Source organism: Crenothrix polyspora (genome assembly GCF_900163755.1).
Classification (GTDB): Bacteria; Pseudomonadota; Gammaproteobacteria; order Methylococcales; family Methylomonadaceae; genus Crenothrix; species Crenothrix polyspora.
In genome coordinates, this window is the sequence record NZ_FUKI01000114.1 from 1 (window position 1) to 43973 (window position 43973).

At 45.0% G+C, this 43973-nt stretch carries 36 protein-coding genes; 9 read left to right on the forward strand and 27 right to left on the reverse strand.

What is annotated here, in order from left to right:
• The 27 genes from CRENPOLYSF2_RS09320 to CRENPOLYSF2_RS09450 form a co-directional block, all read right to left on the reverse strand.
• On the reverse strand, positions 1-640 hold a 640-nt coding region (locus tag CRENPOLYSF2_RS09320), incomplete at its 3' end, for a serine/threonine protein kinase (protein WP_140396833.1).
• Between the two features lie 45 nt (positions 641-685).
• Positions 686-2356: an FHA domain-containing protein gene (locus tag CRENPOLYSF2_RS09325; protein ID WP_087143680.1), complete on the reverse strand. Its 1671-nt coding sequence runs from the start codon at positions 2354-2356 to the stop codon at positions 686-688.
• 52 nt (positions 2357-2408) lie between these two features.
• Positions 2409-3662 (reverse strand): TIGR02270 family protein, encoded by a 1254-nt coding sequence (locus CRENPOLYSF2_RS09330; protein ID WP_087143681.1) that lies wholly within the window; start codon positions 3660-3662, stop codon positions 2409-2411.
• Positions 3663-3757: 95 nt separating this feature from the next.
• Positions 3758-4588, reverse strand: coding sequence for a hypothetical protein (locus CRENPOLYSF2_RS09335; RefSeq protein WP_087143682.1), 831 nt, complete (start codon positions 4586-4588; stop codon positions 3758-3760).
• Positions 4589-4786: 198 nt separating this feature from the next.
• Entirely contained in the window at positions 4787-5431 is a 645-nt protein-coding gene (locus CRENPOLYSF2_RS09340; RefSeq protein ID WP_087143683.1) for a DUF922 domain-containing protein, read from the reverse strand.
• Between the two features lie 54 nt (positions 5432-5485).
• Positions 5486-5677: a hypothetical protein gene (locus tag CRENPOLYSF2_RS09345; protein ID WP_087143684.1), complete on the reverse strand. Its 192-nt coding sequence runs from the start codon at positions 5675-5677 to the stop codon at positions 5486-5488.
• 181 nt (positions 5678-5858) lie between these two features.
• The gene (locus CRENPOLYSF2_RS09350; protein WP_087143685.1) at positions 5859-6404 is read right to left on the reverse strand and encodes an REP-associated tyrosine transposase; all 546 of its coding nucleotides are present in this window, start codon (positions 6402-6404) and stop codon (positions 5859-5861) included.
• 303 nt (positions 6405-6707) lie between these two features.
• Positions 6708-7604, reverse strand: a complete 897-nt coding sequence (locus tag CRENPOLYSF2_RS09355; RefSeq protein ID WP_087143686.1) for a hypothetical protein — start codon at positions 7602-7604, stop codon at positions 6708-6710.
• A gap of 19 nt (positions 7605-7623) precedes the next feature.
• Positions 7624-8721: a PAAR-like domain-containing protein gene (locus CRENPOLYSF2_RS09360; RefSeq protein WP_087143687.1), complete on the reverse strand. Its 1098-nt coding sequence runs from the start codon at positions 8719-8721 to the stop codon at positions 7624-7626.
• On the reverse strand, positions 8721-9761 hold the full coding sequence (locus CRENPOLYSF2_RS09365) for a 3-oxoacyl-ACP synthase (protein WP_087143688.1): 1041 nt from the start codon (positions 9759-9761) through the stop codon (positions 8721-8723). The genes CRENPOLYSF2_RS09360 and CRENPOLYSF2_RS09365 overlap by 1 nt, the downstream gene beginning before the upstream one ends.
• Positions 9761-10870 carry a DUF2169 family type VI secretion system accessory protein gene (locus tag CRENPOLYSF2_RS09370; protein WP_087143689.1) on the reverse strand — a complete coding sequence of 370 codons (1110 nt, stop codon included), beginning with the start codon at positions 10868-10870 and terminating at the stop codon, positions 9761-9763. Before CRENPOLYSF2_RS09370 ends, CRENPOLYSF2_RS09365 begins: the two co-directional genes overlap by 1 nt.
• Positions 10871-10897: 27 nt before the next feature.
• Positions 10898-11368 carry a DUF6484 domain-containing protein gene (locus CRENPOLYSF2_RS09375; protein ID WP_087143690.1) on the reverse strand — a complete coding sequence of 157 codons (471 nt, stop codon included), beginning with the start codon at positions 11366-11368 and terminating at the stop codon, positions 10898-10900.
• A 59-nt stretch (positions 11369-11427) separates the two neighbouring features.
• Complete coding sequence (locus CRENPOLYSF2_RS09380; protein WP_087143691.1) at positions 11428-13677, reverse strand: type VI secretion system Vgr family protein; 2250 nt, start codon at positions 13675-13677, stop codon at positions 11428-11430.
• A gap of 52 nt (positions 13678-13729) precedes the next feature.
• Complete coding sequence (tssH, locus tag CRENPOLYSF2_RS09385; RefSeq protein ID WP_087143692.1) at positions 13730-16429, reverse strand: type VI secretion system ATPase TssH; 2700 nt, start codon at positions 16427-16429, stop codon at positions 13730-13732.
• Complete coding sequence (gene tssG, locus CRENPOLYSF2_RS09390) at positions 16426-17451, reverse strand: type VI secretion system baseplate subunit TssG (protein ID WP_087143693.1); 1026 nt, start codon at positions 17449-17451, stop codon at positions 16426-16428. Before tssG ends, tssH begins: the two co-directional genes overlap by 4 nt.
• Positions 17415-19280, reverse strand: coding sequence for a type VI secretion system baseplate subunit TssF (gene tssF / locus CRENPOLYSF2_RS09395; RefSeq protein WP_087143694.1), 1866 nt, complete (start codon positions 19278-19280; stop codon positions 17415-17417). Before tssF ends, tssG begins: the two co-directional genes overlap by 37 nt.
• Positions 19277-19945 (reverse strand): type VI secretion system baseplate subunit TssE, encoded by a 669-nt coding sequence (gene tssE, locus CRENPOLYSF2_RS09400; protein ID WP_176371077.1) that lies wholly within the window; start codon positions 19943-19945, stop codon positions 19277-19279. The genes tssF and tssE overlap by 4 nt, the downstream gene beginning before the upstream one ends.
• A complete protein-coding gene (locus CRENPOLYSF2_RS09405) occupies positions 19938-20759 on the reverse strand; it encodes a type VI secretion system accessory protein TagJ (protein ID WP_087143696.1) in 822 nt (273 codons plus the stop codon). Before CRENPOLYSF2_RS09405 ends, tssE begins: the two co-directional genes overlap by 8 nt.
• A gap of 212 nt (positions 20760-20971) precedes the next feature.
• Positions 20972-21457: an Hcp family type VI secretion system effector gene (locus CRENPOLYSF2_RS09410; RefSeq protein WP_087143697.1), complete on the reverse strand. Its 486-nt coding sequence runs from the start codon at positions 21455-21457 to the stop codon at positions 20972-20974.
• 257 nt (positions 21458-21714) lie between these two features.
• Positions 21715-23214: a type VI secretion system contractile sheath large subunit gene (gene tssC, locus CRENPOLYSF2_RS09415; protein WP_087143698.1), complete on the reverse strand. Its 1500-nt coding sequence runs from the start codon at positions 23212-23214 to the stop codon at positions 21715-21717.
• Between the two features lie 3 nt (positions 23215-23217).
• Entirely contained in the window at positions 23218-23769 is a 552-nt protein-coding gene (tssB, locus tag CRENPOLYSF2_RS09420; protein ID WP_087143699.1) for a type VI secretion system contractile sheath small subunit, read from the reverse strand.
• Between the two features lie 311 nt (positions 23770-24080).
• Positions 24081-25367: a hypothetical protein gene (locus CRENPOLYSF2_RS09425; protein WP_087143700.1), complete on the reverse strand. Its 1287-nt coding sequence runs from the start codon at positions 25365-25367 to the stop codon at positions 24081-24083.
• Positions 25368-25665: 298 nt separating this feature from the next.
• On the reverse strand, positions 25666-26688 hold the full coding sequence (gene tssA, locus CRENPOLYSF2_RS09430; protein ID WP_176371078.1) for a type VI secretion system protein TssA: 1023 nt from the start codon (positions 26686-26688) through the stop codon (positions 25666-25668).
• Positions 26689-27028: 340 nt separating this feature from the next.
• Positions 27029-28315, reverse strand: a complete 1287-nt coding sequence (locus CRENPOLYSF2_RS09435; protein ID WP_087143702.1) for an alginate export family protein — start codon at positions 28313-28315, stop codon at positions 27029-27031.
• Positions 28316-28416: 101 nt separating this feature from the next.
• Positions 28417-29832, reverse strand: coding sequence for a serine/threonine-protein kinase (locus tag CRENPOLYSF2_RS09440; protein WP_087143703.1), 1416 nt, complete (start codon positions 29830-29832; stop codon positions 28417-28419).
• A gap of 1 nt (position 29833) precedes the next feature.
• Positions 29834-30706 carry a c-type heme family protein gene (locus CRENPOLYSF2_RS09445; protein WP_087143704.1) on the reverse strand — a complete coding sequence of 291 codons (873 nt, stop codon included), beginning with the start codon at positions 30704-30706 and terminating at the stop codon, positions 29834-29836.
• A gap of 66 nt (positions 30707-30772) precedes the next feature.
• The gene (locus CRENPOLYSF2_RS09450) at positions 30773-31312 is read right to left on the reverse strand and encodes an invasion associated locus B family protein (RefSeq protein WP_087143705.1); all 540 of its coding nucleotides are present in this window, start codon (positions 31310-31312) and stop codon (positions 30773-30775) included.
• A gap of 550 nt (positions 31313-31862) precedes the next feature.
• On the opposite strand from CRENPOLYSF2_RS09450, the gene tagH reads away from it, so the two are divergent.
• From tagH to CRENPOLYSF2_RS09495, 9 genes are all read left to right on the forward strand, one after another.
• Positions 31863-33293, forward strand: coding sequence for a type VI secretion system-associated FHA domain protein TagH (gene tagH, locus CRENPOLYSF2_RS09455; RefSeq protein WP_087143706.1), 1431 nt, complete (start codon positions 31863-31865; stop codon positions 33291-33293).
• A gap of 25 nt (positions 33294-33318) precedes the next feature.
• Positions 33319-33843: a type VI secretion system lipoprotein TssJ gene (gene tssJ, locus CRENPOLYSF2_RS09460; protein ID WP_176371079.1), complete on the forward strand. Its 525-nt coding sequence runs from the start codon at positions 33319-33321 to the stop codon at positions 33841-33843.
• Between the two features lie 29 nt (positions 33844-33872).
• On the forward strand, positions 33873-35213 hold the full coding sequence (tssK, locus tag CRENPOLYSF2_RS09465; protein WP_087143708.1) for a type VI secretion system baseplate subunit TssK: 1341 nt from the start codon (positions 33873-33875) through the stop codon (positions 35211-35213).
• 2 nt (positions 35214-35215) lie between these two features.
• Positions 35216-36520 (forward strand): type VI secretion system protein TssL, long form, encoded by a 1305-nt coding sequence (gene tssL / locus CRENPOLYSF2_RS09470; RefSeq protein WP_087143709.1) that lies wholly within the window; start codon positions 35216-35218, stop codon positions 36518-36520.
• Positions 36521-36581: 61 nt separating this feature from the next.
• Positions 36582-40139, forward strand: a complete 3558-nt coding sequence (gene tssM, locus CRENPOLYSF2_RS09475) for a type VI secretion system membrane subunit TssM (protein WP_087143710.1) — start codon at positions 36582-36584, stop codon at positions 40137-40139.
• Positions 40121-40900: a type VI secretion system-associated protein TagF gene (tagF, locus tag CRENPOLYSF2_RS09480; RefSeq protein WP_087143711.1), complete on the forward strand. Its 780-nt coding sequence runs from the start codon at positions 40121-40123 to the stop codon at positions 40898-40900. Before tssM ends, tagF begins: the two co-directional genes overlap by 19 nt.
• Entirely contained in the window at positions 40878-41621 is a 744-nt protein-coding gene (locus CRENPOLYSF2_RS09485; RefSeq protein ID WP_176371080.1) for a PP2C family protein-serine/threonine phosphatase, read from the forward strand. The genes tagF and CRENPOLYSF2_RS09485 overlap by 23 nt, the downstream gene beginning before the upstream one ends.
• Before the next feature lie 405 nt (positions 41622-42026).
• Positions 42027-43139, forward strand: a complete 1113-nt coding sequence (locus CRENPOLYSF2_RS09490) for a hypothetical protein (RefSeq protein ID WP_087143713.1) — start codon at positions 42027-42029, stop codon at positions 43137-43139.
• Between the two features lie 648 nt (positions 43140-43787).
• Positions 43788-43973: DUF4277 domain-containing protein (locus tag CRENPOLYSF2_RS09495; RefSeq protein ID WP_140396819.1), on the forward strand; the 186-nt coding region annotated here is incomplete at its 3' end.

The following is a 43973-nucleotide window of genomic DNA, read 5'->3' on the forward strand; positions in this document are numbered from 1 at the left end:
CGGCATAGGCATATTTACCCACAAACACTGGGCCAAAAATAGTGCCTTCAGAAGAATTTGGAAGACGGCGTTTGGCAATGCCAAAATCAATTAATTTAGCTTCCGTTACCTTGCCATCTGCCAAAATAATATTATCGGGGGAAATATCACGGTGAAATATGCCTTTGGCATGGGCAATTGCCAAGCCTTCTGCCAAACGGTTACGCAACTGTAAAACTTCGGTTGTCGTCAATCGGCGTTGTTTTAATAATTGCTTTAATGTCGGCCCTTCCACATATTCCATGACCAAACAATAGCCATGGATATCATCTTTTTGGAAGCCTTGGTAGCCCACAATCGCCTGATGGCTGATACTGATTAAGGCTTCGGCCTCGCGTTTAAGCAAATCTATAACTTTGGTATTGGCTTCCGCATTTGTCAAACTGAATGCTGAAGCAATATCCGTAGATAAATGGGTTTTTATGACTTTGATAACGTGTTTAGTATTGCTCAGCTCCTTGTGGTGGGTCAGGTAGGTTATGGCCATGCCTCCCTCACCAAGATTGCTTTCTACTACATAAGTATTGAGCAGTAAACAACCTGGCTCAATACCTTTAGGAATTTTCGGCGCTTCAATTAGAGTTGCATCATCATTTGTCATGTTTTTTACTGGCCAAGTATTTATTAAATTACGTTTTAATCTGTCTTATTCACTTTTTGCCATAGTTAATGCCGTTGGTGATTTAAAATTAAAACCAAAATACTTAGGATCTTCACCAATCACCGCCGCTGAAAAAATATAATAGACATAGTCATAAGTTTCTTTAGGTAGCCTGCTTTTGTATTGTTGGATAAATTTCCAGAAATTTTTATCACGGGGGTTATCCGGCATTTTTTTAACCCAGCTCCGTACCCGGTTTTCACCGAAGTTATAACTGGCGACAACCAATAAGCCGGATGCCTGTGCCTCGGTACTAAAAATATATTTAATGTATTTTGCACCTGCGCGGCTAGCCAAAGCAAAATTAAAACGCTCATCTTGTTCATCATAGACACGAATACTGGCCATAGGCCCTGGTTTTAAGCCATAATCCTTGCCGGTACTGTCTAAAAATTGCCAAGCGCCTTTAGCAATACCATAACGGGTTTCAGGACCAATCGCCCGCGAGTTATAACTACTTTCTTGCATGGGTAAGTACAAAAACTGTGTGGGTAGCCCCTCCTTGTCCAACGCCGACAAAATAGTAGGCCCATAGTTGTTCTTTTCCAATACGGCTATCGCATTGCGCATGCGCGGTGTGCTCTGCCAAAATTTAATATAGCGCTTAACCTCGGCAACAAAACCATCGGGTAACTCCAACTCGCTTTCACCAAATTCCCTGGCCACTTTGGCAATGAGTTTTTCTTCATAGTTGGAACTGAATGGTAAGCGGATTCGTAAAGATTCGGCTTCCTGCACATACACTTGATATTTAGCCTTCATATCTTTCAGGTGCATGCGTTCTTGTGCCAAACGGATGCGTTCTTCCGAGATTTTATGCTGTTCAGCGCGAATACGTTCTTGTTCTACTTTAAATTTATCGCTAGCAACGGCCTTTAATGTTTGATCCAAGATTTCTGCGCTTCTTTCAAAGGTGATTTCCGATTGTGACAAACTGACTTCGAGGGTTTTTATGTCATAAAACATGCCTAAGGCTAAGTCACGCGCATGGGTCAATTTGGTTTGCTGGTAACCGACCAGAGCCGCCGACACCAAAAATAAGATGCCTAAAACTGAAATTAATTTTTTGTAATTTTTACTCCGATGCACACGATCTTCATTAATCATAATCCGCACCATGCGGGTAAAATCACCGGCATCTTTTACTTCGTCTTTGGAGAGGAGGCGTTGTTTAATGGCTTCTTTGGATAAATTGCCTTGCGGACTTTCGGTGTGGAATCCCGAAGGAATCGAGGTTTCGCTTTTGACTATTTGGGTTTGTTCATTATCAACTTGATGGGTTGATTGAATTTTTAGCGTGATCCCCGTTTTTCCTAATGTAACTAAAGCCGGTAAATGTAATCTTTCCTTGTGTTGAATTTGTCTGTCGTGTAGATAAATGCCGTTGGCACTATTCAGGTCGTAGATCCACCAATCGCCTTGCTCTTTTTTAACTTCAAGGTGATGGCGGCTAATTTTTTCATTTTGTAGGGTGATGCTGTTGTCTTGGGCACGCCCCACTGTAAAACCCTGTGGAAACAGTTTTTCTGGGCTCGTTTGTCCCTCATTACCGTCAATAATACTGACTATTAACCCTGCTTGAAATATTACCGTGCGATCCAAATCGTCATCATTTTGGGAAAGGTTTTTCTTTATGATGGTTTTATCGTCCTGCATGTCGATTCCCGTTTAAATGGTTATAGGGATAATCTCATTGGGGAAGTAAGCACTATAAAAGCCGTTGCTGATTTTTACCGATAGCTCTGGTTTCAAACAAGGGTGCCGTGGCTTGCATCAACGCCAATTCTAACGCCGCCGCTTGCCGTTGCCGTTGCTTACCGGTTTTTAACACCGTTTGACACTGCGCCATGTCGATCGATTTACCCCATAAATAGCGATTATTGGCTTTGAATTGCTGCTGGTTTTGCTGCCACCAGCGTTCCATCAGCGGTGGATTTGGACAGGGTAAATCCTCATCTGGAGCCATCGCCACATTCTCATCGCCTGTATCTTCTGTCGGCCCAGCGGTAAAGTCAGCGGGCATTTCACCTTCCAACCCATCATAGGCAATATCAACGCCACTAATAAAACTGAAGGCTTCGCCCGCAATTTTTGCCAGTTCCGGTGTGGCCATTTGCTTAATTAACCAGGGCATGTACAAAGGATCGCCGCTGACACCAATACCGATAATAGCTTCGCGCAGCCTACTATCGCTGGTGACCAAAACCTTGAGTAGTTCTCTCACCTGATGTGGCTCAAGTACCCGACAAACGATATGTAAAGCCTTAATGGTAAATTCAGACGCTTGTAACACATGATTTTGTAAGGATTGTAGCGCCCTGCCCCTATCCCCTAACAATACCGCTACCCATGCCGCCCAAAAACTAATCGTGGGATTAGGCTCATTCACTTGATCTAGGATGATGGGTTTTAAATCGACCCGCGCCAGTTCCCCAGCCGCCCTTAAAGCTCTGGTTCTTAATCCAACATCCTCATCTATAATCGCCTGCTCTAAAAATTTACCTGGATTCACACGGTGAATCGCACACACAGCAATACCCACCCGCCGCCATAGCGGCGATTGGGACACTAAGAGTCCATTAACTTTACCTTGTAAAAGCGGCGGCGCTACCCAACCAAAAGCAGACACCAAGCCATTGACTAACGCGGGTGTGGTTTCAACAATTTGGTATACCGCGTTAATGCGTTCAATGCGGTTACCTTCTAACGCTAAAATACCGGCCACAAACGCTTCACCGGCTTCTTTGGCCGCTTCAAGATTGGCTATGCTGACATCCCAGCCATAATCACCGGCAATTCTTAAGCCATCAATGTGCGCTTCAACGCGGTTATCGAGTTTGGCTAAATCTTTTAGGCTGTAATGCGGCGCATGAATAGCCCTATTTCGTAACAGCCAGAGAAAAGCGGCTTCTTCAGCGTGTTGATCGATGATGTGTGGAATGACTGGGTGGATATTATTCATAAATCTGGTTTCATATTATCGTTTTACCAATACTAGATTATTCAGGTGTTCCAATTAATTGACGAGCATATCATCTTGTTACTCCCAAACTCCCTTTACAACACATTACGGTAAAATTGTTCATGTTCGAATTGGCTCGCCAATATTTTCAGCCATTGACCATTTTCCTGCTTGGCTAAAATGGCCAGCACCGGTTCAAAAGTCTGGCCTGATTTCCCTAAGTTAAGCTGTTCCCCGTGATTTACCATCAGTGCGCCCAATAAATCTGGGCTTATACTTTCAATACGGTTATTGATATAGGTTGCCACGCGGAAAGATAATTGGCTTTCTTTGTTGTCTACAAACAGACGTTCGTATGCCTCTAACCCCATTGAGCTTGGTCTCATGGTTGAACCTAATTTGGATGCCAGAGGGTTAAGGGCGTTTGGATCAAAGGCTTTACTTGCTGGAATAATCGCATACAAATCATAATCCCCGTGTATGTACCTTGGTATTAGCAAGCCCATGTCCACTAAAGCCACGCAGCCGTAATGCTTATGATCAGTATTTGTTTGCAGTAGATAAGGCGTATGACAACCACGGGGCTGGCGTTGATCGTCGAACCCCATCGTGTTAGAAGGCACTGTGATTAAGTGCTGACATTTTGACCATTTTTTTTGTGCGGAGGCCAACCGTTCACCCGTAAATGCAAGGGGTTGTACAAATGGCGAGCAGACCAGGCCTGCAAGTTGATAGCGCCCCACATTTTGATTGGCGGTTTTAGCTTTCATATCGGCACGTTTGCCAGTATAGCCGCGTTTCCCTACCCAGTTCAGGGCCGCTTGCCCTGTCTTACGTACTAGGATATGGCAATTAAACTCTTGTGCCGCCGCAATAAAGATATTGATGTGGTTGGGATGTATAAAATCAATGTAATTTAGATTCATTGTTACTCCCTTCAGTTACAGTTGCGGCTTAAGTATTTAGGGTACTTACAGAGTAAATATTCGTCCAGCCCCTTATGAAAACTATATATTTCAATAGCTTATTTTTTTGCATGTCTTATTATTTATAATCTAATTATAAAATAATCAATAACTTGCAAATGTCAATAAGGTGGCTGGGTGAATATTTACCTTACAGATTTACGTAATACTCGCATCTAATATTACATCACCGTAAGGTACTCCAGGCTTAGCTCCGTGATCGGTATCTTTATCCAAAGCTCGTTGGCGTTTTAGCATTGTTGCATTGGCATTGGTGACTAAGCTAGGAATTTTGTTTATGTCTTTTCCAATTAATTCCGATGCAAGTGCATTAGCCTCTTCTATGGCTATATCTACATGCCGTTGTTCATGTATCCTGAGTTTGGCTAACATGTTATCCCATTCATTTTGGGCTGCTTTTGATGCAGCCTGGTATCCTGTCCAGGTGGGCAAACGCAAAACTAGATTGGCATATAATTTAACATCCAGATCGGTTGTATCACCTAGTGGAATTGGATCTGTTTTTAACGTCCCTCCACCTTGCCCCCATTGAGGTAAACGGTTCAATGCGGCAAATGCTTCTGCCAGCGTTTTACCGTTGATGGTGATAGCAGGTGTATTGGTAGGATTTGGCAGCTCCCAGTCCTTGGTAACCGATGCGATAGTACGTTTACCAGCAAATGGAATGATGTTTGAGCCAATATTTATTGGTGTTGAACTGTTAGATAATGTTCCTTGTTGAGATTGTATATTACTTGAAAACGGATTCATCCCTAATATTCCTGGAATTATTGAACCGGCCATACTATCTCCTAAGTAGAAAATTATATTAAGCTATTGAATTTTTTAGATATTTAATCAGGATTTCCGCAAGAGGAATCTATTTTTTATCTTTTCCTTGATTATTAAGATTACCCCCCCTAATTTAAAACTAAACACGCCGGTTAAGTGCGTTTTTTCAAATAACACTTTACCGGTTGTGCCATCTTTAAAAGATACGCCCAAACTTAAATCAGATTCTGGCACAACCTTGACAACATCCCAATACATACAATCCCCTATTTCAATGGTAGGATTTTTTTAGGTTGCTGTCTTGCCACACAAATGAAAAACAACAACAGTCTACTAAAACCACCGTCGATAGCTGCACTGCATCATAAAAAATCCCAATTCCATAGATGTCCAGAAATAAAATATTCGTTGCAATCCGTAAACGGTTCCGATTTACGGGTTACAAACTATCCGACGTACGGCCGTCATAATCCAACGATTCATCTTCAAAACCCATCCAGTCGACCGGATACATCTCCATCCTCACATATCGGTGAAATGAGGAATATGGCCAATCGATTACGCGATCTACCAGCTTATGTTTCACCGGATTAAAGTGAATATAATCCAAATGATTGGCATAATCCCGTTCATCACGGATCGCATGTTCCCAAAACCGTCGTTGCCAAATGCCGCGCTCCTGTTTTTGAATCCGGCTTTTAGAAATCCGCTCCCCCGATTCAATCCTTCGGGAAAAAGCGGATTTAATTTGCCGCCAACGTAAACTAAAATCATCGTCACCTTCTGGTAAAGTCCATACCGTGTGTAAATGGTCGGGCAAAATCACAATGGCATCTATTTGAAACGGATGATCCTTTTTGACCGTGCGGAAAGCATCCCGCAATAGATCAACTTGTTCCGTTAACAATTTCCGCTTCCTCTCAACCAAATTCACCGTGAAAAAGTAAGTCCCTCCCTTCACCCGATAGCGTCGATAATCAGTCATTTACCCAATTTTTTTGTTTAACGAAAATAGGCGTAGGATGGGTAGAGGCGTGAGCCGAAACCCATCAAATCCATGCTCATAATCCGTTCATGCCAAAATGAAGTGAACCATCCCTTTCAACCAAATCAAATATCATCACACACCGTGCCTTCGTTTGTGATGGGTTTCGGCTCACGCCTCTACCCATCTTACGGTCTTACGGTCTTGTCATTCCAACCGTCCGCCAACATCCATAACATTGTGCCGCCGTTTTTGATGGGTTTCGTTCCACTCTACCCATCTTACGTGTTACCGGTTACAGGGCTATTCAGTAGCAATCCTCGTCCATGAATTGCCGTTAAAAATAAGAATGTCTTTTTCACCGAAACTAAACAAATTACCCTCAAGCACTTGTAATCGATAATGCGTACCATGAAAACCATCTATATAGATGTCTATTTGTTCCAATTCATTATTAACTAACCGATATATTCCGCGCTGTGAGGAAAAATACAGACTATTTTTATACTCTACTACAGACCATAAATCATCACTGATAAAACCATCTGCTATCAGATCCCACCTGTCACCAATACCACGGATAATAATTCCAGCTCTTCCACAAAAAACTATATCATCACTAGAAGTTATCACTCCATCAGATAGTATAATATTAGTAGGACTGTTTTTATTAGACCAATCAGAACCATTGTATTGCCAGATTTCGCCACGCCATCCAGCAGCGTATATCGAGTTGCCAATTTCTCCCAATAAAACTTGAAAACCAACGAATTCCGTTGCATTAGCATTCAAGATTCCATTATGTATCGAAACCCAATTATTAGCACTAAGTCGTCTATATACCTGACGCCCCATTCCAGAAGCATATAGTGAACCATTAATGGAGGATAATTTAAGAAGAGGTAGATTTACATCTCGGGATATAACCTCCGTACTTTGCTGACCGCCACCCACAAACAATAATTCACCGTTTTCATTGAGAAGTACAAATTTATTCGGAGGTATCCCGATTACTCCAAGACTTGAAACTCTGCTCTTACAAGATACTCCCGCAATCCATTTATCAATATGCCATACAGCAAAAAAAGAAACATTTGGATTTGACAAACGATCTTTCGAGTCCAATATGATTACACCGATTAAATCTGATGACCTCGCTATACCATCTGCAATTAAATTATGCTCATCTTTCAATATCATTAAAAATACCCAAAATAATTTATGGAATAATGTTTCCTGTTAACACATCCTCGAGTCGTGCGACGTAATCCTCCTGTTCAGCAATTGATTTATGAGTTACTTTTGTTTCCTCATTTAACCCCATCTTTTTATGACCATCTATAACTTGTGCTTTGATACATTTTTCATCGCAACTTTGTTCTTTAAAAATTTCCTTCTGAGCTTGTCCTCCATTCTTGGCAGCTTGTTGAATTGATAGCTGACCAGATGAATCTTTGTAAAAGTCATCCAAAATAGACTGTGCGGTATGAAGATATCCGTGATTTCCAGAATGCCAACTAGTACCCTCAACACACATGGTTGGAGCATCATTATGGTTATATCCGGTTATACCGTCGAAATAAGATGCTGGTATGACATGATTGCCTGTTTGCGATGGACAACAACCACCGCCATCCTTCTTTGTTTTGGAATACGGTTGTAAACGACAGCGTCTTGCGTTAATACAGTCATTTGCTTTCGATTTAATACGCTGTTGTATCATAGGGGCAGCCGTTGAGTGAGACCTAGGCCTACTTGTTCCACCAAGACCAGCTTCCACACATGGATCTTGATTATTCTTCTCAAATTCTTCGCATTTATCCTTTTCCTTTTGTTTATCCTTTGCACAAGGATCATCAGTATTACCAGATGCGTCTATAGCCATATTATCTACAAATGGCCAAGGAATCGCCTCATTTGGAGGACTACCGTGATTATTGGTAGTCATATCCAAATGCCGATCAACATTTTCCCCTTCAAACTTAACATCCATCGACCACTTTATAAAATACACTTTCCCAGTGTTTTTACTTGAAATAACACCTTTTTTCGCAGCGCAACCTGCCTCATCACCTGTTGACTTTTTAAAGTAAGACTGGTTTTTTAACATGACCTCTTCGCCAGATATTTTCACCGTTTTACTTCCTTCTGCGGTATCTGATGCCATCCCCGTATTCGGATATGGCACGGGAACACCGGGTGGGGTAGCCGGATTTTCAGGCGGTGTAAAACAAACATCGGGAAATGCACAGATAGTTTTCCCCGCACCCGATTTACAGGCCAATTCCATGCCATTGGCATAAACCTCATTCGCCATTACTTATTCCCTACTATTTGCCAAGCCAAAATCATGGAAGAACGCTTACCATCATCATTACCAACATGCGCCAATACATAGTTACCTTTGCTATAGTTTTTTTCACTAGCGGACTTTAATGCAGCAATCATGATCGCCCCGATTACAACACCTACCTCCCCAACACAATCCGCAGGATGCCAGATATCAAACCCTTCCCTTTTAGAGCGTTCTATACGACTAAAAGCTAAACTCGTCTCCTTAAAGTAATATTGTTCACCCGAAATATCAGTGATTTTAAAATCAAGAATACTTTGTTCATAACCTGCATCACTCAAAGATTGTTTAATCGCCGCAGTCAACCCATCCGCCCTCAAAGGCTCTTCCGAATCTACATGCGCCTTCTCAACCCCAAATCCCAAGCCCTGGCAAATCAATTGTGGCTCAGCTTTAGCATAAGCTGGCTCCACCACCAAAGCAGCACCCGCCTCACCTGGAATAAAACCATTAGAATTTTGGCTGGTTAACAACCGCTCATTGTCTTCATAATGGCTTAAGGTAGGTGCAACCAACAAACTATCAGTTGCGGCAATCAAAACATGCTTAATATTAAGCTCCTGCAACAATTGCCGCGCGTTTTTCAAAGCCACCGCCACCGCCACATGCCCCCTGGCAATCACACAGGATTTTTCATGAAACTCCACGCCCAACTCAGCCTGTAAATCGATAAAAAACTGATTGTCATCATCAATCACACGGCCTTTACGCTCATGTTCCGACAAACACAGCAACAAAGGCGTTGCATTAGGATCGATAAGCTTATTATTGGCCAAACATTCGTTGATAGCCGCAGCCGCCATCTTAATCAACTTGGTTTTACCGCGCCAAGGTTGTTCCAACGGCACTGCACAGCCCATAATCCATTCACCGCCATTGTCCATAAAACGGGTTTCCTGAAAATTATCCAGAGCGCAGCGAATAGCCGCACAAGACGCAGGCGCATTCAAACCAACACCTGTCACCATGCCCACGCCCGTAATGGCCAAAGGAAAACCTGCCACTATTCTTCTTCCTCAGCTGCGGCTTTATTAGCCTTAGCAAGGTGCGCTAACGAAGGATAATAGGTCTTGCCCAACTCACGCGCCCGCCACCAACCTGGCGACATCTTGCCAACTAAAACCTGCGGAATCTCAAACATATTTTTCTTTAGTGGCAAACTGGCACGCCAAGTCAAACTAAAAGTCCCCTTGTCGGGTTCGATAACAAGCGTATCGATTACCGCGAAAGTTTCATGGCGTTCGCCTTTTTTACGGAAAAACACCACGGGCATCTCTATAACTGGCAACGTAAAAGCAATACGGCCTTCCGGTGACAAATTAATCAACACCACCTCTTCACCGCCTTTAAGATAGGGAATTTGTTGGTCTTCTGGGGCAGCTTGGTAATAAGCTTCCTGAAAATCGGCCGGTAAAAAAGGGAAAATGTTGTCTATCCAATCCTGGTCGTAAGTACCGGCATATTGCAAACGCGGCGACCAGCCCCGACCTAGCGGCCCAAACGCCATCGGCTTATAATCACCATTGGGGGTTTGCACAGGCCGGTTAGCCTCCTCAGTATTAGGCATCGGCATGCCATCCACCAATTCGCTGGCCAAACGTTGATGATAACCCTTGCCGACCGGATTGAGCATATAAGCACTGTGCTTGTTTTTATCGTCATGGAAATTATCCAGACCACCGAAAGCCTTATCGTAACTGATCGGCAGCACCGTAAATTCAGCAGGTGGCTCTGGGGTAATAACCACACCAGCATTCCAACAACGATCGCCGACAACGTTAAATGTCTTAACCAAAGTGCCTACCCTCATACCCACTTGCACCATCCGAGCTGGGCGGCCTTGGGGCGCATAGGCACTGCCATTTAACAGCACATCGCAACGGTGTTTGATAGGCGAATAATCCACCTCATAAAAAGGCGCAGAATAACCAGGCTCACCCGTAAAGGTATCAGCCATAATTAAAGGGGCTTGTTGCTCAGCAAGTTGAGGTTTCTCGCCAGATTTTGGGATGGTAAATGTAGCCTTAATGGCAACAACCAACAATTCACGACCATCGGGTTTCATGCCCATCGTATAGCCATCCAGCATACCGGTAGAATTGAGAAGTTCCATAAGCTATTTTATTGATTAGTGAGGCGGTTAGTTAATCTGCACCGAACCGCCCTTGATACGATTAACCCCCGACGAACGGCTTAACAAATAAGCCCCCCGCAGAATAATTTTACCGGCCTTGGTCAAGGTGATGCTGGCTTTGCCGCATTTCAATGTAATGGTTTGTTTTGCTGACAGCACGATGTGCTCACCATCTAATTCGGCGGAAGCTTGTTCGGTGTCTTGGCTTGGCTTTACCGTCTCTGCATGGTGAATTTTGCCAATAATTAACGGTTGTAACGGATTACCACCTTCAAATAACAAGGCGACTTCTTTACCAATATCCGCCCTATCTAATACCGTGGTGCTACGCGCCGGAATCGCCGTTTCCACCGGATTACCTGGAAAAGCGACTAATGGCTCACCCGCCTCATTGATGCTTAAAAAAAGACCAATCACTACGCCATCGATTTTTTGATCAACAGGTGCTGAAGGTTTTAGTAGCTGTTCTGTCGCCATTTGCCATGCTCCTTGATTTTATCACCCGTTAAAGAAAATAAAATCGGGGTTTATTGGGATTAGTTTTGCAGAATTTTCTGCCCTTTCATCGTGATGTTATTGGATGCTTTAACATTAATTTCACCTGAACCCTCTACAGTAATATCTTTTCCCTTTATGGTTATCGTGCCATCCTTTTTCATGGTAATGCTGGCACTGCCGGTCTTAATGGTTATTGAATCCGCCACATCAATCACCAACGTCTTACCCACTTTCAGCGCATCATCACCATCGACATTCTTAGAAGCATTGCCAGAAACAGCCTCAGATTGATTACCCCCAACGGACAACGACTGGTTAGCCCCCACATCCGTACTCTGGTTGGCTCCCACATTGACACTTTGATACGCACCCACGTTAACCGTTTGATAAGCACCAATAGCAACGGCCTGGAATGCCCCAATCCCAATTTCCTGCGCGGCACCGACACCAATGGTTTCATTAATGCCCACCGTATGCGTCCGTTGTAAAGCAACCGACACCGTTTCACTCGCCCCTACCGATTTACTCCGGTTCGCGCCAATCGTAATGGTTTCGTTAACCACTACTTTCTCCGTGCGGTTTGCGCCAATCGTGATGTCTTCATTAACACCCACCTTCTCGGTACGATTATTGCCGATGGTGATAGTTTCGTTAACCCCGACTTTCTCAGTACGGTCATTATCAATAGTAATTTTCTCATTACGTCCGACATGCTCGGTACGGTCACGACCCACTTCTGTGGTTTCATCATTTTCGACGATGTTATCCTGATTTTTTTCCGCGTGGATATACAACTGCTCCGAGCCTTTTTTATCCTCCATACGGATTTCATTAAAATTGGCTCCGCTACCGCCTTTGCTGCTACGGCTTTTGATACCACTTTGGGTTTTATTGGCAGGCAAGGCATAAGGCGGCACTTGTTCGCCGTTATAAACGCGCCCCGTAATAATCGGCCGGTCAGGATCGCCTTCTAAAAATTCGACAATCACCTCTTGACCCATACGCGGAATATGAATTCCACCCCAATTTTTACCGGCCCACAACTGCGACACCCGTACCCAACAAGAAGAATTTTCATCCTTTTTACCGTAGCGATCCCAATGGAATTGCAGCTTTACCCGCCCGTGTTGATCCGTATGGATTTCTTCACCAGAAGGCCCAACCACCACAGCAGTTTGCGGGCCTTGTACAATCGGTTTAGGCGTAATACGGGCAGGACGGAAAGGCGTTTTACTGTCAATCACCGTAAAACTATTGGAATAAGCAGTTCCTCCTCCGCCACTCGACTCAAAATCATCGATACGTATAGCATGGTTGGCAGAAGTGACAAGATACTGCCGGTCGTTCTGATCCTCGCGCGGATAGTCGGTAAGCGAAAACAAGCCGCCACACACTAAAGCCCGTACCGATCCTTGGCCATTCATCTGTTCATATTGACTATGGAGTTCCTGAATACGGGTACGGGCATACTGGCTGCCGTCACCTTTTTCATCATATTCCCCTGGATAATCATAAATTTCATGATTAGCTTCCTCATGCGTGCGGGCAATTTTAGATGTCACATGTTGATCGGCACTGGGGCGGATGAAATTGTAATCATTTAAGGCATATACACAAGGCTGCAATTGTTTGCTCAGGCTCCAATCCGTGATGCACCCTGTCTCATACAAAGCCGCCCTGCTCGGTGGGCGATAGACAATCGTGGCATAATCAGGAATTGGCTCATGCGAACCCAAGGCATCCGCCAAAATCAGCGTATGTTTGCCATTGTCATGGGTGAAGTAGTAATAAATCCCTTCCTGCTCCATCAAACGGCTAACAAAATTGAAATCGGTCTCGCGGTATTGCACGCAGTATTCCCATTGCCGGTAACTGCCGTTTAATTTGTTTTCATAGGCGTAACCAAACTCGCCAAAAAGCTGTTCGATAATAGCGGGGACGCTCATATTCTGGAAAATACGGCAATCGGTGGTGCGAGTTAAAAACCAAAGCCAGGGATAAACAGTCGCATAATAACGGGCATAACGGCCTTCATCGACGGCCTGCAACACACTGCCGACATAACCGTTAAAGAAGCGCTGCTTCTCACCGGCAATATTAAAACGAACTGTGATATTTTGGCCGAGCAGGTCTTCAAATTTGATATTTTCTGTGCTGAGAATATCCAAATCGAGCGTGAACAAACGCCCCAACTCCTCATTGAAGCTCATCTTGCGCAGCAATAAAACATCCTCCCCCAAAGCGGGAACGATGATTTCTATTTCACGGTTCTTTTGCGTGACGGCCATACTGTTCACCCATTTAAATGGCTACGTTTGTATCTTAAAACAACCCACCACCCTATGCAAATTGATAATTAAACTCACTACCGTCCACACCCACTTTAATGGCGGTAATAGCTTCCCCTGACAGCATCTTATGCAAAAATTCGGCACTGATAGCCGGTAACACGGTATTGGTTAAAATGGCATCCACCACACGGGCACCGCTCTCCAGCTCGCTACAACGATTCAAGATTACATCGACCACCGCCGCATCATAACTAAAAGGAATACTATGGTTTTGCAGTACCCGTTTACCAATACGACCCAATTGCAATGTGATAATCGCTTTCAACATGTCATCGTTAAGCGGGTAATACGGGATAGTCACCAAACGTCCCAATAAAGCAGCGGGGAATATTTTTAGCAGCGGTTCACGTAACGCCTTGGTAATGCCCTCCGGTTCCGGCATTAAATCCGGATCTTTGCACAGATTCATAATCAAATCGGTACCGGCATTCGAGGTGAGCAGAATGATGGTATTTTTAAAATCAATAAACCGGCCTTCGGCATCTTCCATCCAACCTTTATCGAAGACCTGAAAGAAAATTTCATGGACATCGGGGTGGGCTTTTTCCACCTCATCCAACAAAATAACGCTATAAGGCCGACGGCGCACCGCTTCGGTCAGAATGCCGCCTTCGCCATAACCGACATAACCTGGCGGCGAGCCTTTCAGTGTCGATACCGTATGGGCTTCCTGGTATTCACTCATATTGATGGTGATGATATTTTCTTCACCGCCATAGAGGGCTTCGGCCAAGGCCAAGCCGGTTTCGGTTTTGCCGACACCGGATGGCCCACACAACATGAACACACCGATCGGTTTACCAGGATTATCAAGACCGGCACGCGATGTTTGCACCCGACGGGCAATCATATCCAAAGCATGGCGTTGACCAATAACCCGTTGGTTTAAAGTGTCGCCCAATTTCAAGATGGCTTCGATTTCATTCTTCACCATCCGCCCCACCGGAATGCCGGTCCAATCAGCGATGACCGAAGCAATCGCCTGGCTATCCACCGTCGGGAAAATCAAGGGGCGCTCACCCTGGGCGGCGGTCAATTGTGCCTGCAAGGCTTTTAATTGCTGGCGTTTTTCGCTACGCTGGTCGTCCGTTACCTCTGCCTTAGCATCTGCCGAGGCTGTGTCTGCCGCGCCTTCATGCAAAGGATGCAACTCGGCGCGCAAATTGATAATTTGTTCCACCAAGATTTTTTCCGCCTGCCAGCGCGTTTCCAACTCATGCAGCCGTTCTTGCTCTTGGGCTAAATTATCATCGACTTTTTGTTTACGATCCCCCGTATCAATGCCTAAAGCGACTTCACGGTCAATAATACCGGCTTCAATATTCAGGGCTTCAATGCGCCGACGGCTGTCATCCAGTTCGGCTGGTACGGCGTATTGCGTCACCGCCACCCTGGCGCAAGCGGTATCCAACACACTGACGGATTTATCCGGTAACTGCCGGTCAGGGATATAACGGTGCGATAGCTTGACCGAATCGGCCAAGGCTTCATCCAACAACAAAATACGGTGATGTTTCGCCATCACAGCCGCCACCCCGCGCATCATCAATAAGGCTTTTTCTTCACTGGGTTCATCAATTTTCACCACTTGGAAACGCCGCGTTAGGGCGGGGTCTTTTTCAAAATGCTTTTTATATTCAGCCCAAGTGGTGGCCGCTATGGTACGTAAAGTACCCCGCGCCAAGGCCGGTTTTAATAAATTCGCTGCATCACCCGTACCGGCGGCACCACCGGCACCAATCAGGGTATGGGCTTCGTCAATAAATAAAATAATCGGCTTTTCTGAGGCCTGTACCTCTTCAATCACTTGACGCAAACGGTTCTCAAATTCGCCTTTCATACTGGCACCGGCTTGCAGCAGCCCTAAATCGAGGGTGCGGATACTGACATCCATCAGCGGGGGGGGCACTTCCCCTGCCGCAATGCGTAAAGCAAAGCCTTCCACCACAGCGGTTTTTCCGACACCGGCCTCGCCCGTTAAAATCGGGTTGTTTTGACGGCGGCGCATCAGGATATCGATCAATTGCCGGATTTCTTCATCGCGGCCAACAATAGGATCCAACTCGCCTTTACGCGCCGCTTCGGTCAAATCCACCGAAAATTGTTTTAACGCGGCTTGTTTACCCATTTGCGCTGGCGGCATCGCCCCTGAAAATTCACCAGGCGATGCTGTTCCCGCCAGCTGACTACCATCATGCGCCGCCAAGGCATCTTCTGGTGAACCGGACACGATAGCCGTCAATTCATCCAGCAAAATATCGGCATTAATCTTTTTAAACTGGCCGGAAATGGCATTGAGCGCATTACGCAAATCATTGGTTTTCACGATACCCGCCATTAAATGGCCGGTGCGTACCTGGTTGCTGTTATACATTAAGCTGGCATACAACCAGCCTTGCTCCACCGATTCTTGCACATGGGAAGATAAATCAGAAATGGAGGTAGAACCGGCCGGGAGACGGTCCAGATTATCGATAAAATCCCGTGCCAAATGCGCCGGATTGAGTTCAAAACGTTTGATAATCCGGTGTAGATCGGAGTCTTGCAACTGTAAAATTTGGTGCAGCCAATGCACCATCTCCACATACGGGTTGCCGCGCATCTTGCAAAACACGGTGGCACTTTCAATGCCCTTGTAGGCAAGGTTGTTGAGCTTACCAAACAAAGCGGTACGGCTGATGGCGGTCATGTGATGGTCTCCCTGGCAAGGTATAAATCGTTAGCATCGGATGGTCTATTGTGGGCTTGCAACCAGCTGCTCCAGCCCAGTTGCCCATAGTGACCCAGCTTTACTGTGGGAACGTCTTGTTGTTTTAAAATCAAATTCATGTCCCAGGTAAATTCAAAACCCACATAATTATTAACCAAAGCCAATATGTTTTTTAGCCGTTGTCCGGTTGGTAAAAAACTTTCATATTCAGCCAAGGTTAACGGCCCAATAATAAGGCGGAACTTGTGTTGGCACTGCCAGCTGCGCGTACCAATAACGGCTGACATGCCCAATTGCCCTGTCATTCGGTTGTCATCAAGGTAACAATAACTGTCTTTGGGCATCACCAACCATTCACCGACAAATTCCTGGATTTTTATCGGCACCTGGAAAAAATCGTTTAACATGGCGGCCAAACCATCGCTGTGGCGGGTATGGCAACCCAAATGGGCGGCAAAATGCAGCTTGGTATGGTCCGGCAAATGATCGCGTTGCCGCAAAGAACTATCTGCCAATCCTAATAGCGAACCCACGTAATAAGCAAAGCGGTCTTGCTCAGGACGATCCAACTGTACCGTCGGTTCTTTGTCCGCCCAGGCCCGATAAAACAGGGACAATAACCGATGGTGGAACATATCGGCAAAATCCGCCAGGGTAGGATCTTTGACATGACGTATCCGGTTTAAGGCATATTCTGTCAAATGCAACGGTAACGGCCCGTTGGCACCAAAAACGCCAAAAAACAACACTTTCAATTGCGGCGGCACATCGGATCGAATGATAAAAGCCGATAAGCTGGCAGGGGCAAACTGCAAACTGGGGGTTTGCCCCAACCTAACGCCATCATCCACAGGCCGAAGCGAGCGCCCTAAGCGTGGTTTGTGGCGATAAAAGCATTCCAGCTGGCGCATAGCGGCGTAGAACCCAAACGTATAAGGTTCTTCAGCCAGCGCTTTTAAGAGATCTACACCAGATCCCGTGTTCCCGTGCGTACCGGCCATCGCATTATTTCCCCCCGTTCTCGGCTTTTTATCAACACTTGGGTGAAGCTGTTGATAGAAACATATTTGCAAAAGAATTTTTCCAGTAACGCCCCCAATAAAAAGCCACTGTTACCCGAAAAAGCCGATTCATCTAACGTCACGGTAATTTCTAAGCCACGACCAAAACACATAGGGCCTGGGATAGGAATCCGCATGGTCGCCGAACGGCTTTCGACTGCCACCACGCCTTCTATTTGTTTGGCAATCGTGGCTTCGGCAAAATCGCCATAAAGCCGCAGCAATTCCCTAAGGGCAACCGCGCCTTGTTTGGCATCGTTGTCAATGACGCTTAAATAATTTAACGACAAATGGCTGATAAGCCGCCAGGCATATTCCCCTTCGGCTTTTGAAGTTTTAGGGTTGGACGGTTTGACCAAACAACGCACCGAAACCACAGGGGCGCTGATCTCTAAGGTAAAATCGGTATGACCCTCCCCTAGCACCAATAACATCGGTAAATCTCTATTAGTACATAAAGCTGTGACTCCCAGTTGTTTCAAATCACTGCGGTAAGGGGTATTACTGCTATCGACCAAAGATACAAAGACTTCATGCCCTAAATAAGACTCTTTTAACTTATCCGTACTGCTGATGCCCGCAATGCTGGGCTGCCGTTGCACGGTATAGTACGCAAAACTGTCATTGTTGGCCGCTTGGCGCATGGAATAAAACGGATGAAAGATCTGCTCTACCGCGCTGCCGGTGCGATAACCGGCCACTTCCGTAATCGTGTGGACTTCATAGTCACTTTGTGCGGTATTGTCGACAATCACCTGGTATTCCGTACTGCGGTGATTTAAATGAATACGGTCGGCACGTTTTTCTAAAAGATTAATCGCCGGGGTGCAATACAGCACAAAATTATCCTGTTTCACCAGGTCTTCCAATTCTGGCTTGGCAGTATCCAATAAAATGACGACCTCTAGGCTGGTGCCGGTACAGCGTTTTAATACTGCTTGCAAACCCACCAACTGAAAAAACATAAACCGCTGCGGCAAACTGAAATACTCTTGCAACAACCGGTAACCGTGGAAAGAAGGCGGGGTATACGGCAATAAAGCCTGTTGTGGTTGAAAACCTAAAGCCTGTATCGCATGAGTCAGTGTTTCTCGCCAAGCAGGGGTTTGTTCGGGTGGTTGTACCACCACAGCTATTGCGTGGCCAAATATCAGCTCATACAACTGTGTCGGCAAAGACCCAATACCATGTAAATAAATAGGCAATTTATTGAGGGACAATTGCTGCAAAGGCAAGTCCAGCACCGTGTCCAAACGCAAACGTAGGGCGGCTTTGACGTTTCTGTTGTCGGCACCTGCGTAACGTAACGCAGCCCCTAACGGTAGATAATTTGCTTCGGTAATTTGTAACGGCCATAATGCCACCTCATCGGCGGTACGGAACTCACATTTGGCACGCCCTTTAATACCGGCATAACTGAACAAACGGGTGTGTTTAGGGACTACAAAACCTTGTTCGCTCACCCCGCCTTGTAAATCAGGCTTTATTTGCACCACAGTCATAGACGGCAATGGTGCCAAATAGTGCGGGTACACCATCTGTAATAAATTTTGGGTGAAATCGGGAAATTCGGCCTCCATTTTCAATTGGATGCGTGCCGTTAAAAAAGCAAAACTCTCTAACAAGCGTTCCACATACGGGTCGTCACAACTGATGTCCCCTAAATCCAACCGCCCCGCAATATCGGGGTGCAACTGGGCAAACTCTTTGCCCATTTCCCTAATAAACTGCAATTCCCGCTGATAATGATCGAGAAATCTGGGATTCATGACCGTTGGCCTGTCGATTGGTAATCCAAAATTGAAACATTACCGTCTTCCAACTGAAATTCCGTCCGCAAATGCAAATGCAACGGTAAAGGCTCTACCGCCAGTTCGCCTTCGATTTCAAAGGCCAAGGCATTATGATTAAATAACGTTTTGTCTGCCAACACCCTCACCACCAAAGATTTGCGGATGATACGCGGTTCAAAATTCAAGATGACTTGCTTCAACAGCCGTTCCATTTGCACCGGATCAAAACCGGATGCGGTCTTGCCGGTCAAATCGGGCATACCGTAATTAAGCACCGAACGGGCAATGTCGGGATACTCATCCAATTGTTCTTGCGGTGAAAACTGGCTGGTATTAAACAACCAATCCAGATCTCTTTTCACACAGGCACGAATTTCTTGCAAAGACGAGGCGGCGGCTACCGTGGCTAAAATATCGCTCAATTGCTCACGGGCCTGTTCCAATTGTGCTTTTAATTGCTGCTGATTTTGGTTAGCCTCCTGTGAGGTGGAATTACCCTCACGCGATAGCTTAGCCAAAGCTGTTTCCAATTCTTGTACCGTTTGCTTTTGTACGCGCAAGGAATTATTAAGCGGATCGTCATCGATCAGGCGATCCAGCAAAGAGGGCAATAATCGTACCTTAGGAAATGTTCTAACCACCGGTAGCTTCCTGGACAGTGTCAGGCGCAACGTTAAAATGAATCGAACGCACATCCAACAGTGGATAGTCCGCCGTATCCGTCGTCAGTATCTTTTGCCCACGACCTAAAAATAATTCCTCGTCATAGCCGTCCCACACCGTTTTACGGCTCAGGGCTAATAAAGCATCGTCACTTTGATAAGAACCGGGATAACGCGTAGGGATAACACCATAATACTCACCACCGTTCGTCCAGGTAAAATGCGCCGGTAACCAAACCACATCGCGTAAATCTGTCGGTGGCTCAATGGTAATCTTGCTGATGCGCTCAAACGGCACCCAAAGGTAACGTCCTTCAACCATCACTTCAAGCACCGGCCCTAATCGGGCATCGCTGTCGGCAAGCCAAGCAAACTCAGTGCCGTCAATCACGCCAGACACAGAAGGTGCCAATTCGAAGGCACGGCTACGCAACTCTTGTGAAGTCGCATATTGCCCTTGCGCGGTAAGTTTTAAGGCTTGCTGCAATAACGCAAGCCATTCTACCGGCTGCCCCAGTACCACAGGATCACTCTGCCCCGAAAATACTGCTTCCCGAAACTGTTCACAAGCAATGACCTGTTTATACATGGCCACCATAGCCAGTGCCGCCGCGTCCAGATCTTTAATGACATTCAGTTGGGTTAAAGCACGCTCCCACTGCCCCAATACCACTAACAACTGAAACAGAAAAATACGGTACTCGGCATGCTCAGGCCGCGCCCGTATTTGCTGTTGCAGGGCTTGTAAAGCGTCTTTCAGGTTGCCTTGTTTTAAATACTCGTCTGCTGTCATGGTATCTACACCGGCTCAGCCATCCCTTGGCTATCAATAGAACGGGGTTGTTCCATCTGCATGCAACAACCCTAACCTTATAAAAACTAGTACATCAAATCATATAAAAACAGGATAATAAAAATCTTCAAATCATGAATGAAACGCTGTTGTGTACTACATCAAGTTAATATTTAAATCCTGTTGATTTACAATTTGGTGTACTAGTAGTTCTATTCTGTTACATTGGATTGCAAACTGAACTTTTTAGGTCCGATGGCCGTGCCAGCAGTACCTTTATTATCAACTGGAACATAAGTCCAGCTAATAACGTCAAACACAAATACAACTGATTCCATAGGCCTGCCAGATCCACCACCACTAACGTTTACGGCCTGTACCATAACATCTTCCAATTCATACTTCCAATAACAAACTTTGCTGCCAGTCTCTTGGCAAACTTCCAGTTCCAGTTTGGCAATATGTGTACCTTGGGCGCAATACATGTGCAAATCAATACTGGCTGTATCAATTGATTTTGATATACCAAGAGTAGTAAAATCAGCCCGTGATGCTGCCCGCCCACCGGTGCCACTCGGCCCAGATATGGGTTGACTCACCCCCAGACTAAAGCCAAAAACTTCTATCCAGCCTTCATGGCCTTTATCGGTGGATTCGCCTTTGATAGGATCTATTTTTAAATAGGTATTAGTAGCCATAATAATTCACCTCTTAAATTAAGAAAAACATCATATTTATCATCCTTGCCATTGCAACGAATCAGATAAACACCCCTGCTTCGTTACCTCCCTTCATTAAACATATACACGATATTCAACTTTTCTAACGGATTGACGTTAATGACAACAAACATATCTACCACGACCAGACATGCGTTTTTTAACTCATCAACCCATTATAAAAACACCCAACATCACGTAAATATATAAAGCCAGTACACCTACCCCCAAACACCCTATTTTTTCTCTGACGGTAATTTAGAGACCAAGCGTAACGACACCGTTAAACCTTCAAGCTGATAATGCGGCCTTAAAAAAAATTTCGAGGTGTAATAACCCGGATTGCCTTCAACTTCTTCCACCACCACTTGCGCGGCGGCTAATGGCTTGCGGGCTTTATCTATTTCAGAAGCCGTAGCGGGGTTAAATTCCACATAATTGTTGATCCACTTGTTCAGCCATTTCTCCATGTCATCGCGTTCCTTAAAGGAACCGACTTTATCACGCACAATACACTTCAAATAATGCGCGAAGCGACAAACCGCAAACAAATACGGCAAGCGTGCCGCCAAATTGGCATTCGCCGTGGCATCAGGGTCATCATACTCAAACGGTTTTTGTAAAGACTGCGCCCCAATAAATGCCGCGAAATCGGAGTTTTTCTTGTGCAATAAAGGCATAAAGCCATTTTTGGCCAATTCCGCTTCGCGCCGGTCAGTAATAGCAATTTCAGTGGGGCATTTCATATCAACCCCGCCGTCATCGGTCTTAAAGGTATGTACCGGCAGCCCTTCCACCGCACCACCGGACTCAATACCACGAATCCTAGAACACCAACCATACAATTTAAACGACCGATTAATATTGACACCCATCGCATAAGCGGCGTTAGACCAAGTGTATTTTCTATGATCGGCGTATTCGACATCTTCTTCAAAAGCAAAATCTTCCACCGGCACGGTTTTATGCCCATACGGCAAGCGCGACAGCACCCGTGGCAAAGTCAGGCCGATATAACGCGAATCTTCCGACTCCCGTAAGGAACGCCAAGCAGCGTATTCGGGGGTTTGAAAGATTTTGGTTAAATCACGCGGTCCCGCCAAATCTTGCCAGGAATCCATATTCATTAAGTTAGGTGCCGCCGCCGCAATAAACGGCACATGGGCAGCAGCGGAAACTTCGGCAATCCCGTTTAAAAACTCAACATCTGTGGGGCTATGGTCGAACTCATAATCACCGATTAAACAGCCGAAGGGTTCACCACCAAACTGGCCATATTCATGTTCGTAAACTTTTTTAAAAATAGGGCTTTGATCCCAGGCCGTGCCTTTAAATTTTTTCAACGTGCTGTGTACCTCTTTTTTAGAGATATTCAGCACCTTAATTTTTAACATTTCATCGGTTTCGGTGTTATTGATCAAATGATGCAGCCCGCGCCAACTGCCTTCCAATTTCTGAAAATTTTCATGGTGCATGATTTGATTGACTTGCGCGGTTAAGCGTTTGTCAATTTCAGCAATAATGGCCTCAATGGATTTAATGGCATCATCAGAAATAAGATTGGTTTTTGCCAACGCTTGTTCTGCTAAGGTTTTAACCGCATCTTCAACGGCTTCTTTAGCGCGATCAGACTTGGGTTTGAATTCTTTTTGCAACAATTCGGCAAAAGGGGTCGCGGTGGTTTCTACGACTGCCTGCGCCGAAGCACTGGTTGCTTGCGTTTCATTGGCCGCCATCACTTAACCCTCCTGTGGTTTAGCGGCATCACCAGCCGCGTCAGTGGTATCCGTTCCCGCATTGGGTTTAGCGGCAGCAACCAAAGATTGCAACAGCGTGGGATCATTGAGTGCCTTAGCAATTAACTCCTCCGCACCGCTTTTACCATCCATGTAAGTTAATAAATTAGACAATTGAGTACGGGCTTTAAGCAATTGACTCAAGCCATCTACTTTACTGGCGACAGCCGCCGGTGAAAAATCGTCCATACTTTCAAAAGTAATATCGACACTTAAATTGCCTTCGCCGGTTAGCACGTTAGGCACTTGAAAAGCCACCCGTGGTTTCATCGCTTTTAAACGGTCATCAAAATTATCAACATCAATTTCCAAAAAACTACGGTCTGCTACACCGGGTAAAGCGTCAGCCGGTTTACCGGACAAATCCGCCATGACTCCCATAACAAAGGGCAATTGGATTTTTTTTTCAGCACCGTAAAGTTCAACATCGTATTCAATTTGTACCCTGGGTGCCCGATTACGGGCTATAAATTTTTGACTGCTCGCTTTAGCCATGATTTTCTCCTTAGTTTTCCTGTTACAGGTTCGGTTAATATCAAAACGTCTTAGTATTTAAAAACTTGTTTCGATCATATAAGTCAATTATAAAAAAATCCAAAATCCAACACAGCGTCATAAAATGTCATTATTACAATTTAACATCATGAGTTCTGAGGCGATCAACCAAAACTCGGTATGGTTTTTTCACCAATAACATGTTCAACAAAAAGGCGTTCACTGCTCTATGACCAATTTTGTTTTTTCTGGTTTTCGTCTAATTCTTAATTTTTCTTAATGTAGTAATCGCGTCTTATCGCGAACTCGGATTAAATATAAGGGATCATCAATGAATCAAATATTTCGATATTTCCCAGCACACCGCTTAAGGCAAAAGACCTGGCGGTTTTCCAAACACCCGGTACACTGCTGACGTAAACATGGGCATTTGCTCGCCCCCCATCAACATTGAATGTTACGCCATTGCTAATAGTTCTAACACGTTTTATATCCATACCTGCTGAAGGAATCAGCAAAATCTGTAGATTACCGACCCCTGCCAGTTTATTTTCCTCATGATCCAGACAAATTTCCATGCCAAACGTAATGCCATCAATGTTAAACACGCCACCGCCCATACGTTCATCGTCAAACTTGGAGGCAAAACGACTCACCACAGAACCCTCCGTTGCGATAGGCTCAAATTTTTTCCGAACCCCAGCATTCATCATTTTTACATAAGCTCCAGAACCAGGATCACGAAAATCAATGCCTGACATGTATTCCTTAGCGACCAGATAATCTTGCTTACCTTTTTGAATAAGCGCCACATTGTCAATGGTTGCACCGAATATTCCCTCTTGAACATCATGCGTCGCTCCTTTTGAACACTCAACAATGGTTTTGCTGCGATCTAATGGGTCACGCTTAAAAACGATATGCTGGGCACTTTTACAAGTGTAACAATGATGTCTTGCATCAATGGAGGCGGAAATGGCTGTGCCGAAAATAAAAAGCCAGTCTTTAAAAACAGGACTATCGCTACCATTGCCGCCACCTCGCAATAATGGCAAAATTTGTGCAACAATTTCAGGCGGATAAGCCCCATAACGACCTCGAAAATAAAATTCTGGAGCCATAAATATTTTCAGCGTCTTGCTGTCATCACGGGCTGGATTCGGCACAAAATTTCTAGCCTGATTGAAGGCCGTTTTCATATTGTTGACCCGTTGTTGCATATCTTGTTCATCATCCAGTTTACCTCGATAAACAACAACATCTGTCCCCGGTACGAACTCCCCCGTTTTTACACTGTAACTCACACAAACCACATTGTCATAAACATGGCCTATTGAACCACTACTATAAGCAAGACGACGTTTTACAACCTCCAAAAGTGCATCCATAGCAGCATTGCCTGGCTTGGGCGGCTTCCAAGCAAGGCAGCTTTTTTCAAGATCGGCAAGCAGGTTCCGCTTGGCCATTGGAGAAAATGCCTGGTAATATTTGGTCAACATATCATCTATATTCACCACAATCGGATCGATTGGGAACTGGTGAAGTGAATATGCGTCTACTTTCCAGGCATTTACATTTGGAATATCTTCATATCTCATGTCACACTCCCGAATTGATTACGAACAACAATTTTTGCTCACCTATACCTGCGCCAAACATATGAAGTTACGTGACAACAATACATCGCAACAGCTCTATAGTTTTTCAGAGAAATAATTTTCATTTTTCATAAATAAAATTACAGCTCGCACTGAGCTTGTCGAAGTGTGCCGTTCGTGCTTCGACAAGCTCAGCACGAACGGTGGCTGTAACTGTCCTAAGTTGAAAACGCTGTACTTTTAATCAAAATATTATCAATATATACACAGAAATTATTTATCTGAAAGTCTATCTTTATTATTTTTTATCGTCCTGCTGTACGCCACAAATGTTTTCAGCTTGCCTCACAGCATCGGGGGCTAAATCTTGCAAAATAGCCATAAAGTTCATTGTTAACAACTTCTTGGCTCTGATCATTAAAAACGGCACTGGGCTTGATGGCTCATAACGCTCAAAATATTTGCAAATAGCATCAAGCGCACGGATAACCTCATCACGGTTATGAATACCCTCCATTTTTACCGCAGCCGATTTAGCTGGTTCAGCTACCGAATCAGCCGCTTCCAGCTTACTCGCTTCCTCCTCTGGTGGGATTTTATCCCTCAGAAAATTAGCAATGGTTTTTAACTGATTAATCAACGCCGACCAATCAGGAATATTGGCAGCCCCAGCTTTGTCCGTAATACAGGTAATAATAGCTTTGCTATGCTCTAAGGCTTGCTGTATGAATTGCTGTTGCTGTTTGAGTACATCTACGGGTGTATCGAGGAATGCGGCATCAATCAATGCCATGCCAGGGGAATCGTCAGTCTTACCTGAGGTTAATTTGTCTTGGGCTTTTTTTATATCAACCCAGGAAAAATTGCCCACTTTAGATTGGGTGATCTTAATCAAGGTCAGGGCATTCAAGACTTTTTTATAGTCTTTTAAATCACTAAGGGTATTGATACGCAGAAGCGGATAGTCATCTTCAGCATCTTTAACGGGGTAAACTTCGTCCCAATAGGTTTCCAATAAACCTCTGATTAATGCCAAGCTCTTGGCTAAACCAGAAAAACCGTCGGTACGGAGTAAAGCGCAGGTGAGATGGGTGACAATGCGAATATCACGGCTACGCGCCAACAAGGCTAAGGCTAAATCCCGCACCTTTTTCCATTCCGGTTCTGCGGCAGGGATAACGGTATTGCCCATCTGCCGCTCATCGATAAATTTAGCCTCGATTTCCAACTGAGCAAAAGCCGGATCTTCTTCCAGGTTTTCACCACAAGGAAGCTCAGGAGAAATCGCTTTTAGAAACTCTTCTGGAACAAAACTGTTCACCGGCCACTCCATTCATAAATGAAATTCAGACTTATTACATCAAGTGCTACTCGTCAGCAGTTTACAAAAAATATTTTCAATACTTTTACTATCATTTTTTAAATAACGTAGACACGCTATTGTATGCAGAAATTATGTCTCATGTCTGTGAACTATTTCACAAAAAAGCGTGTAAAACTCACAACACCTTACCCGTTTTTATTCTCGATTGATAACGGGCAAAACATAGGTTGAATTAGGCATTAGCCGTAACCCGACATCTTCTCAATAACATGTCGGATTGGGCTATCAGTAATCCAACCTACACGTTTTATATAATCACTAATCTTAAGATTTCGGATTAAAAATTAACATTTGCCTGTAACCAAATCTTCTGGGTATCACTACTGGCCGTAGCATAGGCAAGATCATTACCGGCATTGTAATAGGCATATTTCGCTAACAACGAATAATGCTTACCAAATTTCTTCATTAACAAAAAATCCCATTCGTCGCCAAAATCAAGCCGACCAGTATCATCAGAAAAGGCATGATACACCCCAGTTAGCACTAAGCTTCCTTCTTGAAACGGCACACTGACAGAACCAAAGACATCACGAATACCATCATTCGGTGTCGTTAAAAATAAATCGGCCCAGCCTTGAAATTGATGATTGGTGCCTAGCGGCGTATCAAAATGCCTGTTGGCACCCGAACCATTGAGTTGCTCCATTGCCCCTTTGAACAATACGTTATAGGCGGAAAAGCCACCCATAAAATTAAATCGGTGCGCTTCATAAGGCGTTTGACCATGACCATAGTCACTTTGGTAATTCCACTCGGCGTTATAAACCAAACCGTAGTTATCGCTGATTTTTATCGATTCTAACGGCTTGGTGCAACACGTAGCACGTAAGCCATAGGTTTGACTGGATTTTTCAATCGTTTTTTGTTTCGGGTCTTGAATGTTGTCTTCAGTATAATCCAACCAATAGCCATAACCGATAACGTTACCATAGTTACCCATTTTATAATTGATGTTAAGAAAAGGAGCTTCAATATTTTCGGTAGTACCCGTGAAAGTTTGAATATTGCCAATATACCCAGCGTTGATAACCAAACCGGGTAATTGCTGATTGGTATGCGTTACCAAGACAGCATCGTACGTGGTTTCCATTTGCCGCCAACCGGCATTACCAATAAAACGATCATCATCAAGCTTAATGCGTTGCCGTCCGCCTTTAATGACCGTATTAGGGATACCGTTATAACTTAGCCACAATTGGTTCAATTCACTTTTTTCAGGATCGGCGATAATGGAGTAACCCGTATTACCATTACGTTGGCTATTGTAATCTTCCACCATCGCCAAATTACCCTCATACTCGGCATAAGCCTGAAAGCCGTAGAAATTTGGCGATAATAAGCCAGCTTGTAATCGAGATGTAAAAGCATTAGCTGTTTTAAGCGGCGATTCTTCCTGATTAACATTTTCATATCGGGTATTGAGATCAAACTTGATTGCACCGTTTTTACCGTTATTATGGAAATTAAGCCCATCTTCAATTTGTTGCGTGATGCCTTCGGCATAAGGAGAGCCACTAAAGATGGCTAAAGAGAACAATGATGTTAATGGTAATTTTTTCATTGCAGTTACCCTTGTATAATAATTTTAAAATTTATTTTTATTATTTAAAAAATGAAACACCACAGCTCCTTCGTTCTCTATTTAAGCGGCTGCTAGAGCGGTTACAGAAGAGCCCTATTACGCTTAACCTTTTCGCCCTTTTTAAGAAAAGCTTCCCGTTCAAGGGCGGTGGGTATATGTTTGGCCAATTGCTCATACAAATCCCATTCCGTTTGCGCATTTACCGCTGCCTGCTTCACCAACACTTTGGCGATAGGCCCTAAATACACCGCTAAATCTTGCCGCACCGTTTCCAACAAAGACTGATTGAATGATCCTAACGAGCCACTCATTTGGCTGTTACTATTACTACTGGCCGAAAGTGATCGCGAATTAACAGGACTCACCACGTTCGACAGAATGTCGTGCTTTTCAATTTGCATCTGCCGTTGAAACATCAGCCTATCGGCATCTTTCGGAATGGCCAGCATCAACTGCTGTATCAGTTCCGCTGGACTATTCGCTTGCAACGCCGCCTTATGCACCAGCAGTTTAGCAACAGGCCCAAGATACACAACCAAGCGTTTGGTGGCTTGCTCTAGCAAAACCGGATTCCAATGCAGTGTTGTACCCGCCTGGGTTTGTGCCGCCGGATTTGAAGACATTCGGGCAGAGACAAAGCCTGGATTGTCGAATCGTGTACTGAGCGATTGCAAATTTTCCAACACCGCAATAAACAAACGCGCATTTTGAAAACGTTTATCCGGCATTTTAGCTAACGCTGTATCGAATACGACATCCAGCTCTACCGGTAAATGCGGATTCAGTTGCGTTGCTCGTCGGGGTAAATCATTCAGAAATACCCCTGTTTCACCTCTGGAAAAAGGTCGAACGCCGGTCAATAACTCGAATAAGACGACCCCCACCGAGAACAGGTCAGAACGCAAATCAACCTCATTGCCATCATATTGTTCGGGAGACATATAACTGGGTGTCCCTAAAGCCATTCCTGCTTGTGTCATATTATGCACCGCCTCTATCCTGGCAATACCAAAATCGGTCACCTTCACATGGCCATCACTGAGCAACATGATGTTGCCCGGTTTAATATCTCGATGCACCACGCCATTGGCATGGGCAAAACTCAATCCTTGTAGCACTTGCATGATAATCGTCAGGGCATTGCCTAATAACATGGGGCGTTGCTCTTTAAGATGATCCCGCAGGGTTCGTCCCTGCACATATTCCATCACAATGTAAGGCAAATTATTGTGAGTACCGTATTCAAAAATTGTAACGATATTGGGGTGTAAACAGCGACCCGCCGCCCGCACTTCACGGCGAAAACGCGCCATCCAATCCGCGCCATCTTCGCCATGCAACAAGTGGTTATGGATCGTCTTAATAGCGACATAACGATCAATGCCTTCATCGTGGGCTAAATACACCACACCCATCGCACCACTACCGATTACACGAATCAATTTATAACGATCAATATAGTCCGGTTGAATGACGGTAGTTTCACCGTCGTCCATGTTATTCGCCCAACATTTTCATGGCACTTTCCAAACTAAGCCGCATGCGGTTAAATGATTGCGATAAAGAAGAAATTTCATCGGAACCAGGCTTGATATATTCAGGCACATCGGCCTTGCCCAAACTCACGTCATTAGCAATCTGAGCCATACGCACCGTTGGTTTAATAACAATAAAATGCAGCAAAACATTCAGTAATACCAATAACCATAAAAATACGCTACTTAACAAAATCATGAAGGTCACAAAGGTTTTTTGTGCCCGCAGCAATGGCACTGACATAGGTACCGTCACCACTTGTACGGCGATGGTTTCATCCATTTTCCAGCCAAAGCCATTATTGACACCATAAATTTCGGTCATGGTTTTAGGCGCTTCTTCGGGTTTGCCATGACAGGTTAAACAAGCCGCATCGTGTATCACCAAAGGCCGTGACAGATGCAACATCCGACCCGTCGGCGTATCGCGTTCCACAATCAACTCTTTACGTTCAGGATTATTACGGAACTCACGAATAATATCCGCTTCCCAATCACTGGCGCGATCGTCCGGATTGGTCGGGTTAAGTGCGGCTTCTTTGTAAGTATAGTCGGGAAACTTGCTCCGCAAGGCTTGAAAAGTTTGAGCGGCCGCATAAGCCGACACTGTTTCCGGTAGAAACTGGCGCTTCATTTGCAAGGCCAATAAAGGCCGTATGTGTTTAGACGTATAGGCGCGCGTGCCTAAAGCGCCTTCTATCATGATACGAGAACTCTGGAGTACTTCTTCACGGGCGTTATCTTTTAAGATACGGTCAGACAAATAGGCGGTTAAACCTAAACCCATCAAAAATGCCAACAACAGAACCAAATTGAATTTTATACGTAACCCCATAAAACGTCCTCGGATTTGTGTGAATAATAATCGCAATCAGCGGGTTAACAAATGGGAGATAAGAGACTAACAACCTTTACTTAACATATCATGCGCCTTACTAAATCCAATGAGACTAAATTTAATGGGAAAACTGTGCGTTGCTGGCCAGGTTGGCCAAAAGCGCAGATTGACAGTGATCTGCTGACCGGCACGCATGAGCTTCAGCAATTCTGCTACGTTGGCATCAAATACCAAGAAATTTTTATTGATAATTTTGTCACTGTGCATGGGTGGCTTGTCATCGACAAGCAATTGCAAATCTTTAAAAGCCCCATCCAGTTCCGACTCGGTTGCAATAACAAGACTGCTGCCATTAAACAATAACTGTACCGGCGTTGATTCGTAGCCATCGGATGTGGTTTTGGCTGGGCTTACCAACAAACAAACCGATTGATGGTTAATGGGATCAGCCCTTAATGTTTTCTTCCAGGCTGAGTCTGCCGCTATAGCAGAGGTAGATACGATGATGATTAAAACAGCAAGCAAGCCTTTGCTTACAGACGCTGCCTTCTTAAATGGGATAATATCATGAATTAAAATGATTTTTAGTGGATAAGACAGCATAACTCTCACCTGTTGCTATAAAACCATAAAACAAACCAACCCACCGACAATACAATGTGCCGCCTCATAAGTTGGCCGTTACATATGCCACAAGCTCATCCCCTGTTACCAGGAAACAAAATAGATGACAAATATAATTATTTCATAGCCTTAAATAAAACTAATTACAGTTTATCGTCTTAATGTAATTAGCTTTCCAAAATCATCGATGTGTTTACTATATTTGATGATTTTGACAAATAGCCATTCAAGGTTCACAGTGTAAAAATATAAGACTACATTATGGATTAATGGTCAAGTAAATATTACCTTTTCTTTTTATTAAAGTTCAGTTAAATTTGCTATGCCAAAATAAAGTATAAAAATCACCAATAGTCTACGATTCTGCCTATTATTGGCGGTAGTTGATGGTGAGCTTTTTCAGCCCATTTAGAGCGGAATCGCTCGTGTATTTTATGGCTAGCATTATTACAACAGGCAAGCACTTCACTCTAATTTTGCTTACATGATTGTAAAACCACACAAACAATAGTATGGGGCTATCTACTGTATGAAACTTAGTTTAAGTATCATGGCGACAGGGGCTAATAATGCTCGGCCTTTAGCAAAAATAATTCAGCAAGAAAAAGTGACACTCGGTCGCGACGAAAACAGCACACTTGTATTGCCAGATGAGCATAAATGGATCTCTAACCATCATGCCAGTATTGACTACCGCGTCTCGGACTATTTTATCACCGATACCAGTACCAATGGTGTCCTCATCAACCAAGCAGCCAAACCCTTAGGACGGGGCAATAGTGCCAAACTAAATGATGGCGACCAAATCCACATTGGCGATTATGTCATTGAAGTTAAGTTGCTAGAAGCCTCATTGGCAACAATTAGCCCCGTTATTATTAACCCTAACCTGGTAGGCAATAAACCCTTCACATCCGCTGATCCTTTTGCCGAACTCGCCGCCAATGCCCTCAGCAATATCAATAACAAAAGCGAAGATCCATTCAATTGGCCTGATAGTGATAATAAACGCCCTGTTACGGTGGACAACGACTTTGAACATATCTCCCCTTACAAAGAATCTTTACCCCTTTATAACACACCTGAACCAGAGCCACTTATCATCCCTACCCCTGCCAAAACAACGAGCAGCCTGATTCCTGACAACTGGTTTGCTGATGACAATGCCAGTGGCGGCACCAACAAAGCAGCAGAACAAGATACAACACCTAAATTTGACAAGCCACAGCCCCCCGAACCTAAACCGCACCTACCTGATCCGCCGCCTCCCTTTATTGATGAACCTAAACGGGTTCATGAATTTAGCCCGATTGAGGAACTTAAACCGACACCTCAGCCAGCCTTAGATTTTTCTAACGACGTGATGAAAAACTTTTTACAAGGTGCCGGACTTGAAGACAGCCGCTACGCAGAAAACCTAAGCCCTGAATCGTTTTATATCATTGGCAAAATGTTGCGGGAATCCATACAAGGCGCACAAGATGTCTTGATTGGCCGAGCTAAAATTAAAAATGAAATGCACTTGGACGTGACTATCATTAGGGCGAAAGAAAATAACCCGATCAAATTTTCCGTGAATGCGCAAGAAGCGTTGGTAAAACTGTTGCTCAGCCAAGACAAGGGCTATTTGCAACCCGAAGCCGCCATTAAAGAAGCGTTTGATGATATTAAGGCGCACCAATATGCCGTTATTGCCGGTATGCGTACAGCATTGCTGGCGGTATTAAAACGCTTTGACCCGAAAAAACTGGAGCAACGTTTACAAGAAGACAACCCGTTCGCCGCCCATATCCCTATCCATAAACAAATGAAATTATGGGATTCGTTTGAAAGGCTGTACAAAGATATTGAACAAGAAGCCGAAGATAATTTTTATCATCTGTTTGGTGAAGCGTTTGCGGACACTTATGAACAACAGCTGCGGAACGTCAAAAAATCAAAACCCGATGATATTTTCTAACCGAATTAGCGTATTAAGGCATCCTATGCGTAACCATCTTATCGTTAACGTTTTATTGAGTCTCTGCTTAGCCGCCTGCGGCTCCGACCCAGAAAAACCCAAGCCTGAACCGCCCGCTGCGGCAGCACCGCCTCCGGCTCCTGCACCCAAACCGGAAGCGCCTAAAAAAATAACGGCAATCGATACGCAAATTACCGTCTCTAAAGCCGTCAACCCTAACTTAGAAGGCCAACCGTCACCGGTTGTGATGCGTATTTACGAATTAAAAAACTTGGGCAAATTTGAATCGGGGGATTTTTACAAGCTCTTCCAAAATTATGAAGCCCAGCTAGGGTCTGATTTGGTGGCCTCCGAACAATTTCATCTCCACCCTGGCCAAAGCAAAACCATACGGCATGAAGTCACGAAAGAAACCCAATACATTGCCGTTACCGTCGCTTACCGTGACTTAAACAAAGCCGTTTGGCGAGCGTCATTAGCCATAAAACCGGATACCACCAACACCTTTGAAATTGTGCTTGAAAAATTAAAAGTCCATATCAAGCAATAACCCTTAAACCAGCCCAACAAGGTAAACAGATGTCTTCGAATAACAAAGTGATATGGACAGAAGGCATGTTCCTTCAACCGGCCCATTTCCAACAACAAGACCGTTATTTTCAACATCGGTTGGAATCTCGTTGTGCTGGTTTACGGGTTTACCCTTTTGGCATCACCCGCCTTGAAATCAACCAAGAAGAACTCGGTTTGGGGCGGGGTAAATTTGCCCTTACCGCCTGCCAAGGCGTGTTCCCTGATGGCACGCCGTTTGCCATTCCAGACCACCATCCAGCGCCGATACCCATCGATATCCCTACCGATACCAAAGATCAACTGGTGTATTTATGTCTGCCCATTAGCCGAGTAAGCAACAAAGAAGTGGTTTGGCAGGGGCAAGAGGATGAATTAAGCCGTTATCAGATGCAAGAAATCACCGTTAAAGATTGCCATTCCCAATCCGCCCAAGATGCCACCGTGCAAAGCGGCGATTTATGGACACGGCTTCGTTTATCGAATCAGCACCAAGATGCCTACGTTACCCTGGCAGTTGCCAAAATCAGGGAATGTAAACCCGATAAAAGCGTTATTTTAGATACGGAATTTATTCCAACCTGTTTGCATGTCAGTGCCTCCACCTTATTAACGGCTTACATTAAAGACATAGCCGGCCTGTTGCACCAGCGGGGCGAAACCCTGGCAGGACGTTTAGGTACGCCAGGAGCCAGCGGTGTCGCAGAAATTCGGGATTTTTTATTTTTGCAAATCATCAACCGCTATGAACCGCTGTTTCACCATTTAACCTCTGTAGCCCAATTTCACCCAGAGCAACTGTTTAGCATTCTGGTGCAAATGGTGGGCGAATTGTCTACCATCACCGAACCCAACCATCGGTTTAAGGCCTTACCAGTCTACCAGCACGAAGACCAAGGCAACAGTTTTAAGGCCGTTGTCCTGGCCTTACGCGAAGCCTTGAATTGGGTGCCGGAAGCACGGGCTATTCCCATTCCCTTGGAAGAGCGGCCTTATCAAATTCGTATCGGCACTATTTATGACCGCAATCTATTGCAATCGGCCGAGTTTGTTTTAGCCGCCAAAGCCGATCTGGCTACCGAAACCATACGCAGTAACCTACCACGTCAGACAACCATTGCCACCAAGGAAAAATTGAGTGATTATGTCAATGCCCATGTGTTAGGTATTCGCTTAAATCCCCTGCCGGTAGCGCCAAGGCAGCTTCCTTTCCACAATGGCATGATTTATTTTGGCCTGGATAAAAATCATGCCCTATGGCAAGAGCTGGAAAAAAGCGGCACCATTGCCATGCACTTTTCCGGCGAATACCCAGGTCTTGAATTAGAATTTTGGGCAATTAGGCGGTAATTATGATTCCAGATGACCCATTTGCGACTGACCCCGCAGACAATAAAACCATTATCCGGCCTATTCCCGGTGGCAGGGGTAAACAACCGCCGCCCCCTCCCCCGCCGCCGAGTTCAAGTGCCGCCGTTTTTTCTGCCTCGCCGCCTAAACTGGGTAATTTAAACCCCTTGGAAAAAGCCGCTTCAGGTTTGTTGACCTTAATCACCAAGCTGAACAGTTCACAGTTCCACGCGGACCCTATGGGGCTTAAAAACAGAATTATCCAAGAAATTGAGCAATACCAGAACGAAGCGCAAAAACAACAAATTGATCTGCAAACCATCGCCAACAGCCGCTATGTCTTATGTACCGCATTGGATGAAGCGGTGATTAACACCCCGTGGGGGCACGAAAGTGGCTGGACGCAAAATAGCCTGCTAGCCATTTTCCATAATGAAGTCGATGGCGGCAAACGTTTCTTTGATTTATTAAAATCCTTGGGGCAGAACCCCTTGCAAAATCGACAATTATTAGAATTGATGTACATTTGTCTGGCGTTAGGCTTTGAAGGCAATTACCGCTTGATTGACGGCGGCAAAAATAAACTGGCCAGCATACGGGAATGGCTGTACCAACTGTTGCAAAAAGAGCGTGGCATCACCGAACCCGTTCTCTCCCCCCACTGGCAAGGTGTCAGTGACCGCCGTCACCGTTTGTTAAAATTCGTGCCGTTATGGGCATTCGCTGCGGTGGCGGCAGCTTTATTAGCGGCGATTTTTACTGCGTTTTTATTTGCGCTGAACAATGACTCGGATCCGGTGTTTGAATCGCTCTTGTCCATCAAACCACCGTCTGCCGAAGTTGTGGAAGTAGAAGCACCGCCACCCGCCACAACGCCATCACAATTAACGCTGTCCCTGTTACTGGCCGAGGATATTGGCCTTAAACATGTCGGTGTTAAAGAGCGTACGCAACGCAGTACCGTGACGATCCAAAGCGACAATTTATTCAGCCCTGGAAGCAGTAGCGTCAATTCGGGCATTAATGACTTATTACACCGTATCGCCGAGGCGCTTAACCGTTTGCCAGGGCAAGTGGTGGTCACCGGCCACTCGGACAACACCCCTATTCGGAGTATCCGCTATCCTTCCAACTGGCATCTGTCCAAGGCACGGGCGGAAGCGGTGGCCGAGGTGCTAAAACAATCGCTCAGTCGCCCCGAACGGCTCATCACGGATGGTAAATCTGACCATGAACCGGTTGCCCCCAATAAAACCCCTGAAGGCAGAGCCAAAAACCGGCGGGTAACAATCACCTTGCTGAAATAAAATCAACCCCGTTTTTGTAGGTAACAACTAGCCCCCAAAGCCCGTACAGGATTGAACACCGATGAAACTTTTAAATTTTATAAAACAACGCTGGTTTATTTCCTTACTTGGCATCATCGGCTTAAGCTTACTCATTTGGTACCTCGGGCCTTTGTTTGCTTTTAAAGATTATGAACCCTTAGGGCCAGAACTGCATCGCTTAGGGCTGATTGCCGCTATCGCCGTTATTTGGTTACTGATACAAATAGTGCGTTATGTTAAGGCCAAACAACAAAACAATCAGGTGCTGGCAGGGCTGGTCAGTCCAAGCCAAGCCCTAAACCCCGATGAACAAGCCAGCCAAGAAGAACTGCTCACCCTGCAAGAACGCCTGCAAGAAGCCTTGGCCACCTTAAAAAAAGCCCGTTTGGGCGGCAGTTCTGGACGGCAGTTTTTATACCAATTGCCTTGGTATATCATCATTGGGCCGCCGGGCTCAGGCAAGTCCACCCTGCTAAAAAACTCCGACCTGAAATTTCCCTTATCAGACCAATACGGTAAAGATGCGATTAGGGGTATCGGCGGTACCCGCAATTGTGATTGGTGGTTTACCGATGAAGCGGTGCTCTTGGACACAGCCGGTCGTTATGCCACGCAAGACAGCCACAAAACCGTTGACCAAAGTGCCTGGTTGGGTTTTCTCGACCTGTTAAAAAAATACCGCGCCAGACGACCCATCAACGGCGTGATTGTGGCTATCAGTATTAAAGAATTATTGGAGCAAACCCCAACCGAACAACAAGCCCACGCCAAAGCCATCCGTAAACGCCTGCAAGAGCTGCACGAAAAATTCAATATGCGCTTTCCGGTGTATTTGGTGTTTACCAAATGTGACCTGCTCGCAGGGTTTATGGAATATTTCGATGACCTTGACCGTGACAAACGCGGGCAAGTATGGGGACTCACTTTCCCGCTGGATGACAACAGCGCGGCCAATACTGTCAATATTGACCAATTCAGCGCCGAGTTTGACCTACTCGCACAACGTCTACAAGCCCAGCTCATTGACAAATTAGAACGTGAACGCGGCGGCGAGCGGCGTAATTTTATTTATACCTTCCCGCAACAATACGGCACGCTGCGCGATTTGACCCAAGGCTTTATTAACGAAACTTTCCAAGCCAACCGCTATGAGCACCGTATTATGTTACGTGGCGTATATTTTACCAGCGCCACCCAAGAAGGCTCGCCCATAGACCGCATCATGGGAGCTTTGGCCAACAGTTTCGGTCTGAACCGGCAAAATCTGGCTAACCAAAACAACCAGAACAAAAGTTTTTTTATCAACCGGCTGCTATCCGACATTATTTTTGCCGAATCCGGTTTAGCCGGTGCCAACCTTAAGCTGGAACAAAAACGCGCATGGCTACAACGGGGCGCTTTTTTCTCCGTTATTGCACTGACCACCTTGGCCACGCTGCTGTGGCTGGCCAGTTATGCCAAAAACAAGTCTTATATTCAAGAGGTAGAGAAGCAAGCCCAGGCTCTACAACAGGATGTCAGCAAGGTCAACACCCGCCTAGCGGATGTATTACCGCTGTTGCCCTTGCTGGAAAAGGCGCGTTCCATCCCAGGCGGTTATGCCGACCGACAACAAGGTGGCTGGAACTTTGATCTTGGCTTGTCACAACGCGACAAACTGGGCGATGCCGCCGAGTCGTTATACCGTAAGTTGCTCAAAGATTTATTTCTCGAACGCTTGATGTCGCACATTGAACAGCAACTGCAAAACAATGCCAACAACAGCGACTACCTCTACGAAGCCCTGAAAGTGTATTTAATGTTGAATGACAGCGACCATTACAACGCCAATACCTTCAGTGATTGGGTCAGCAAGGATTGGCAACATAACCTCCCTGCCAATGTCAGCAATGAGCAACGTAAAGCCTTGGCTGAACATTTAAGCACGTTGTTAGAAACCCAACCCACACCCTTACCCAGACCGTTAAGCGCCAACTTGATACAACAAACCCGCAGCATCTTAGCCGGTACCCCGCAAGCGGAAAGAGCCTATGCCCGTTTAAAATTGGAACTGGCCGATGCTGACAGCCCAGGTTTCACCGTGAGCGAGAGTGCTGGCCGCGATGCTTTATTGGTACTGGCCAGCAAAAAAGGCGACCCTTTAACCCAAAGCATCCCCACTTTTTTTACCTGCGCCGGTTACCAGGATGGTTTTTTACAGAACTATGCGCGTATTGTTAGCCAACAGGCTGGCGATAATTGGATTATCGGCAGCGGGCAAAAAACCGAATTCAGTGATATCGAACTGAAAGCCTTGAAAGAAAGCGTGTCACGCTTGTATTTTGAGGATTATATTAAGCGCTGGGATAGCCTACTGGCCGACATCCAGCTGAAGCCCTTTACCAACCAAGGGCAAATGGTGGAACTCTTGGGTGTTGTCGCCAGCGAAAGTTCGCCCTTAAAACTGTTTTTACAGGCGGTTGATCGGGAAACCAGTTTTGCTTGCTTAGCCGACAAGGAAAAATCGTTACTGGGCAAAGCCGACAAAACCCTCAACACCGCCAAATCCGCGCTCGATAAAATCATGAGTTCCACGCCGGAAGCACAGCAAACCACCGCCCCGCAAATTACCACCAACTTGGTGACACAACACTTTAAAGACCTGCACGACTTGGTGCAAGGCAAAGACAATGCCGCCTCGGCGCTTGACCGCTCACTGTCCAGCCTGAATGAGTTGTATGTTTACCTGAACTCGTTGGCCCATGCCAGCGGGGAAGAATTGGTGTTGGAGCAGCGTAAGCAAGTCGTACAGATTATTGATAAAGTTAAGCTGGAAGGCAAACGCAACCGCTTTCCTTTACTCAATAACATGATGGCCGATGTCGCCGATGGCAGTAACAGCTTAGTCAGCAATAATGTGCAAAAACACTTGAATGACCGCTGGCAAGCGGAAGTTGTGCCATTTTGCCAAAAAGCCATCAATGGCCTGTATCCTATCGCCAACAATGCACGGGAAATCACCTACGAAGATTTTACTTACTTTTTTGGCCCTGACGGTATCATGGATGCTTTCTTTAAAAAATATTTGACCGCTTCAGTAGAAAAATCAGGCCCGACCTGGCATTGGCAAAGCAATGGCGAAGCCGGTTCCGGTATCTCGGCCGCGTCTTTAAAGCAATTCCAAATTGCCGATACCATTAAAAATGTATTTTTTCGTATGGGCAAAGCGCCTACCGTCAGCTTTAAGCTGAAACCTTTATCGATGAGTTCCAGCATAGAGCAATTTATGCTCGATGTGGACGGCCAGGTGCTTACTTACGCACACGGCCCCATACAACCGATGGACATGAAATGGCCTGGGCCTAACAACTCAGGGCAAGTCAGAATCGAGCTGTTGCCACCGCAAGAAGGTAACTCTGGCCTGTCTAAAGAAGGGTCTTGGGCTTTGTTCCGCTTGTTTGAACAAGCCAAAATGGCCAGAACGTCCAATCCCAGCGTGTTTTTCGTCACTTTTAATTTACAAGGGCGCGAAGCCAAATTTGAATTGAATGCCAATAGTGCTATCAATCCTTTCCAATTATCCGACCTACAGGCTTTTAGATGCCTACCGAACCTATAACCAATACTTTGGGCTACTACGGCAAAGTCCCCACCCAAGGGGATTTTATCAGCAAGGGCTTACCCCGTAGCTTTATTGAACCGTGGGACATTTGGTTGCAAGAAGCCATTTTTACCAGTCAACGGCAATTGGGACAGCAATGGTTAGGGTATTATTTAACCAGCCCTATCTACCATTTCGTGTTATCGCCCGGTATTTGCGGCGACAGCGGCTGGTTAGGTGTGGTAATACCCAGTGTCGATAAAATTGGCCGTTATTATCCGATGACGATTAGCTTGATGATCGATGCCAGCATTAACCCTTTTGTCACCCTACAAAAGCAACAATGGTTTACCCGTTTGGAACAATTGGCGCTGTCTTGCTTACATGAGAATTACAGTCTTGATGTGTTTAATCAAGCCATAGAGCAATTACAGCAAGAACCGATTGGCCATTTCGTCAATACCCCCTCCTCCATGCAAAAACTTTACAGCCAAACTTACCATTCGGCCTGGCATTTATCCATTAATGGGGAAGACCGCTTGACCGGACTGTTTGCTTCTATGCTGGACAGTGTGCTGAAAGAACAATGCTTCGCCTATAGTTTATGGTTAACCCAAGGCTCGGAAGTTGTGCAGCCTTCGTTTTTATTTGCTGAAGGCTTACCCCCGTTTGAGGGGATGGCCGCCCTATTTGATGGCAATTGGCAACAATGGGGTTGGCAAGACAACCGTTATCCTATGCTACGGGGATCAAACAATGGCACTGACACACCCCCCTAAATTCGCCTGGACATCCTTCGCAACAACTCATATTGGCAAGGTTCGTAAAATCAACCAGGATGCTTATGTCAATTTACCGGATAATCGGCTGTGGGCGGTGGCCGACGGCATGGGTGGCCATGAAGCCGGTGAATTTGCCAGCGCGGCTATCGTCAATGCTTTAAGCCAATTACAGCCGGGCAAAACGCTAGGTGGCACCGTTAACGCTATTTACGCCCAGTTGAACAGTGTTAACCGTGAACTGGTCGATATGGCCTCGGCCATGGGTAACCATGCCGTTATTGGCAGTACAGTGGCTATTTTGTTGGCGCAACGACAACATTTTATTTGCTTATGGTCCGGTGACAGCCGAATTTATCTCTTACGTAAAGGCCAATTAAAACAGTTGTCCCGCGACCATAACTACGCCTCCAAACTGCTGAACGACGGTTACGATTTGGAGCAGGCCAATAATCAGTTATTTTCACAATCGCTTATCCATGCCACGGGTGTAGAATTGGAGCTGTATCTAGAAGCCCAAATGCAAGAACTACAGTCCGGCGATAAATTTTTACTGTGCAGCGATGGCTTAACCAAAGAAGTCTCAGATGCGGACATTGAATCAGTACTAAACACACAGGCATTGGAGCAAGCCGTGGCACAACTTTTGCTGCAAACATTAACGGCAGGGGCACGCGACAATGTCACTATTGTGGCCGTTGAAACCTCACTTATCGCTTAGGCATGAAATAACTTGAACAACTTAAACGCCACCACCGTTCGTGCTGAGCCTGTCGAAGCATGAACTTGCTCAAGTTATTTCGTGCGCCTTCCTTAATGTCTATTTATCCGCACCATTAGAGTAACATAATGTGTCTACACTAAACCGGACAAACTCTTTAAAATATTTGAAAAGAAGATAACCACTCAATGTGACATAATGCTATACGAAATATATAAATATAGAATTACTCTATTAATTTAGTGTAAAACATATCTTGGGTAATAGTGTAAAAATAACCAAAATCCTTAGATAGTTACATTGCATTTTTTATTAAAAATTTATCTTTAGGCGTGTAAAATATGGTTAGTTTACTCTGTTCTCCAGTCTTAATACCTACCAAAAAATAGACAGGAGAAGCATAGCATGAACGACAAAGCCAATATTCCCTTAAAAAAACAACTTATTCCACCCAAACCGGAAGATTTCAGTTCACGCCAAATGGATCTGTTCCTTAGTTTACTGTGCAACACAGAAGCAGAACGAGATTCCCTCTCCAATGCCTTTGACTTATGGGACAGTATCCCGCGTTATGTGGTATCACGACAACAACAAGAAAAATGGCGTAAAGCAAGAATGTTTCCGCTACTCTATGAAATTCCATTTCATTATCGAGGTCGGAAACTCACAGCAAGCATTCAACCAGCAGCGATAAAAGGCAAAGACGGCATCGTCAAAGCTTATTTTCCAAGTGCAAATGAAGAACTAATAGAAGATGTGTTACGAAAAATCGCTGCCGTCCAAAACAATGGTTATTACAACCCAAAAGAACAGCGTGGTGGTGTGGTTTTCACACTACACATGATACGCAAAGAGCTGGAAAAACGCGGGCATGGGCGCACCTACAATGAAATCAACCTTAGCCTTGAAATAATGGCTCGTTCTGTCATCGTCACAAGCATGGCAGACGGAAAAGAGGGTGAGTTCACCAGCAACAGCCTTTATCTAAATAACTTATTTCGGGCAACAAAAAGCAAACTGGCAGAAGACCCAGAAGCTAAATGGTTTGCTGATTTTCACCCTTTTGCCAGCCGATCTTTTGATGAATTAACTTACCGACAATTTAACTATGCCAGGCTTATGAGCCATAAAAGCCAATTAGCTCGCTGGCTTAACAAAGTTTTAAGCCTAAAATATATCAATGCCAGCTTCATGCATCCATTCGAAATGCGACTTTCCACCATCACCCGAGACAGCGGATTATTATCAGGATATGGCCGACTTCGTGATGCTGTGGCGGCCGTAGACTCAGCCTTCGAAGAGTTATTCGCCAGCAAACCGCCCCTATTAGGCAAGCATCCCAATAAAAATACAATTCAAGGCCAACGTGGCAAGATTCTGGACGTAATTTACACACTGCATCCCTCTATTGAGTTCGTAAAGGAAATGAAAGCTGCTAGCAAACGTCGTGAAATGGCCGAAGACAGCCTTAAACTTGTAAGCGATTCAGACATGATCTGTAAAGAACAGGGAGTATAGGTCGCGGGTCGCAGGGAGTATAGGTCGCGGATCCGACTAAAATACAGGGAGTATAGGTCGCGGGTCGCAGGGAGTATAGGTCGCGGATAGGTTTTTCACCTCTAAAATACCTAAAAAAACAGCACAGAACAGGGAGTATAGGTCGCGGGTCACCAAAAATACAGGGAGTATAGGTCGCGGGTCACCAAAAATACAGGGAGTATAGGTCGCGGGTCAAGTTTTAAACAACAAAAGCAAATTACTAAAATACCAAAACAATACAAAAACAGGGAGTATAGGTCGCGAGTGAGGGAGTATAGGTCGCGGGTCGTTTTTGTAACAATATGATTTAAAAAATAAATAATGCCTTATTTTTCACCTTATCCTTTTATCCTTTATTTATCCTTTTTATTATCCGTAAAATTCACATTGAGCAGTTATCAACTATAGAAAACTGATATACAGACTTTCAGAAATTAAATTTCCAAAAAAGTCAATTCAACTAATCTAACAAACGTGAAAACATAATCATTATTGATTAATAAATACAATTGATATTTCATATCTCACATTGAGCGGCTACCCTCCCGTTAAATTTTGATTTAGACTTAAGTGCCGACTTGTCATTTAATTAGGCACAGAAAAATAACTCAAAACACGGGGGCAAGCATGAACTACTCCATAGAGCGCTTAGACCACTTAGGCATTGTTGCCGGTGTCATCAAAGATTTAAAAATTGCCGAGTTGATTGACGGGCGGTTAGGGACTTATGAGGGAGAGACCTTATCGGCTGGTGAAACGGTTGCAGGCATGATTATCAATGGCTTAGGATTTTCCAACAAACCGATGACCTTG

Coding starts and splice junctions, on each gene's coding strand:
- tssK (WP_087143708.1), top strand. CDS start 33,873: ATGTCTTCGAATAACAAAGTGATATGGACAGAAGGCATGTTCCTTCAA.
- CRENPOLYSF2_RS09435 (WP_087143702.1), bottom strand. CDS start 28,315: ATGAAAAAATTACCATTAACATCATTGTTCTCTTTAGCCATCTTTAGT.
- tssC (WP_087143698.1), bottom strand. CDS start 23,214: ATGGCGGCCAATGAAACGCAAGCAACCAGTGCTTCGGCGCAGGCAGTC.
- tssM (WP_087143710.1), top strand. CDS start 36,582: ATGAAACTTTTAAATTTTATAAAACAACGCTGGTTTATTTCCTTACTT.
- CRENPOLYSF2_RS09345 (WP_087143684.1), bottom strand. CDS start 5,677: ATGTATTGGGATGTTGTCAAGGTTGTGCCAGAATCTGATTTAAGTTTG.
- CRENPOLYSF2_RS09380 (WP_087143691.1), bottom strand. CDS start 13,677: ATGGCCGTCACGCAAAAGAACCGTGAAATAGAAATCATCGTTCCCGCT.
- CRENPOLYSF2_RS09335 (WP_087143682.1), bottom strand. CDS start 4,588: ATGAATCTAAATTACATTGATTTTATACATCCCAACCACATCAATATC.
- CRENPOLYSF2_RS09490 (WP_087143713.1), top strand. CDS start 42,027: ATGAACGACAAAGCCAATATTCCCTTAAAAAAACAACTTATTCCACCC.
- tssJ (WP_176371079.1), top strand. CDS start 33,319: ATGCGTAACCATCTTATCGTTAACGTTTTATTGAGTCTCTGCTTAGCC.
- CRENPOLYSF2_RS09405 (WP_087143696.1), bottom strand. CDS start 20,759: ATGACAGCAGACGAGTATTTAAAACAAGGCAACCTGAAAGACGCTTTA.
- tagH (WP_087143706.1), top strand. CDS start 31,863: ATGAAACTTAGTTTAAGTATCATGGCGACAGGGGCTAATAATGCTCGG.
- tssB (WP_087143699.1), bottom strand. CDS start 23,769: ATGGCTAAAGCGAGCAGTCAAAAATTTATAGCCCGTAATCGGGCACCC.
- CRENPOLYSF2_RS09325 (WP_087143680.1), bottom strand. CDS start 2,356: ATGCAGGACGATAAAACCATCATAAAGAAAAACCTTTCCCAAAATGAT.
- CRENPOLYSF2_RS09445 (WP_087143704.1), bottom strand. CDS start 30,706: ATGGGGTTACGTATAAAATTCAATTTGGTTCTGTTGTTGGCATTTTTG.
- tssG (WP_087143693.1), bottom strand. CDS start 17,451: ATGGCCGGTACGCACGGGAACACGGGATCTGGTGTAGATCTCTTAAAA.
- CRENPOLYSF2_RS09425 (WP_087143700.1), bottom strand. CDS start 25,367: ATGAGATATGAAGATATTCCAAATGTAAATGCCTGGAAAGTAGACGCA.
- CRENPOLYSF2_RS09450 (WP_087143705.1), bottom strand. CDS start 31,312: ATGCTGTCTTATCCACTAAAAATCATTTTAATTCATGATATTATCCCA.
- tssL (WP_087143709.1), top strand. CDS start 35,216: ATGATTCCAGATGACCCATTTGCGACTGACCCCGCAGACAATAAAACC.
- CRENPOLYSF2_RS09440 (WP_087143703.1), bottom strand. CDS start 29,832: ATGGACGACGGTGAAACTACCGTCATTCAACCGGACTATATTGATCGT.
- CRENPOLYSF2_RS09375 (WP_087143690.1), bottom strand. CDS start 11,368: ATGGCGACAGAACAGCTACTAAAACCTTCAGCACCTGTTGATCAAAAA.
- CRENPOLYSF2_RS09355 (WP_087143686.1), bottom strand. CDS start 7,604: ATGATATTGAAAGATGAGCATAATTTAATTGCAGATGGTATAGCGAGG.
- tagF (WP_087143711.1), top strand. CDS start 40,121: ATGCCTACCGAACCTATAACCAATACTTTGGGCTACTACGGCAAAGTC.
- tssH (WP_087143692.1), bottom strand. CDS start 16,429: ATGACCGCCATCAGCCGTACCGCTTTGTTTGGTAAGCTCAACAACCTT.
- CRENPOLYSF2_RS09410 (WP_087143697.1), bottom strand. CDS start 21,457: ATGGCTACTAATACCTATTTAAAAATAGATCCTATCAAAGGCGAATCC.
- CRENPOLYSF2_RS09485 (WP_176371080.1), top strand. CDS start 40,878: ATGGCACTGACACACCCCCCTAAATTCGCCTGGACATCCTTCGCAACA.
- CRENPOLYSF2_RS09360 (WP_087143687.1), bottom strand. CDS start 8,721: ATGGCGAATGAGGTTTATGCCAATGGCATGGAATTGGCCTGTAAATCG.
- tssF (WP_087143694.1), bottom strand. CDS start 19,280: ATGAATCCCAGATTTCTCGATCATTATCAGCGGGAATTGCAGTTTATT.
- CRENPOLYSF2_RS09340 (WP_087143683.1), bottom strand. CDS start 5,431: ATGGCCGGTTCAATAATTCCAGGAATATTAGGGATGAATCCGTTTTCA.
- CRENPOLYSF2_RS09370 (WP_087143689.1), bottom strand. CDS start 10,870: ATGGAACTTCTCAATTCTACCGGTATGCTGGATGGCTATACGATGGGC.
- CRENPOLYSF2_RS09330 (WP_087143681.1), bottom strand. CDS start 3,662: ATGAATAATATCCACCCAGTCATTCCACACATCATCGATCAACACGCT.
- CRENPOLYSF2_RS09350 (WP_087143685.1), bottom strand. CDS start 6,404: ATGACTGATTATCGACGCTATCGGGTGAAGGGAGGGACTTACTTTTTC.